The sequence below is a fragment of the Acinetobacter sp. ME22 genome, assembly GCF_022012315.1.
Taxonomy (GTDB): domain Bacteria; phylum Pseudomonadota; class Gammaproteobacteria; order Pseudomonadales; family Moraxellaceae; genus Acinetobacter; species Acinetobacter brisouii_A.
Window position 1 is genome coordinate 1 of record NZ_JAKLTL010000007.1, and the last position, 57,671, is coordinate 57,671.

Genomic DNA, 57,671 nt, shown 5'->3' on the forward strand with positions numbered 1-57,671 from the left:
GTTCCATATAAGGGGGTTTTATTTTTTTCCCCTGCAATTTCCCTGACTAGTTTGGGGACTAAGTATCCGGGTAGTCTTGCAAGTAGTTCTGTGTAAATTTGATCAATAGACGTTGTTGGCAAATCAAAATGATGAGCCCCTTTGACCTTGTCTAAAACGTGTAAATAATAAGGCATTACTCTTGCATCCAATAGCCGATAACTGAGAGCAGCAAGTTGCTCAACAGAGTCATTAACTCCTTTTAATAATACTGCTTGATTGAGAACTGTGACTCGATTTTCAGTTAATCTCTGTAACTGCTTCGCAGTATATTCGTCAATTTCAGATGCATGGTTGGAGTGTACCACTAGTATAATATGTAGCCTACTGTTTTTTAATAAAGAAATAAATTCTTCATCAATGCGATCAGGAATGACAATAGGAATTCGTGAATGGATTCTGAGCATTTTTAGCTGGGGTAAGCTCTCTAAACGCTCAATCCAAAGTGCTAGTTTTTTGTTGGTTAAGGTGAGGGGGTCACCACCACTGAGAATGACTTCATTAATATCGGGATGATCCAGTAAATACTGTTTGATCTGAATCCAATCCTCATTTTTAGGTAAGTTTTCTTGATAAGGAAAGTGGCGACGGAAGCAGTAACGACAATGAACTGCACATGCACCTGTTAAAGTGAGTAAAAAGCGGGATTGATATTTGTGTAAAACACCAGGAAGTTGATTGGCTTGTTCTTCACCTAGCGGGTCAGTAACAAAACCTTCGTGGTCTTCTAATTCGAGATGATGAGGGAGAACTTGTAACAAAAGTGGGTCAAATGGGTCACCAACGTTCATTTTTCCGACGAACGCACGGGGAATACGCAATTTAAACTTTTCAGAAGCTAGGATTGCCCCTGATAATAATTGATCTGCTGAGAGTTGTAGAGTGTCGAGCAATTCTTTTGGATCAGTAATTAGATCACTGAGTTGAGTTTTCCAGTTTTGCTCTCGGTACAAATAGTTTATCATGCCACGTGTTAAAAATAATGCTAGTCTAGCATTAATCAGTTTAAGTTAGTAAGTTTGGAGTGTGCCAGTCATGGCCAATTATTCTACAAATGAGTTTAAGCAAGGCTTAAAAGTCATGCTTGATAGCAACCCATGTTCAATCATGGAAAATGAATATGTAAAACCAGGTAAAGGTCAGGCATTTAACCGTGTTAAATTACGTAACCTTAAAACTGGTAAAGTATTAGAAAAAACTTTTAAATCTGGTGACTCTTTAGAAGCTGCTGACATCGTAGAAGTAGAAATGGACTACTTATACAACGATGGTGAAATGTGGCACTTCATGGATCCAGAATCTTTTGAACAGATCGCTGCAGACAAAACTGCAATGGGCGATGCTGCAAAATGGTTAAAAGACGATTCAAACGAAAAATGTTCAGTGATGTTGTTCAATGGCGTTCCATTGACAGTCAGCGCACCAAACTTCGTAGTTTTGAAAATTGTTGAAACTGATCCAGGTGTTAAAGGCGACACAGCGGGTACAGGTGGTAAGCCAGCGAAACTTGAAACAGGTGCAGTTGTACGTGTTCCATTATTCGTTCAGCAAGAAGAAAGCATTCGTGTAGATACTCGTACTGGCGATTATTTAGAGCGTGCATAATAGCGAAATAATCCGCTATGATTGAAGGGGTGAACATGTTCATCCCTTTTTTTATTCCAAAGTCGTAGATCAAAATAATAATATGGGGTGTACAGTCACAGGGAATTGTAATTACTTTGCTTGGTATTAATGGATATTTCACATAAAATAAAATTCTAAAATAAGAAAAATGCATAAATTTCAGTTGATTTAAAAGAAATGTGCTTGGTTCTATTAAAATGAATTTTAAAATTTTTATGGAAATATTGATTAATTATGCAAAGTAAGCACTGTTGATCGTAAAACAGGCGAGGACTAGCATGGATCGTTATCAACATTCAAATCGAGCATCATTTACTTCTAAAATTTTATGGGTACTTGTGGCCATTGTTGGCGCAGTATCTTTTGCAATGCTTGCACTTCATCGTGGAGAACATATTAATGCTGTCTGGTTGGTACTGGCAGCTTTATGTGTTTATAGCATTGCATATCGTTTCTATAGTCTATTTATCTCCAAAAATATTTTTGAATTAGATTCTAAGCGTCTAACACCAGCTTATCGTCTTGCTGATGGTCTAGATTATGTTCCAACCAACAAATATGTACTGTATGGACACCATTTTGCTGCCATCGCAGGGGCAGGTCCATTGGTTGGGCCAATTCTTGCGGCACAAATGGGGTATTTGCCAGGCACAATTTGGTTGCTGGTGGGTGTGGTGCTGGCAGGTGCTGTCCAAGATTTTCTTGTGCTTTTTATTTCGGTACGCCGTGATGGTCGTTCATTGGGTGAAATGGCAAAACAGGAGCTTGGTTCATTTGCGGGTATCATTGTCATGCTGGGCACACTGGGTGTGATGATTATTATCTTGGCAGTATTGGCATTGGTGGTTGTAAAAGCATTGACCAATAGTCCATGGGGCGTATTTAGTATTGCCATGACGATTCCGATTGCACTGTTTATGGGAATTTACATGCGTTTTATCCGCCCGGGAAAAATTGCAGAAGTTTCCGTGATTGGTTTTATCTTGATGATGATGGCAATCGTCTATGGGGGAGATGTTGCACAGCATCCTTATTGGGGACCAATTTTTACCTTAACTGGAACAGAGTTAACTTGGTGCTTGGTAACGTATGGTTTTATTGCTTCGGTTTTACCTGTTTGGTTGCTACTCGCACCGCGTGATTATTTATCAACATTTTTGAAGATCGGTGTGATTGCTGGTTTAGCTGTTGGTATTGTGATTGCGATGCCTGATCTAAAAATGCCTGCAATGACCCATTTTGTAGATGGTACTGGCCCTGTATTTGCGGGCGGTTTATTTCCATTTTTATTTATCACCATTGCTTGTGGTGCTATTTCTGGTTTTCATGCTTTGGTATCAAGCGGTACAACACCAAAACTCATTGAAAATGAAAGCCATATCCGCATGATCGGTTATGGTGGCATGTTGACAGAGTCCTTTGTTGCAATCATGGCTTTGATTTGTGCAACAGTACTTGAACCTGGCGTGTATTTTGCGATTAATTCACCTGCTGCATTGATTGGGGTTGATGCGCAAAGTGCATCTGAGGCGATTCGTACCTTAGGATTTGTGGTGACCCCTGAGTCCTTAACATTGCTTGCGCAAGAAGTGGGTGAGCATTCAATTCTTTCTCGTGCAGGTGGTGCGCCAACATTTGCAATTGGTATGGCACATATTCTGTCTGAGATTTTTAATAATCGTTCTATGATGGCATTTTGGTATCACTTTGCGATTTTATTTGAAGCATTATTTATTTTAACCGCAGTCGATGCGGGAACACGTGCTTGCCGTTTTATGGTGCAAGATGCAGTTGGAATCGTGATTCCTGCTGTGAAAGAATCACGCTCTTTCGTTGGAAACTTGATTGGAACAGGGGTTGCGGTTGCAGGATGGGGCTATTTTGTCTACCAAGGCGTAGTGGATCCGTTGGGGGGGATTAACTCACTTTGGCCACTCTTTGGGATTGGTAACCAAATGTTAGCTGCGATGGCATTAACTTTAGGTACAGTCATTCTATTTAAGATGAAGAAAGAAAAATATGTTTGGGTCACCATTTTACCAACGATTTTCTTGGTTGTGACGTCGATGGTTGCAGGCTGGCAGAAAATCTTCCATACCAACCCAAAAATTGGATTCTTGGCGCAGGCAAATAAATTTTCTGATGCAATCGCACGTGATGAAGTACTAAAACCAGCAAAATCACTTGCAGAAATGCATACCATTGTATTGTCGAATCAGATTAATGCGGCATTATGTGCATTCTTTATGATTGTACTTGTAGTCATGATTATTGCATCAATTGGGGTTGTACGCCGTGCTTTGGCAAGCCCGAAACCTACGGTAAATGAAGCGCCTGCTGAATATGCCAAAGTTGCAGGGGAATGAGTATGAAACTTAAATTTGCCGCACAGGGTACAACTGTTGTTGCTAAAATTATTAAGATGACCATTTTGTCACAGAAAAATCTGATTCTATCTCCAAAAAACTGGTCAAAAATTGCAACACTTTGGCAGCGATTGCAGCAGAGTTTTCGATTGATGGTGGGTGTGCCTGATTATGCAACTTATTTGGAGCACATGCGCCAGCATCATCCTGATTTAACGCCTATGGATGTCAAAACGTTTTATCGACATTGTGTTGATGTGCGTTATCCATCAGGAAAAGCAGGTTTGAAAAAGTGTCCATGCTAATGCTGTGTGCTGACTAATCTTTGAATAATCGGTAAAACGGTGTATGTTAGAACATGCACCGTTTTTATTTTTTAGGCACTTATTTATGTGGGAAACCAATAAAAAACAACAAGCTGAAAATGAAACCTCAATTCAAAGTCAGATCACTACATTTTTCCCGCAAATTGCCCAGTTTTTGCAGGAAATTAATAAAATTATTTTAGATAAATCTCAACAAACTGAGTTGGCGCTGACTGCATTGCTTGCAGGTGGGCATGTGCTCTTTGAAGATTTACCCGGTTTGGGGAAAACGACTTTATCTCATGCTTTGGCAAAATTAACAGGTTTGAGTTTTAACCGCATTCAATTTACCAATGATATGTTGGCTAGCGATGTTATTGGTATCAATTTATTTAATCAAAAAATCCAGCAATTTGAGTTTAAGCAAGGGCCAATTTTTACTCAGATTTTACTGGCAGATGAAATTAATCGAAGTAGCCCAAAAACCCAAAGTGCCTTGCTTGAAGCGATGGAAGAGGGCGGTGTTAGTTTGGATGCTGTACATTATCGCCTGCCGCAGCCTTTTTGGGTGGTTGCAACACAAAATCCACTGTTCCAAAGTGGCACATACGCTTTACCTGAATCTCAGTTAGACCGTTTTTTAATGCGCTTGTCATTGGGCTATCCATCGCGTTCAGCAGAACGTGCGTTATTAACTGATCCTAGTCGCCAAAGCTTGTTGTCGAAGTTGCCAGAGGTGTTTTCTTCTCAAGATTTATTGGTTTTGCAGCAGCTACGTCAGCATGTGACGGTCAGTGACGCCGTTTTAGACTATATTTTAGATTTGGCAGAAAAAACCAGAGCTGGTTTACAAGGTTTATCAACACGTGGTGTGATTGCTTTGAAAAATGCAACGCAAGCATATGCTTTAGTACAACAGCGTACTTTTACGACTACAGATGATGTACAGGCTGTTTTTGTTGCAGTTGCAGCGCATCGTATTGGTTTAAGTGAACTTGAAACACAACAGCTCATGCAAAGAGTGCCTGTGAGCTATTAAGTATTAAAAACAATCGTGCTTTTCTATGGGTTGACTTTCTATAAAAAGTAGAACGAATTTCAAAACAGAATGGCAAAAAGTAAAGAGCAATATAAAAAGGATCATAGGTGCGTCAGAAAATTTTAGCGTGGATGAGTCAACGCTTTCAAATGCAAACTGCCAAGAAGATTAAGCAGCGTGATATTTTAGTCTTCTTGCATCGTGATGGCATTTTATATGGCGTACTGATTGTTCTTACTTTTATTGCAGGGATCAATTATGCCAATAATTTGGTATTGAGCTTATGTTTTTTGGTGAGTGCTTTACTTGCCATGAGTTTTTATTTGGCATTTAAACAATTGCATGGTCTGAACATCGAATTGTTGAGCGATGATGATGTTGGGCAGGTCAATCAACCGTTTATTTTAAGATTGCGATTACATCAAACGAAAGCGACACCCAGATTTTTAAGAATCCAGATAGAAGAGCAAATCCTCTGTATTCTGATGAAAGAAGTGAGCCAAGATGTCCAAATCATCTTGCATCCACAACATCGTGGGCTTTATCCATTACCTCGCTGTCGCATTATGGCGACCTATCCTTTTGGTGTTGTACGCGCTTGGACGTATCTGTATTTTCAGCATCAGGTCTGGATTGCGCCACAACCTGTGACGCTTGCAGGTGAAAGTAAACTGAGTCATCAGCATCAACAGCAAAGTTTAGAAGAATTTCATGATTTGCGTAATTATGTAGAGGGTGACACCTTACAGCGTGTTTCATGGAAGCATGTTGCACGTGATCAAGGTTGGTTTGTGAAGCGTTTTGAACAAGAGCCGAATGCCCAAATTCAAATGATTGAATATGCCAAAATGCCAAGTGCTATGCATGAAGTGCGCTTATCGATGATGATGGCAATGGTTGATCAATGTGAGCAAGAAAAACGAGCTTATGGCATGTTATTGCCACATGCGGAATTAAGTGTTGGCTCAGGTGTTCGTCAGTATCAGCAAGCGAAAAAGCTTTTAGCGCAGGCATAAATATGAATAAACAAATTCAGCTTTTGGTCTTGGGGGTTTTACTGGTGATCTTGGTTGCGCAAATTGCATTTGCGCCTATCAGTTTGCTGGTTGGATATGCTGTGATTTGGCTGGCTGCACTACGTATGTTTTGGAGCAAACGTTCACTGGTTTTGCCTGTCGTATTGCGTGGAGGTTTTGTTGTTCTAGGCTTGGGGTGTATTTATTTACAGTATCGAACATTTTTCGGTATAGATGCTGGAGTTTCATTTCTAAGCTTATGTTTATATGGCAAGGCATTGGAAAGTAAAGATAAGCGCGATGCTTTAGTGAGTTTTAACTTTGCTTTGTTTGTATTCGCAAGTTTATTCTTACATAGTCAAGCATTTTATATGGCCGTTCTGATTTTCATTGGCGTGATAATTTCATTACTTGGGCTGTATGCAATTCAAAAGGCAGATTTCACAGAACATACCTTGCCTGATAAAAAAGAATTATGGGCAGATACATTACATATTTTTAAAGCGATTGCATTTGCAATGCCATTTTTTATGGTGCTTTTTTTATTTTTCCCTAGATTTCCACCACTTTGGTATATTCCATTACCTGACCAAAATAAAGCGGTCACAGGCGTAACAGACCAACTTTCATTAGGAGATATTGCTGAGCTGTCACAATCTAATGCACTGGCATTTCGGATTGTTTTACCTGTATCTCAGTTGCCACCGCGTTCAGCATTATATTGGCGTGGCATGGTGTTAGATGATTTTGATGGGCAGAAATGGCGAAGCAGTGAAGTAAATCAACAATGGCTCTTTGATCAGGCTGTACCAATAGCCAATGCACGGCATTTTAATTATATCTATTTACAAGCTGATCCTGAGCAGCGTTGGATTATGGGCTTAGAACATTCTATTCCTATGAGTGGGCGTTATGTGTTGCGACAAGATGGAAGTATTATTGCACGCCGTCCTGTACAAACTACTCAACCTATTGCGCTGACATGGATTTCAGCAAGCTCACCAAATGCAGATTTACCAAATTATATCCGACAGATTAATTTGCGATTACCTGAAACAGATCCACGGAGTAAGGCATTAGCGCAACAATTATATAATGAAAGTGGACAGCAGCCTGAACAATATATTCAATCTGTATTACGTTGGTATCGAGAGAATAAATTTAGCTACAGTTTAAGCCCTGGACGATTACAGGGTGATCGTGTTGATCAATTTTTATTTCAGACACGTGTCGGTTTCTGTGAGCATTTTGCATCTAGCTTTGTGGTACTTATGCGTGCTGCGGGTATTCCAGCACGCGTTGTTGTTGGTTATCAGGGGGGGCAATCCGCGCCTGATCATCAAAGTTGGGAAGTTCGTCAGCTTGACGCCCATGCATGGACTGAGGTTTGGGTAAATCGGCACTGGCAAAGAATAGATCCAACAGCTTTAGTTGCTCCACAACGTATTGATGATGGTATGCAGAATTATTTAAATGAAATACGTCAACAGACCAATACAACTTTCTTGACGAATCAGCGTTTGTCATTCATGAATAAATTGCGTGTTTGGAGTGATTATGCGAGTTATCAATGGCAAAGTAAGGTGGTTGGATATGATGTTGAGCAACAACGTAGCTGGTTAAAGCAATGGGGGATCAACTCACAAGCCAAACTACTTTGGATATTGGTTGTGACAATACTGAGTTTATTACTGCTATATATAGCGATCATTCTATGGAGAAACCGAGTACAACGTACACCCTATGAGCAAATAATTTATAAATTTAATCAGACACTTGATTCAAGTTTACAAAAACAGTCTGCGGAAACATTTCAAAAATGGATGTTGCGTTTAAGCCAACAATTAAATATTGAGCAGCAGTCAGTTTTTCATCGTGTCGTTTTGATTCAGCAGCAGCTCGTTTTTCAGCAAAAACAGCAGGTTGATTCTCAAATTTGGTTGGAGTTTTCTTCTTTGCTTAAAGAGTGTTCGATTGTTTTGAAAAAACATAGAAATGACTTGTCACGTTAATTAAATCTGAATATCATACAGGCACTTTAGGCGTATAGCTCAGTTGGTTAGAGCGCTACGTTGACATCGTAGAGGTCTCCAGTTCGAGTCTGGATATGCCTACCAAGATAAAACAAGGGTTTACAAGTAATTTCAATAGCTTGTAAGCCCTTTTTTAATTGCTGTAATTTTTTGTTTTTCGCAAAACTTGCATAAATTTGAATAAATAATCAATAATTTTCACCAATAAAAATCCCTAAACACAGGTTAGGGATTTTTATTTCATGCAGCTTTAGGCTCAACCGTATAATTGACAGTTAACTTTCCTTTTTTAAGTTGGACTTTTTCAATCTGAATCTGTTCAATTTCAGCTAAATTGCTGACGTGTGTGCCACCACAAGGAAAAGCAGGGAATTCACCAAAACTCACTTCACGAAAACCATTTGCATTTTGTTTTACAGTGGTGATGAGACCTGCTGACACATGCTCATTACACCATTTTTCCAGTTCTGGCAGTTCGATGGTTTGTGCCTGTTCGAGTGGTACAAACTGGACTTTGGCATCATCGACCCAATGTTGTGCCTTAACTGGCTGCCAGCCTTTTTGTTGCAAGACATGCCCGATCAAATGCCCAGCCGAATGCAATCGACTATAGAGTTGACGTTTCTCTACATCTACACATGCTTGCGCCTGACCTAATGCAATTGCTTCCGCACAAGTATGCACAATTTCACCATCTTGCAGGGCGACATGCGTCACTGCAACTTGGTTAATCGAACCAACATCACTCGGTTGTCCACCCCCTTGAGGATGAAAAGGCGTAGCTGACAGACGCACCTGATAGCTGCCTTTGCCATCTGCTTCACAACTTAATACCTCAACCTGACTTTGAGTGACTCCAGATAAGTACAATGCTTTAGTCATGTTCGTCTCCAAGAAAAATCGAACTGGCATTGTATTATGGTCTTTGAGTGTTGATAATTCGGTTTAAAACCAAATGACTTTTGCCTGATGAGCACAAATCAAAGCCTATATTTACTGCAAGAAATGGCGACTTTTGTCAAAGTCGTGGAAACAGGCAGTTTCTCGGAAACCGCGCGACAACTTGGAACAACACCTTCGGCGATTAGTCGGGCAATTTCACGTCTGGAAAAAGCCTTGGCAACACGCCTGTTACAGCGCACCACGCGTAAACTGCGTTTAAGTGAAAGTGGAGAACAGGTTTATCTGCATTGCCAAGAAATGCTGAATGCCGCACAAGCAGTTATGCAAAGTTCTGGGCAGTTTGATGCTGAACCACAAGGCACAGTTCGCATCAGTGTGCCGAAAGCTGTTGGGCATTTTTTGCTGCATCCTTATATGCCTGAGTTTTTGCAGCGTTATCCCAAAATTAATATCGAAATGCTGCTTGAAGATCGCTATGTTGATTTGATTGATGATGACATTGATCTGGCAATTCGAATCACCAATCAGCCGCCATTGGGCTTGATGGGGCGAAAGCTGATTGAGATAGATCATTTGATTTGTGCCACACCTGAATATTTACAGCAACATGGCACACCTCAACATCCACGCGATTTAAAACAGCATCAGTGTATTTATTTGGGCGAACAGCCTAGTGATTCGAAGTGGAAATTTCAGCGCGGGCAGCAAACAGTCAGCATTGCAGTACAGGGGCGTTATGCTGCCAATCATACGGGCATTCGTCTAGATGCTGCCTTACAACATTTGGGAATTGCCAGTCTGCCGTATTTTGTGGCACGGCAAGCACTTGATCGTGGAGCATTGCAACAGGTTTTAGCCGAGTGGCAGTTTAAAACTTACTATAGCGGGGCAGCATGGTTACTGTATTCCGCCACACGCCATGTTCCACCAAAACTTAGTGTATTGATTCAGTTTTTGGCAGAAAAACTGGCACAAGAACCGACTTTATATCGTAAAAATCCAGCTTTGTCTGATGAATAGCAAAAGGAAAACTTTCTGAAAATATTTTATAGATTATCCAAAATTAAAATATTGATTTGTATAAAATAGAGCAATGCTAAATCATAAAAAATTATTGGGGAAATTAAAGAATGCGGAAATTATGTGCAGCTTTTTTGCTTTGTCTATCGAGTACAGCGTTTGCGATAGAGGGAACAGATTCATTCTATGCACCATCGGGCGCGATTGTGCGTATTGGCGATACCCAAAGTGAATTTTTAAATAAAATGCAAGGGAGATTAACGCAGCCCACACAGACCACCTTTCGGGATCGGCGTGGGCGGACACATTATGCTTTGGTTTATAGCTTTAAACTGGAAATGATGATTTACAAGGTATTCATTTCAGGTGGGCAGATTGTGGAAATTCAGTCCGATTATTCTTAATCAAGACTTAGCTAAAACGCTCGAAACGATATGGGCTTGGGTCAATAATTGGGGAATGCCCAGAAATCAGGTCTGCTGCCAGTTGCCCTGCCGCAGGTGATGTACCAAAGCCATGCCCTGAAAAACCTGTGGCAACATGCAGCCCTGGAATTTGCGCGACAGGGCCAATTACAGGGTTGGAGTCTGGAGTGACATCGATCACGCCTGCCCAAGCATCTTCAATTTGAGCGTGTTTAAAGGCTGGCCAAGCCGCTGTTAAATTGTGCATCGCTTCACTGTTTAGAGCGGGATTGGCGTGGGGATCCATGGTGCGAATACGTTCAAACGGAGAAACACTTTGATTGTTCCAACGGCGAGATAGCGCCAAATCCTGAAAGAAATATTTACCCAGTGAAATGCGTAAGAAACTGCGCTGCCCCCGAAGCTGTGACATGTAGCGTGTGCCGATCAGCAGATGATCTAGAGTCAAAGGCGCATCCAGTGCACCACGTTGGGTAATAATAAATCCGCCATCTTTGTGTTTACGGAATGAAAAGTCAGGCGCACCGACTGCAATATCAGTTGGGCCTTGCATCGGTTTGGTTCGTAGTACTGAACAGATCAATGGCAGCGTTGGTAGAGTAATGCCGAGATTGCCCAAGAAACGACGTGACCATAAACCACCCGCCAACAGCACTTGCTCACAGGCGATTTCACCTTTTTCAGTCATGACACCGCTGACTTTACCCGCTTGGGTCACTAAGCCACGAACGGCACAATTTTCGATAATGATTGCACCTTTAGCCATGGCTGCTTTGGCAATTGCACTAGAGGCTAAGGTTGGTTCAGCACGACCATCGGACTGAGTAAAAATACCGCCCGCCCAGTTGCCCTGACCATGGGGCACCATCTGCTGGATTTCTTTGGCACTGAGTAAACGCGAATCCAGTTCAAGGTGTTGTACTGATTTGAGCCAGTTTTCATGCATTGCCATTTGGGTTTCATTGCGTGCAATAAACATGATGCCCGCCTGACGATAGCCAACATCTGTCCCGACACGTTCAGGCATTTCTTTCCACAGTCGGTCAGAGGCTTGTGCCAGTGGAATATCATCTGCCAAGCGACTGGTTTTGCGTACCCAGCCCAAGTTGCGTGAAGATTGTTCACCTGCAATGCGTCCTTTTTCCAAGACCACCACAGGAATATTGCGTTCAGCCAAGGTCAGTGCCGCAGTTAAACCTACGATGCCGCCACCAATAATCACAACCGTGGTTGCAGATGGAAAATTTGCTGAAGTTTGCACAGGCATAATCGCTGGAGCCATCACTACATCCTTAACAGGTCAATATCCTGACCTTGAATCTGAAAACTAAACAATAAAACAATCAAGCAGATGCAGGCTTATAGCGCGACAGTCAGCTCTTCAACTTCGGCCTGTGCAGCACCGCGAAATGCAGTGACTTCCAGTTCCATTTTATAAACGGTAGAACCGAGTGGCGGGCAAGTCACCGTCGTGGCAGGGTTAATGCCACGGAATTTCTCACCAACAATTCCCATCACAGTTTCAGTATCAGCAGGGTCTTGGATAAAAACGCGCGAAAACACCACATCGGCAAGGCTTGAATTGACAGCCGCTAATGCTTGTTCAACATTGGCAAAGACTTGCAAAGTTTGCTCAGTTAAATCTTCAGAAATTTCTTTGGTCTGAGGATTACGTCCTGCCGTATTTGATACAAATATCCAGTTATCTACCGAAACTAAACGCGAATAGCTGGCTTTTTCTTCAAATTTTGAACCTGTTTTGAGTTTGACAATCTTGGTCATGGGATTACCTATTTTGAAAATATGGGAAGACAAAAAGATGCTTGGCGAGAAGGGCAAGGGCAGCACCTTCTCGCAAGAGGAATTAACGTAAAGTTGGGGTGTCCCAAAGGTTTAATTTGACACCAATGCCTTGTTCAACGGCATTGCGATACACTACAGTTGCCCATGCCACATCTTCAACTGGCATACCACCGACCGACATAATGATAATTTCGTCATCATTCTTACGCCCTCGAGCTTCACCGACAATCATCTTGCCGATGTCTTCAAGCTGCTCATGCTGCATTTTGCCTTCGGCAATCATGTCCATGAAACGCACGCCAATGAGAGGAATAGTTTTGTGGGCAGGTTTTGGCACTTCTTCGTACCATGCTTCGTACATGCCAAGATTGTCGACCACTTTACGCACGTCAGCTTGTTCCATACCTTCATCAATATTACAGAGTGCAGGCATCGCAAGGAATGCACCTGCTTTAACCCATTCGCGTTTCACGATTGGGTAAGTGTCTGGATCGCCCACTTCGCCTGAGTTGCAGTAACTGACGATGTCTGAATCACGTACCAAGGCTTCGATGCTGTCGACGATTTCAATGTTGGTAATTTGTGGATAGTTGGCTTTGACCCAATTCACAAATTCATCAATACTTTTTTGACCGCGACCTTTAATTTTGATGGTGTCGATTTGTGGGCACACGGCAATAAATGCCGCAACGGAAGTACGACCCATCACCCCAGGACCAAGTAAACCAATCACTTTAGAATCTTTACGTGCCAAGTAACGTGCACCAACACCCGGAATCGCACCAGTACGATAAGCCGACAGCAAGTTGGCAGACATATGCGCTAAAGGTGCACCTGTCACCACATCATTCAGAGTGAACATTAGGATCGAACGTGGTAAACCTTTTTGACGGTTTTCAATGTTGGAGCAGTACCATTTCACCCCAGCCGTACCAAAGCTACCACCGAGGTAAGCAGGCATTGCCATTAAACGGCGGTCTGCGGTCGGTTTTGGCATGGTCGAAAAAGGCGAGTTTTCTGGGAATGTCACCATAGCGCCGTGTGAGTCGCTATTTGGACCTGCCATGCGATAGTCGCCTTTATACAATAGACCAAACATTTCCTCCATCGTATCCACGCAAGCGGGCATATCGGTGACGCCTGCTTGGATCATGTCCTGTTCAGAAAGATAAAGAAAATCAATTTTTGTGTCGTAGACCATGTTACCTCACCTCTAAAACCTGTATTTGCGCTAAACCGTTGAATTCACCTCTGTGATTGCGAGATTTTTATGACAAATACTTTGGCATCCTTTTGTATTAACAAGAATTATTAAAAATTTTGTTAATTTTCAAATACATTGTGAGGTGTAATATAGGTGAAACAATTCATGGTGCCTATCGTTCGCGAGGATGATTTTTGGAGGAAATTAGGCGGCTAGAAAGAGCAAAGCGGTATCTGCTGAATGGGCAGCAGATACCGAGAAAAGCAGATTATTGAATAAAACCAAGCTGTTTGCTGATTCTGTCCAAAACTGGTTTTTTCTTGGCTTGGAAGACGGTTTTATTGTCCTGAATCAGGTTATTACCGTGGGTATCAATCGAAATGATCAGTGGACCAAAGACTTTGACACGGTTAATCCATAAAGTTTCAGGCATGCCTAGATCTTGCCATTCAGCGCCTTCAATTTCTTCTACCAGTGTGGCAGCCAGTACCGCGCAACCCCCTGGGAAAATGGCATGTACAGCTTTATGTTCCTGACAGCCTGCGGCAGTTTCAGGCCCCATACCGCCTTTACCCACGATCAGTTTGACCCCAGTTTTGGCAATAAATTCGCGCTCGAATTTTTCCATACGCATACTGGTGGTTGGGCCAATGGAGACCATTTCAAAACGATCATCATCTATTTTACGGACAATTGGACCAGCATGGAAAATTGCGCCACCTTCCAAGTTCACTGGCAGTTCACGCCCTTGTTCAATCAGACGACGATGGGCAACGTCACGGCAGGTGACCAAACGACCAGTTAGGTACACGACATCACCGACTTTAAGATCCGCTAAATCTTCATCACGAATTGGGGTTGTCAGGATTTTTTTCATAGTACAACTCCTTCATGTGACAGGATTTCATAAGACATGTCTGGGTGAATGCGGATTTTGCCACGGCGATGCGCCCAGCAACCTGTATTGACTGCAACGCCAATCGTGGATGGATGACGGGCAGAAGATTCAATATTGACGCCCATCACGCTATTGTTGCCCGTTAAGCCTTGAGGTCCAATGCCAATTTCATTCAGACCTTGTTCTAGTAACTCTTCCATCAGTGCAGCACGTGGGTTATCACTTTTTGAATCGACTGGACGCATGATCGCAAGTTTAGACAGACGTGCCGCAGTTTCCACCGAGGTCGATACCCCAACCCCAACCAAAAGTGGTGGGCAGGCATTCACACCACGCTCGGTAATCACATCCATGACAAATTCTGCAACACCTTCATAACCTTGCCCTGGCATCAGGACTTTGGCAGCACCCGGAAGGGTACAGCCACCACCCGCCATGTAGACATCAATGGTGCAGGTGTCGACTTCTGGGACAATACGCCAGTCCAACCAAGGAATTTGAGTGCCTGTGTTAGTGCCTGTATTTTTTTCATCGAAGGTTTCGACGGCATTGTGACGCAAAGGACCTTTACGGGTGGCTTCAGCCGTCGCTTCCTGCAAAATTTCCTGTAATTCACCCAGTAATGGGAAATGTGCGCCTGCTTCTACAAAGTACTGAATCACGCCTGTGTCTTGGCAGCTTGGTCGATCCAGTTTGTCTGCGGCTTGTTGGTTGGCATCCATCGAGTCATAAATTGATTTAGCGAGCGGATTGGTTTCCAGTGTACGCAGCTCGATCAATTTTTTGTTGACATCTTTCGGTAAGCGTTTGCCAATATAGGCTGTGAATTTCGCCATAGTGTCCGTAAGGGACTGGATGGCAAGCTGTTTGTCCATAAGATACTCCTTTGACAAATCTAAAAATGAGTTGCTAGGCTTCGTTTGAAGCATTATTGGCATGGGTCTTGGTTTTATGGCTTGCACTGAGAATTAGGGTTAGTACGGTTGAGAGAACCAGTAGACCTGCCACAAAATACAAACCACCATTGAAACTGCCTGTCTGATCTTTAATCCAGCCGATCATGGCAGGGCCTGCAAAGCCACCGAGGTTTCCAATCGAGTTGATGGTAGCGATGCCTGTGGCTGCGGCTGTTCCAGACAGGAACATGGTTGGCATACTCCAAAGTGGTGGTTTGGAGCAGCTAATGCCGATATTGACAATACTGAGCGCAGCAATCAGACCAAGCGCGTTGTGGGTTTGGGTAGCAATCACTAACCCTGCAACCGCAATCAGGCAGGCAAGTGCAACATGCCATGTGCGTTCACCTGTACGATCCGAATGGCGTGACCATAAAATCATGGCAATAACCGACAAAATTGGGGGAATGGCATTTAAGAAACCGACGGTCATTGCCGATACGCCCAATTCTTTAATTATTTGTGGTGCCCAAATCCCAAGGGTATATAGCCCTGCAGACGTTCCAAAATAGACACAAGCAAGCGCTAGAACTTTCGGGTTGGTTAAGCCACGAATAATGCTGTGATGTTGATGTGTTTGTTTTTGCTGATGCTCTTGCTGCATGGTCTGAATCAGCCAAGCTTTTTCATCGGCTGCAAGCCATGTGGCTTTTTCTGGGCGGTCAGTCATATAGAAGAACACCACTACACCTAAAATCAGTGCAGGAACGGCTTCAATCAGGAACATCCACTGCCAACCCGCTAAATTGAGAAGACCGTGCATTTCCAGTAAGGCAGCAGAGATCGGTGAACCAATCGCCGTTGCAATCGGGGCTGCTGCCATAAATAAGGCAATCACACCTGCGCGGTGACGTGCGGGAAACCAGTAGCTTAAATACAAAATAATGCCAGGGAAAAAGCCTGCTTCCGCAACACCAAGCAAGAAGCGCATGACATAAAAACTGGTGGTGCTATGCACAAAAGCCATACCGCCCGCAATCAGTCCCCATGTCAGCATGACGCGGGCAATCCAAAGACGAGCGCCGACTTTATGCAAAATAATGTTGGATGGCACTTCAAACAGGAAATAGCCTAAGAAGAAAATTCCTGCGCCAAAGCCAAGCACTGAGGAGCTAAAGCCAAGGTCTTGTTTCATGGTCAGTGCAGCAAAACCAAGATTGACGCGATCAATATACGCAATCAGATATAACAACATGATAAACGGTACAATTCGCCACGTAATTTTACGTAGCACTCGTTTCTCTAAATCCATATCCATGAGAAGAATTCTCCATTTTCCTAAAGATTACCAATCGATACTTCATGATCGAATTTGACGAATGGCTTCCTTGTACCAAGCCGCATTCCTCTGCGACTTTTATTGTTGTGATGAGTACAAGGAGGTAACCTGAAGCCATAGTAATGGCTTTGAAAAATAGAAAAATCGCGCTAAAGTTAAATCACTATTGCAAAAAACTGAATAATCATGAGTACGGATACAGAATTAGGTTTTTTCTGTTTACTAATAAAACAAGGAAGTTTGGTGGCAACAGCAAGGGAGCTGAACCTGACGCCGCCTGCAGTTTCACGACGTTTAACCCAGCTAGAACAGCGTTTAGGGGTGCGCCTGCTGAACAGGACAACGCGCCGTATCAGCCTGACCCATGAAGGTGAACTTTATTATGAAAATGCACTACGCATTTTGAATGAAATAGATGAGATGGAACGACTGGTTGCCAGTAGTCGTGTTGCACCGAAAGGTTTATTACGTGTGAATGCGCCTTTAGGTTTTGGTCGATCTTATATTGCGCCAGCGATTAGCCAATTTGCTAAAATCTACCCTGATGTTGAAGTGCAATTACACTTGAGTGATCGTCCTGTAACATTGCCTGACGAAACCTTTGATGTGGTGATTCGGTTTGGTGACCTGCCAGATTCACGGGTGATTGCTAAAAAATTGATTGCACATCGCCGTTTAGTTTGTGCATCTCCTATTTATTTACAACGTAAAGGTGTGCCACAAGTACCACATGATTTGACTCAGCACCAGTGTATTGTGCTTCGACAAAATGATACAGCTTATGGTAATTGGCGTTTAGGGCGAGGAGGGCAGTTAGAAACCGTAAAAGTACATGGGCACTTAAGTACCAATGATGGTGCAGTTGCATTGAACTGGGCACTAGAAGGACATGGTATCTTGATGCGTGCCGAATGGGATGTCGCAAAATATTTAAAAAGTGGTCGTTTGGTGCAAATTTTGGCAGAATACCCGACAGCTCCTGCCGATGTGTATGCTGTTTATTTGGATCGTTTACAATATTTGCCGAAAGTGGCGTGTTTTATTGATTATTTACAAGGGTATTTGGAAAAATGTATCGAACAATTGCTTTTTGAGCATTTAAAAACAATCTAACTGAGTTTAAAATAAATTTGTATATAAAATAAACAAATTAGTTAAAACTAAAAAATTTTAAAACGGGGTATCTTGCATGCAAGATAAAAAACAGATTCATCCGCTGAGTCATCAGCATTTATTAGATATTCTTAATCAAAATTCAGACTGGTTTTGGGAAGTCGATCAAACGGGTTGCTATACCTATGCTTCAGATATGGTACAGCCAATTTTAGGATATACGCCCGAATTTGTGTTAGGTAAAACGCCATTTGATTTGATGCCAAGTGATGAAGCAGAACGTGTTGCCAAGATTTTTACTGGAATCGTTGAAAAAAAGACCGCTTTTTCAGGGTTAATTAATCGCAATCTCCATGCAGATGGGCATGTTGTGATTTTGGAAACCAGTGGTATTCCGCTCTTTAATGAACAAGGTGAATTATCTGGATATCGTGGAATTGATCGTGATATTAGTCAATTAGGACAGCGCGTTTTACAGCTTGAATCCATTTATGACAATACGCCCGTGGCTTTAGGTTCGATAAATCGCCAAGGGCAAATGATCATGGCAAATCAAGCACTCATGCAATTGCTGAATGTTTCAAAAGACATGTTATCGGATTTGAATATTCGGGATTTGGTGCCCCAAGGTTGGGAACAAGTTTTACAGGAATTTGCCCTTGCCGATTTGGGATTGCCTCTGACCAATTTTGATTTCTATTGGAATGGGCGAACCTATTACACTATGCCATTTCCAATTATGAATGCTCAAGGTATCGTGATTGGTTTATCTGCAGCCTGTGTAGATATTACTGAGCGGATCGAAATTGAAAATCAACTTGCCCAAGCCAATCAACGGCTTAAAACGTATGCACAGCAAGATTATTTAACAGGTTTATATAACCGTCGCTATATCGATACTGCCTTGGTACAACAATTAAAGTTGTCATTGTATCAACATCATGTTGTTTCGATTTGCTTGATTGATATTGATTTTTTCAAATTATATAACGATACCCATGGGCATTTGGAGGGTGATCGTTGTTTAAAGCAAGTGGCACATGCGCTAGCAGAATATTTAACACCAACTTATCAGTTGATTAGCCGCTGGGGGGGAGAAGAATTTTTACTGGTTTTCCCAAATATGCCTGAACCACAAGTGAGTGAAATGGCGGAGCAGTTGAGGGAGCATATCGAACAACTTGATATAGCACATCCAAGCAGCCCATTGGGTAAAATAACGATTTCTGTGGGAACAGCCACCAGTACATTCAATCAGTTGTTTCAATATCGGGAAAATTTGCAGCGCTGTGCACAAGAATTGATTGGTCAGGCAGATATTGCACTGTATCAGGCTAAACAGCACGGTCGTAATTGTATCATCACCGCACAATCTTCTTAAAAAATCATGGATATTCTGTAAAAATACGTTATATTTGTTACGTTATAACATTTCTAACACCATGTTCTTTTGAGAAAATGAAAAATCTACGTCACTTTTATCAAGTTATTTTTACTTGTTCAGCATTAGGCACGCCGTGTATGTCGTATGCCGATGTTGAATCACGTCAGTCTGAGGCAACCAATGAGGAAACTTCAGTTTTATCCACGATTCGCATTTCTGCAAAGAAGTCAGGTCAGCTTAATACGGGCGCAACTAAATTTGCCTTAAAGGATTTGGAAACCCCGCAAAATGTACAGACTTTAGACCAGAAAGTTTTAAAGCAGCATGATACCCAGCGTATTGCTGATGCGATTGCCTTGGTGAGTGGTGTTTCACAGCTTAACCCAATGGGTGGTTTATGGGATAACTATTCATTTCGAGGATTCAATACGGATCAAACGATTGGTACAGCAGCACTTCGTAATGGGATCAATGCTTATTTAGGCTTAAATGCAGCACATGATATGCTCAATGTCGAGCGCTTAGAGTTTTTAAAAGGTGCTGAAGGTGCCATGTATGGTGCAGGTGACCCAGGGGGCAGTTTAAATATTGTCACCAAAAAGCCAAAGTTTGACTCAGAACACCACATTGGGCTACGTGCGGGTTCGCATGAACAGTACCGTGCTGAGTTCGATTCAACGGGAGCATTGTCAGACACGCTGGCTTATCGCTTTGGGGTGGCTTATGAAAATAATCATAGCTTCCGTGATGATGTTAAGAACAATCATTTGTTTGTTGCACCACAACTGACATGGCAACCGAATGACCAAACCCAAGTCGACTACGACAGTGAATATACCGTTATCAATAGTGTGTTTGATCGGGGTGTTATGGCGGTCAATCAACAATTGGGCGTGATTCCAAATAGTCGTTTCTTGGGTGAAAAAGCGGACGGCATGATGGATATGACGGACTATTTGCAACAGCTACGCATCAAGCATCAGTTTAGCCCAGATTGGTCAAGTGAAACGGTGCTTAATTATAAAGACAACTCTTGGCGCGGCTTTTCATCTGAAGCCTATCAACTACTGAATCAAAATGGTGATTTAAACCGTGAGCGCCGTCAGCGTATCTATGACACCACCAGTTATTTGTTCAGTCATGATCTGAAAGGGCAGTTTGCCACAGGTGATTTGGAGCATCAGTTACTGATCAATACCAGTTATAGCCATTTAAACATTCGTAATTATTTGCTGCGCTATCGTCAAAAAAATAGCACTGCCAGTCTGATCAATATCTATAACCCAGTGTATGGGGTCAATCTGCCAACAGTGAGCCCCGCGTATGATACCCGTGAAAATCAGCATAATCTGGCACTCAGTTTAAATGACTTGATTCGTTTTAACTCACAGTGGTCAGTGTTGCTCGGTGGGCGACTGGACTATTATCAACAGGATTATCGCGAGCGTTTAAGCAATACATCTGGCTCGCAAAACTTTGTGCATTTTAGTCCGAAAATTGCTGTGAATTATTTGATTCAACCCGACTGGTCGGCTTATTTAAGTGCAGGAAAATCATTTCATTTAAACTCAGGCTTAGATCAGCAAGGGCAGGCTTTTGCTCCTGAAAAAGCCATGACCTATGAATTGGGTATGAAAAAACACTGGTGGGATGACCGAGTCAGCTCAAGTATCGCCGTTTTTCATATCACCAAAGACAATGTCTTGACCACCAATCCAAATGACAGCGCCTATATGATCAGTGCGGGGCAGGAAACCAGTCGTGGTATTGAATTGGACTTGTCAGCGCAGCCACTTGATCATCTGAACTTGAAACTGGCATATAGTTATACTGATGCCAGTGTCAGCAAAACTACAGCAAATTCAGGCATAGCCAAAGGTAGCCGCTTGCTGAATAGTCCCAAACATAGTGCCAATTTATTTGCCATGTATGATGTTTGGCAATCAGGTGAACAAAAAGTCGGAATTGGGGGCAATCTCCAATATGTGTCTGCACGAAGTGGCAATGTCTATGACAATGGTTTTGAACTGCCCGCTTATACCTTAATGAATCTGAATGCTTACTATCAAGCCAATCCGCGTTTACGTTATCAGTTCACGCTCAATAATGTGTTTGATAAAACCTATTATGTATCTAGTGTTAAAGATGAATGGGTAACACCGGGTAATTCGCGTGAAATATTTGTTAGTGTGAATTATCAGTTCTAACATTCAAACCAATATAAAAACCCAGCATGTGCTGGGTTTTTATATATCAATTTAGTTTGTTTCGGCTGGGGAAATGCCTGTTCCTAAATTGGTTTGACGACGTTTGGTCACGATCAGACCTGAAATAACAACCAAGATACATAAGATCCCTGTTGAAGTAATTTCATGTACATGGTTTGGATCAAATGCCATAATGCCGAGTGCTGCAATAATAAAGACAATCACAGCCCAAGTCAGATAAGGAAAACACCACATTTTCATGGTCAACGGCTTGCCTTCAGCGATCAGTTTTTTACGCATTCTGAGCTGTGAGCAGGCAATCACCAAGTAAACCAACAGTGCGATGGCTCCTGAGCTATCGAGCAAGAAGTTGAATACAGCTTTTGGTGCAGCATAGTTTGCAAAGGTACATAAAAATGCAATCGCAGTTGACATCAGCACGGCATAAACAGGCGTATGGCTCTTGTTGACTTGACGAGTAATGGCAGGTGCATCCCCACGGCGACCCAAAGAATACAACATGCGTGAAGCAGTATACAGTGCAGAGTTCAAGCAACTGGTGACCGCCGTTAATACCACAATATCAACAATCAATTTGGCATGTGGAATATGTAAAGCTTGTAATACGGTTTGGTATGAACCCATTTCAGCCAGACGCGGATCATTCCAAGGAATAAGACTAACCACAATGAAGATAGATACCAAGTAAAATAGACCAATACGCCAAATCACAGAGTTGGTGGCTTTGGTAATTTGACGCTCAGGGTCTTTGGATTCACTTGCAGCAATTGTGACAATCTCAGAACCCATAAATGAGAACATCGTGGTGAGTAGCGCTGCAATCACAGTCCCCCAACCATTTGGTAAGAAACCATCTTGATCCCATAAATGTTTGACACCATTGACTTCTGGTGCAGGAGAGAAACCAAAAATTGCGGCACAACCAAGCACAATAAAGACAATGATTGATCCGACTTTAATCGTTGCTAACCAGAACTCAAATTCACCATAGTTTTTGACACTAAATAGGTTAGTGACGGTGAGTGCTGCGGTAATTAGGAATGAAAGGAGCCAAATTGGTGCATCAGGAATCCATGAATTGATAATAGCTGCTGCAGCATTGGCTTCAAATGGGATCACCAGTACCCAGAACCACCAGTAGAGCCAGCCAATGGTAAAACCTGCCCATTTACCGATAGAACGGTCAGCATAAGTTGAAAATGAACCACTGTCAGGTTGTGATACCGCCATTTCAGCGAGCATGCGCATCACTAAAACCACCAGTGTCCCTGCCATGAGGTAGGAAAGAAGAACGGCTGGCCCTGCTGAAGCAATAGCGTGTCCAGAACCGACAAATAAACCTGCTCCAATGGCACCTGCAATAGAGAGCATGGTGACATGGCGGTTTTTTAGTCCTTGAGAGAGATTGGCTTGATTATTATGTGCCATGAATAAAAACCCGTATAAAAACGAAAATATATAAAACCCCGCTGAAGATAAGCACAAAGCATACCAACATGAGATAATTTACATGCAAAAGTTTAGTTTTTGATCAATAAAAGAAAAGGAGAAACGATGAGGGAGTAAAGCAAACAACTTTCCATGCTGACCAAATTGGATAAATTTGGGTTTGCTCGATAAAAGAATCCCTGATCAGAATACTTTTCGATTTAAATCAATACCAGTCCTTGGCATTTGCAGATCTAGGGGTAACCTATGATCTTGCTGCCTTAATAAAACATAACTGATGAGTGAACTCAATAACCCAAATTGGTAAAAGTGAAAAATACCCTGCAAAAAATAAGCGATAGGGTTGACTGTGTTGGAAAGTGGTCAAAATACAGTCATTAACATGATGGAAAACGCTAAACTATTCCTACATTCTTGGTTCATATTTCTGATGCATAGTCGCATCCTGTAAATAATTGTTATATATCTTTTTGATTTAAACAAATGAGATATGATCTTATTTAAAATTTGTTGAATTTTAATCGAATCAAAATGGTTTTTTTAAAAATCAGAGTAAAACACTGCGATGATAAGCAATGGGTTCCTAGGTTCAATATCTCATTATGTTATTCATTTTTAAAATTTAAGCTGAGTGTCGTATGCAACGCAAAAAACTCTTGATATTGGTCTGTCTGTTGATACTGATAGGTGGTGGGATTGCCTATTTCATTAAAAACAAAAATGCTCAGAAACGAAATGGCCCACCAGAGAGTGCGACCTCAGTACAAGTGGCAACTTCGAGTCAAACCAATGTTCCAGTGATTTTATCTGCATTAGGTACGGTGACTGCGAGTCAAACAGTATCGGTAGTTAGTCGAATTGAGGGGCATTTACAAGAAGTTTATTTTAAAGAAGGTCAGTATGTACAAAAAGGTGAGTTATTGGCAAAAGTTGATACGCGTTCTTATGAAGCGACCTTACAGCAATATCAGGGACAACTGGCAGAAGACCAAGCACAGCTAACCAGCGCCAAACTGACTTTGGCACGTTACAAGCGCTTATATGCTCAAGACTCGATTGCCAAACAAGATCTGGATACTCAAACAGCGACAACTGCGCAATATGAAGGGGCAATTAAAGCCGATCTTGGACAAATTGCATCGGCTAAACTCAATATTGAATATGGTCGTATTGAAGCGCCAATTTCAGGGTATATCGGGATTCGCAGTGTCGATGTCGGCAACTTGGTGAGTACAGATTCAAGTACCGCAATTGCAACCATTACTCAAACTAAACCAATTGCGGTGGTGTTTAGTATTCCTCAGACCAAACTAGATGAAGTGGTTCAGCCGATTCGTAACGGTGGCAAGCTTGTTGTAAAAGCCTATGACCAGCAAGGAAAAACTGTATTGGCTGAAGGGTCTGTTGGCGTGATTAGCAATGAAATCGACTCGACCACAGGAACAGTAAAATTAAAAGCAACCTTCAATAATGACGATAATAAATTGTTCCCGAACCAGTTCGTGAATATCAAATTACAAACAGGTGAGTTAAATAATGCCATTGTGGTACCGAGTGCAGCAGTACAAGCCAGTACTGCAGGTCAGTATGTCTTTGTGATTGATCAAAAGTCAGTTGCACATAAAGTGATGGTCAAAGTTGGCCCACAAACTGAAGATGGTAAAACCGCGATTCTTTCTGGGGTCACAGCAGGTCAAAAAGTTGTGACAACAGGTGTGGATTCGTTAGGTAATGGCTCTAAAGTCAATATCGTGACAGCTCAACAGGTTGATACGAGTGTTTTAGATAATGCATCAAGCAAAGGCCGACATTTCCCTAGATAAATTATGAATCCATCTCGCATATTTATTGAAAGACCGATCGCCACAATGCTTATGATGATTGCGGTGATCCTGAGTGGTCTATTGGCGTATCGCAGCTTGTCGATTTCAGCATTGCCTGAAGTCGATTATCCTGTGATTCAGGTGACAACACAGTTTCCAGGTGCAGGGCCAGAAGTGATGACCAGTGGTGTCACTGCGCCACTGGAACGGCAACTTGGGCAAATGGCAGGTTTGAGTCAGATGTATTCCACCAGTTCAGGTGGTGCATCGGTGATTACTTTGAAATTTAATCTCGATACGTCTTTGGATGTTGCCGAGCAAGAAGTTCAAGCGGCGATTAATGCTGCCGATTCGTTACTTCCAACAGATTTGCCGAATCCTCCGACCTATAAAAAGGTGAACCCTGCGGATACTCCAATTCTGACCTTGGCAGCGACATCTGATACCTTACCGCTAACCAAAGTTCAAGATTTGATCAATACCCGTGTGGCTTTGAAATTGTCACAAATTTCAGGGGTGGGTTTGGTGAGTCTGGCAGGTGGTCAGCAGCAGGCGGTACGAATTCGTGCCAATCCAGCAGCGCTTGCCAGTCATGGTTTAACGCTTGATGATGTTGATACGGTGATCAATGATGCCAATGTCAACGGCTCAAAAGGTGGTTTTGACGGGCCTGAACGCTCAGTGACAATTGATGCCAATGACCAGCTACAAAATGCCGATGAATATAGTAATCTGATTTTGAAATATGAAAATGGTCAGGCGTTGTATTTGCATGATGTTGCAACGATTGAACAAGCTCCGCAAGATGAATATCAACAGGCTTGGGCAAATGGCAAACCTGCCATTATTATCAATATTCAGCGTCAACCGGGTACCAATGTTGTTTCGATTGTCGATACCATTAACGCCAAATTACCTGAAATTCAAGCCAGTTTGCCAGGCGCAGTAAAAATCAGCACTTTATCTGACCGTACCGATACCATTCGTGCTTCAATTTCCGATGTTCAGTTTGAATTGGTTTTGGCGATTGCTTTAGTGGTGATGGTGTCATTCCTGTTCTTACGTACCTTTGCAACCACACTGATTCCAAGTTTGGCGGTTCCTTTGTCAATCGTAGGGACATTTGGCGTGATGTATCTGGCAGGCTTCTCGATTAACAACCTAACTTTAATGGCACTGACCATTGCCACAGGTTTCGTGATTGATGATGCGATTGTGGTGGTGGAAAACATTCAGCGGCATATTGAGGAAGGTGAAAAACCTATGATTGCTGCCCTGAAAGGCTCGCAAGAAATTGGTTTTACCATTATTTCCCTGACGATTTCCCTAATTGCCGTTCTGATTCCTTTGTTGTTTATGGGGGATGTGATTGGGCGTTTGTTCCGTGAGTTTTCGATCACGCTCGCTGTTTCGATTCTGGTGTCGATGTTTGTGTCTTTGACCTTGACCCCAATGCTCAGTGCATATTTGCTTAAACATATTCCTGAGGAAAAGCACAATAAGCTGGCACAAGGTTTTGGTCGTGGCTTTGATAAGTTGCTGCATTTTTATGAAAAATGTTTGCTCTGGGTGCTGGATCATCAACCTTTTACCTTGGCGGTTGCGATTATTTCCTTAGTAATCACGGCAGCATTATATCTTTGGATTCCTAAAGGTTTCTTCCCTGCGCAAGATACAGGGAAAATTCAAGGGATTACCCTTGCATCGCAAGATGTTTCTTATAGTGAAATGGTCAAACGTCAGCAAGCGTTGACTGTTGCATTGCAGCAAGATCCTGCTGTGGATTCGATTGCCTCAATTGTTGGGGTCGATGCCACCAATAACACCTCCTTAAATATGGGGCGTTTGCAGATCAGTCTGAAAGATTTTGGCGAACGAGATAAAGCCGATGTGGTGATTGCTCGCCTCAAAGAGCGAGCGGCTAAAATCGCAGGCATTCAGCTTTATGCCATTAAAAGCCAAGATTTGAATGTTGATGATCAAGTTACGCCAAGTCAATATCAGCTTACTTTAGATGCTGCCGAACAAACAGATCTAGAAAATTGGGTACCACAATTTGTTGATGCATTGAAGCAACGTGCTGAATTTAAAGATGTGAATACCAATCTGCAAAATCAGGCAAAAGTGGCTTATGTTGAAATTAATCGCGATGAAGCCAGTCGTTATGGTTTAACCGCCAGTGATATTGACACCGCTTTGTATAATGCGTTTGGTCAGCATCTTATTTCGACCATTTATACACAAGCCAACCAATATCGCGTGGTTCTTGAAGTGCCACCTGAGTACAAACAGGATACATCAGCTTTCTCTCATATTTATTTGAAAGCATCGAGTGATTCGAGCAGCAGCTCAACCACAACGACTTCTTCAACGACAAGCAGTTCAACCACGAGCACCACCACAACAACGAGCAGCAGTATGGTACCACTCAGTAACTTGATTACAGTGACTGAAAAACCGGGGTATCTGACTTATGCTCGCCGTGACCAAACGCCTGCGGCAACCGTTTCATTTAACCTTGCCGATGGTTACTCGATTGAACAGGCACGTCAGGCGATTGATGAAGTTAAACAAAAAATTCAGATGCCTGATACTGTCAATCTACAGTATCAGGGTTCACTTGAAGCATTTAGCTCATCAAGCCAAAATACATTATGGCTCATTTTGGCGGCAGTCATCACCATGTATATCGTGTTGGGTGTTCTGTATGAAAGCTGGATTCACCCGATTACTGTATTGTCAACTTTGCCATCGGCAGCGATTGGTGCGTTGTTGGCACTGAAATTGACAGGCACTGAGTTTACCTTGATTGCCTTGATCGGGATTATTTTGCTGATCGGGATTGTCAAGAAAAATGCCATTATGCTGATTGACTTTGCACTCGATGAACAGCGACAAGGGAAAAATGCCCACGATGCAATTTATCAGGCTTGTCTACTGCGTTTCCGCCCTATCTTGATGACCACCTGTGCGGCATTACTCGGGGCTGTACCGTTGATGCTTGCTTCTGGTTCTGGTGCAGAGTTACGCCAACCGTTGGGTCTAGTGATTGTTGGTGGTCTGATTTGTAGCCAATTATTGACTTTATTTACCACACCTGTGATTTATCTGGCTTTTGAGAAATTAGCGCATCGGAAAAAATCAGGGGCAGTCTCATGAACTTGTCGAAAGTCTTTATTTTAAGACCGATTGCCACCATTTTGGTCAGCTTGGCGCTGACCTTGTTGGGAGCATTGGCATTTCGTTTGCTGCCTGTCGCACCTTTACCACAAATTGACACCCCAACCATTATGGTACAAGCCAGTTTGGCGGGGGCAAGCCCTGAAACCATGGCTGCTACAGTGGCAACACCACTTGAACGTGCTATGGGGCAAATTGCAGGGATTACAGAGTTAACCTCGTCGAGTAGTCAGGGTTCAACCAATGTGATTGTGCAGTTTGACCTCAATCGTGATATTGATGGTGCAGCACGAGATGTACAAGCCGCAATTAATGCAGCGCGGAGTCTGTTACCAAGCAGTATGAAGTCTTTGCCGACTTATCGTAAGGCGAATCCGTCCGATGCTCCGATTTTAATGTTGGCACTGACATCCGATACCCTAAATCGTGGGCAATTATATGATTTGGCATCGAGTAAGTTGCAGCAAAAAATTGCACAAGTACAGGGTGTCGGTCAAGTTTCTTTAAGAGGTGGTGCTTTACCTGCGGTACGGATTAATCTTGATCCGAAACAGCTCACCAGTTATGGCATTAGTTTGGATACGGTTCGTGCAGCAGTAGACAATGCCACCACCAACTCACCACGTGGTTTGCTGAGTGGCAAAAACTATACATGGTGGATTGATGCCAATGGTCAATTGACCAAAGCCAAAGATTATCAGGATTTAGTAGTGGCCTATCGTAATGGCGCCGCTGTTCGTTTGCATGATGTTGCTTCGGTCACTGACTCGATTCAGGATATTTATTCCGCAGGTTACTTTAATAATCAGCCATCTGTTTCAATCGCAGTGACCCGTCAGGCGGGTGCAAACATGCTTGAAACGATTGATGCGATTAAAGCGCAAATTCCTATTTTGAATGAAATGTTACCCAAAGGTACGCAAATTACCTTGGCGATCGACCGTTCATTGACCATTCGTAGCGCCCTACATGAGACTGAAGAAACCCTGATTATTGCGATCCTCTTGGTCATTTCAGTGGTGTTTATTTTCTTAAGGAAAGGGCACGCATTACTGATTCCTGCGATTACTTTACCTATCTCGATTGTCAGTACTTTTGCGGTGATGTATGTACTGGGCTATAGTCTTGATGCACTCTCCATGATGGCATTGATTGTCGCTACAGGTTTTGTGGTTGATGATGCAATTGTGGTTCTGGAGAATATCAGTCGGCATATTGAAGAAGGCATGACCCCGATGGATGCTGCTCTGAAAGGCAGTAAAGAAGTCGGTTTTACCGTTTTATCGATGACTGCTTCATTGATTGCCGTGTTTATTCCTTTGCTGTTAATGAGTGGTGTTTTAGGGCGACTGTTCCGTGAGTTTGCAGTAACGCTTTCGGTGGCATTGTTGGTGTCGATGTTTGTATCTTTAACGCTGACACCGATGCTATGTTCACGTTTGTTAAAGAAAGAAACAGGCGATGAAAAAGAAAACCGTTTTATGGCATGGATGGGCAAGTGTCTAGACCGAGTACATCACGCTTACGTGCGGAGCCTTAGTGTGATTATGCGTCACAAGCGTCTGACCATGCTGACCCTACTAATTACAGTCATTGGGAATGTCTACTTGTATAAAGTGGTCGAAAAAGGATTATTTCCCGATCAAGACAATGGTTTGTTAATGGGGCAGTTACGGGCGGATCAGGCGACCAGTTTCCAGTCTATCGAACCGCAACTTAAAGCGATTAGCCAAAAATTGCAAAAAGACAAAGACATTCAGTACGTCATTGCTTCTACAGGGGGTGGTGGCTTTGGTTCTCGCAATACGGCGAACTTCTTTATTCGCTTAAAGGATGAAAGTCAGCGTAAAGAATCGGCAATGCAAATCGCTAACCGTATTACCATGCAAAACAGTAAGTTGGCAGGAATGTCATTATTTTTGATGCCTGCTCAGGACTTGCGTGTGGGTGGTCGTAGTGCCAACGCAACTTATCAGTACAGTTTGCAAAGTGATAGTTTGGAAACCTTGCGTGACTGGAGTCCAAAGGTTTATGCAACTTTAAAACAATTGCCGCAACTCACCAGTGTGGATAGCGATGCACAATCAGGTGGTCTGGAAGTTAAGGTGGTGATTGATCGTGCCGCTGCACAGCGTTATGGCTTAAATGTCGATGAGATTGATACTGTTCTCAATAACGCCTTTAGTCAGCGTCAAATTGCAACGCAGTACCAAATGTTGAATCAGTATTACAGTATTATTGGATTGAACAGCAATTATACCCAAGACCCTGAAGTCTTGAAGCAGTTGTATGTGTTAACCAGTGATAATCAATCTATTCCAATTTCAGCTTTTGCGCATTTAGAGTATGGCACTGCGCCGTTGTCCGTGGCGCATCAAGGGCAAATGGCGACCACCACAATTGCCTTTAACTTGGCAGATGGTGTGTCTTTGGAACAAGCCAAAACGGCGATTGATCAGGCTATGGTTAAAATTGGTTTACCAGACACGGTTCATGGCAGTATGGCAGGAACAGCACAGGTATTTGAAACTTTGGTTAAACAAATGCCTTGGCTGATTTTGGCTGCTTTAGCAACGATTTATATCTTGCTAGGCATGCTGTACGAAAGTTGGATTCACCCCATTACGATTTTATCGACTTTACCTTCGGCAGGTGTGGGGGCATTGGTCTTAATGATGATGACGGGTACACAACTCACGGTGATTGCCCTGATCGGGATTCTCTTGTTGATCGGGATTGTGAAAAAGAATGCGATTTTGATGATTGATTTTGCATTAACTGCAGAAAAACAACAGAATCTTTCGCCTGAGCAAGCCATTGTAAAAGCCTGTGATAAGCGTTTTCGCCCAATTCTCATGACCACATTGGCGGCTTTTTTTGGTGCATTGCCATTAATTATTCAGACAGGGTCAAACTCTGCACTCCATCGCCCACTCGGGATTGCGATTTGTGGTGGTTTGGTATTTAGCCAGTTATTAACCTTGTATACAACGCCTGTGGTGTATGTGTATTTAGATCGTTTTGGTTCATGGGTGAAGTCATTTTGGAAACGTCCAAATTCATCGCATGTTCCCCTAAATGATGAGCATTGATATGTTGAAAAATAAATTATGCCTAGCCCTGTGTTGTGCACTGCCGATTTTTTCGGGATGTACTGTAGGGCCAAACTATAAAAAGCCTGAAATTTCAATGCCTGTGACTTATAAAGAAGCGGCACAGGGTTGGAAAGTGGCACAGCCTCAAGATCAGCAAAGTCGTGGTGCTTGGTGGGAAATTTACCAAGATCCGATTTTGAACAACTTGCAGCAACAAGTCGTGGTGTCGAATCAAAACGTTGCACAGTATGTCGCAAAGTATGAACAAGCAGCAGCACTGGTTTCACAAGCCAAAGCAGAACGCGCTCCAACTGTGAGTGCAACAGGGAGTGGCACACGCAGCGCACAAAGTCAGGCAAAACCAAGTAACAGTTATAGTGCTGAAGCGAGTGTAAGCTGGGAACTCGATCTGTGGGGGAAACTCAAACGGACGGTCAATGAAGATAAAGCTTCGGCTCAAGCCAGTGCAGCAGACCTTGCCAATGCAACTCTAAGTGCGCAAACTACACTGGCACAGGATTACTTTGCCTTGCGCGTACTCGATAAACGCATTGCTCTGTATGACAAAACCATTGACACCTATACCCGTTACCGTAAGGTTTTGGCTGCCAAATATAAAGAAGGTGTGATTGCCAAGTCAGATTTAACTCAAGCAGAGTCATCGTTATATAGTGCCAAATCTTCCCGTGAAGATTTGGTGTGGCAACGTGCCCAATATGAGCATGCGATTGCGATGCTCATTGGGAAAATGCCAGCTCAGTTTGATTTGCCTGTCAGTCAGGCGGCTTTACCTAAAATTCCAAATGTCCCGCTGACTTTACCAAGCCGTTTACTAGAACGCCGTCCAGATATTGCATCTGCTGAGCGGAGTTTGGCTGCTGCCAATGAGGAAATTGGTATCGCAATCGCAGGTTACTTCCCAGATATTACCTTGTCAGGTTCGGGTGGATACTCTGCAAGTGGTTTGTCAAACTTGATTAGCGCACAAAACCTGTTGTGGTCTTTGGGTGCATCTGCAACCCAAACTGTATTTGACTTTGGCGCCAACAAAGCCAAAGTCAAACAGGCACGTGCGGCTTATGATGAGTCTGTTGCGAACTACAAGCAGACTGTACTAGAAGCCATGCAAAATATTGAAGATTACTTGGCAGAAGGCACCAGTTTAAGCAAGGAAGTGCAACATACCAGTCAGTCTTTGGCGGCGGCAACGGAAACCGCACGAATCATGCGTAACCAGTACAATGAAGGTATGATTGACTATACTGATGTCGCCTCAACCGAAGCAACGCGTTTGTCGAGTGAGCAAAGTTTATTGCAGCTTCAATCAACTCAGCTACAAAACAGTGTGGCATTAATTACCGCATTGGGTGGTGGTTGGCAAAGCAGTGATTTACCAAAGTAAAGTAATGCGATCAAAAAAAGACCTTGCTTATGGCAAGGTCTTTTTTTATGGGGGAATTTAAGCGAAACGATGTGATTTGATGGGTTGAATCAATCGAACCAATACACCACCCACCACGCTGTATAGAATCATTACAGTACTCACCGACATTTCCAGTTTCATTGGTAAGATATACAAAATCGCGCCTGAAACCAGACCGAAGGTAAATTGTAATGCACCGAGCAAGGCACTGGCTTGACCTGCGCGATGCCCCTGTTTGGATAATGCTAAAACAGTGGCATTGGGGCCAATAAAACCGACACAGGCAACAATCATAAATAGACCGAGCATCATGCTCCAAATGGCAATATGCTGACTAAATACAAAAGTGCTGAGAATAATTGCACCCAAGAACTGCATGCTTGAACCAAACTTCAACAGATCTAATGAGTCATAGCGTTTAATTAAAAATCGGTTGAGGTTGGATACAGCAATAATTCCGCATGAGTTCACACCAAACAATAGCGCAAATGTACCTGAGCCTACGCCAAGATGATCAATAAAGATTTCTGAAGCGCTGTTGATGTAAGTAAACATCATGCCCATTAAAATGCCGCTTGCCACCGCAGGCACAATAAAACTGCGGTCTAGGAACAGATCGACATAACTTTTTAGGGCTGAACCAACCGTATGTTTTTGACGGCGTTCAACAGGCAGCGTTTCAGGAAATTTGAAATATGAAACCACCATCGCCATGATACCTAACAGGAACAGCACCACAAAAATCGAGCGCCAGTTAAACGCCCATAGCATCAAGCTACCACTGAGCGGTGCAATAATCGGGGCGACCCCTTGTACAATCATGAGCAGGGAAAAAGCATGTGCTGCTTCTGGGCCGCTCATGCGGTCACGAATGGCAGAACGTGCAACCACGACACCGACACAACCACCGAGGGCTTGGGCGATACGTGCAATGAGTAGAACTTCAAGATGCATGGCAAAGATACAGATTGCACTCGCCAAAACATAGAGAGTTAAACCGAAAAATAAGGGTTTACGACGACCAAAATGATCGCTGATGGGACCATAGAGCAGTTGTCCAAATGCCAGTCCCATAAAATAAGCGGGTAAAGTATTGGCGATTTGAGCAGTGCTGACCGATAAATCTTTTGCCATTGTCGGGAGTGCTGAAAGGTACATGTCAATTGAAAATGGACCCAATGCTGTCAGTACAGCAAGCGCTACAATCCACGACAGGGAGTATGGCTTTTGTTGCATAGGAGATACCAAAATAAAAGATGACTTTAATCGACCTCTTTCGTCATTATTTATACCCTCTTTATTTTTCTCCCATAGGGAGAAATAAAAGGGCTGATGAAAGAAGTCTAATCTTTACAGCCAAAAACTAAAGTCATCAAATCGGGTTAATGATGGAAAAGCTTATTCGTCATCAATGACCGTATGCGCGTTGGATGTACCGTGTTGCCAGTAACCCGCTGCTTTAATGGCATCCTTCGCCACCTGATACTGTTCAACCAGTGTTTTACGCAACTGGCGTGCGACCTGAGTTTCTGTTGCCACCCAAATGAAATAATCGTGTTGTGGCAAAGACAGGCTTTCTAAAGCTTGTTTAAATAAAGTCACTTGACCACTGGCTTGACCTTCACGGTGTAACCAAGTGATCTGAGTTTTTGCTGCTGACTTGAACGTAATTTCATCATTTGATGAATTGACTTCGACCACGACAGTGGCTTGAGCCGATGCAGGAAGCTCTTCTAAACGACGAGCAATTGCGGGTAATGCAGTTTCATCACCAATCAAGACATAATGCTGATAGGCCATAGGAATCACCATTGAACCACGAGGGCCACCAATGGCGATTTGATCACCAATTTTAGCATGTTGTGCCCATTCTGTGGCAGGGCCAGCATCGTGAATCACAAAATCAATCGCCAGTGTTTTTGCATCGAGATCAAACAAACGAGGCGTATAGTCACGTGAAATTGGTTTGATGTCATCGGCGAATTTTAGACCGTGCTCAGTCATTTCAGGTTTGATTAAACGTCCTGTTGCCGCATCTGGGAAAAACAGTTTGACGTGGTCGTCGAAGCTATCGCTTTTAAAGTCAGCAAGATCATCGCCCTGAAACACAATACGAATCAGGCTTGGGCTAATTTGGAGAACTTCTTGTACCGTCACAATACGGAATTTAAGTTGATGACGGACGCGGTAAGGTTTTTTATCGAGTGTTGCTGTGCTTGTAGTCATTGTAGAATCCTGTTTCAGTTGTTGTAATGTCGCTGCGGCATTTTTGAGTGCCTGTATAAAAATCTCAGCTTCTTTGGCATTCAGTGGGTGACCTGCCAATACTTCACGAACTTCTTTCTTAAACTCATGCAAAGTATCAAGAACAAGAGCTGGCTGCTGCGACCGAATATCGATTCGATTCAAGATCTCCTGAATATGTTCTTTGTATGAATCAATGACTTCATTGCCAAGTTCAGTGATTTGATAACTTTGCTTCCGCGCATCTTCTGCACAAACCTGACTACGAATCAGTTGCTTCTCTTGCAAATCTGTCAGCAAGGGATAAACCATGCCCGCGCTTGGGCTGTAGTTACCATTGGTCATTTCTTGAATGGCTTTGATTAATTCATAGCCATGTCGAGGTTTTTGGGCAATCAGATGGAGTACCACCCAACGCAAACCGCCATGTCCAAAACCTTTGTGATTGGATTTACCACGCATAGGAAGATGAGTAATAAAAAAGATATATCTATTTTACACAATAAAAAAGATATATCTATTCTGTTTTTCAAATCTGAATATAAATTAGGTAATAAAAATGTGACAAGATGTAGCTGAATGTAGCTGAGCATGAGACTAGATTTTTTAACTGTTGAACTTAAGTATTGTGATTATTTTTCATAAGTATTTATTAAATAAATAAAATTAAAATAATTGAGTCTAAATGCGTTGTATTACACATCTATTTTTAAATTCTATTGATGGGCTATTTCTGTATCGACCCATCTAGTCCAGACAGATAGCTGAACTGATATTGAACAGAAACAGCCGAATGAGAGAGCCTTTACTTTAAAATAGTGAATATGTTAATTTTATAATTTATTTAAAATGAATATGAAATAATATGATGAGATCTATGGTAAAACCGCTTGTGATTTTGGCATTTGCTTATACTGTTGGCGTGGCGCATGCTGAAACAATGATGCCTCGTAATTTGAAACAGGAACAACAAAATTTACGTTTGGTTGAAAATTTTTATACCCGATTTTTTAATCGGCATGATCTCAATGCAGCACAAGTCATTGCACCAAACTATAAACAACATAATCCTTATGTTGCAGATGGTAAACAACCATTTGTCGATTATTTTAAAGAGGAATTTACAAAGAATCCTCAATCTCAAGCTCAAATTGTTCGTTATGCAACACAGGGTGATTTGGTGTATTTACATGTGCATTCAACCAATAGTCCACAAGATCGCGGACAGGCAGTCATGGATATTTTTCGTGTGCAGCAGGGCAAAATTGTAGAGCATTGGGATATCGTACAAGACGTGCCTCAAGAGCCTGCCAATTCAAATACGATGTTTTAATCAGATATGATGAAATGAGCTCACCCTCAGAAAACATGTAAGCTATGATACTGAGGGTGGTTTTTTATAAAAAGAAGAAGATAAATGTCCAAAAAATATTATATTTTTGTAAGTTGAACAAATAAATGAGAATTTAAATACATTTTATCTACATTGAGATTGAGTATAATTCGCATCAATTTTAATAAACCCTGTCTTCCAATGTTGAAAAAAACGCTTTTCCAAATTCACTGGTTTTTTGGTATTACTGCGGGTTTGATTTTGTCACTTATGGGTATAAGTGGTGCTCTGTTTTCTTATCAACCCCAAATCACCAAACTGATTAATCCAGACAGTTATACTGTTCAGGCTGAAGCGCGTGCAAAGCTGACACCCAGTGAGTTGTTTCAACATTTTAAGCAACAGCAGCCGAATATTGAAATTAACAGTATTACGATTGCAGAATCTCCAACCTCATCGTCAGTGGTCAATATTGCCAAACAGGGCGAGCGTCATGGTTATGACATGATGGTTAATCCGTATACGGCACAAGTTTTACCTGAGATTAAGGGCAAAGCGTTTTTTCAGTTTATAGAGCAGTTCCACCGTACTCTGACGATGGGCGAATTTGGTAAGCAATTGACTGGTGCGTGTACACTGATTCTAATTTACTTTTTGCTCAGTGGTTTGTACTTACGTTTCCCGAAAAAACACTCCCTTAAACAATGGTTAGCCATTAAACCACAGCTTAAAGGACGAAATTTTCTGTGGGATTTGCATGCCGTTGTGGGTACATGGGTGATGGTGTTTTACCTGATGTTTGCATGTACGGGATTGTTCTGGTCGTATGACTGGTGGCGTGCAGGCATGTTTAAGGTTATGGGCGTGGAAAATACCCGTATGGGAGGCAAAGGCAAACCTGAAGGTCGTCCGCCACAAGGTATGCAACAGCATGGAGAAGGACAACAGCGGGGTGGTTCGCAAGGACAACGTCCACAGAATGGACAAGATCATGGATCTGATGCCGAGCAAGGTTCTGCATTGCCAAATCCATTGGTTCAGCAAGAACTCACCCAAGCTTGGACAGGTTTTACCACGCAAGTTGCCCGTGCATATTCAACGGTGACCTTTAATGTTCCACAACAAGCAAATGGTCGCATACAAATATCGTTTGTTGATGCTGTCCCGCAAAATGAACGTGCGCGTAATAGTGCAGAATTTAATACTCAAAATAATCAACTCGAAAAAGTTAATTTATATGCCAATAAAAAGCTGAACGAACAAATCATGTCAGGCATGTTGCCTGTACACCGTGGCAGCTTCTTTGGTCCCGTGTATCAGTTCTTTGCGATGCTTGCTGCATTGGCAATGCCGCTGTTCTTTGTAACAGGCTGGATGCTGTACTTAAAACGCCGTAAGCAAAAGCGTCTGATTCAGGCAGCGCGTGGAGGTTTGAGCGCTGAGCAAGCAGCAGTGACCGAGCAAACATGGCTGATTAGCTATGCAACGCAAACAGGTACAGCCGAGCAACTGGCTTGGGCAACAGGGAAATCCCTACAACAAGCAGGACTTGGCGTTGTGGTGAAGTCGGTACAACAATTGACTACACACGATTTGCAACAAGCGCAGCAAGCCTTGTTTATTGTGAGTACGTATGGCACAGGTTCAGCGCCTGATTTGGCGGTGGGTTTTAGCAAGCAACTCATGCAGCAGCCTATTGATTTAGCTCAGCTTGATTATGCTGTTCTGGCGTTAGGCTCAAAAGAATATCCAGAAAGTTTCTGTCATTTTGGTCATGCAGTCGATACGTGGCTGACTCGACAAGGGGCAAAGCCATTATTCAAACTGATTGAAGTCGATAATGCCAATCCAAAACACATCCAGCAGTGGTACGAAGCATTAGGTGAAGTCACGGCTAGTGATGTTCAGCAAGTTGAGATTCACAAGCAATTTGAAATGTGGACACTCAGTAAGCGTGAATTGCTTAATCCAAACAGTTTAGGTGCGCCAGCATTCCATTTGGAACTGCAAAGCATTGCCAATGTGACATGGCAGGCGGGGGATATTGCAGAAATTCAACCGCAAAATTCTATTGAACGTATTGAGCAGTTCTTACAGCAGCAAAGTATTTCAACTGAAAGCATGACCAGTCAAGGTTTAAAAATTGTTGATGCTTTACGAACTAAAAACCTCACTCAGGCAATAGTTGCCTATGCTTCATTAGATGAGTTACTTGAGCAGTTACCTGAATTACCATTGCGTGAATACTCGATAGCCAGTATTCCTGAGCAGCAGTATTTGCAGTTGGTCGTGCGACAAAAAACCGATGCACATGGTCATTTAGGACTAGGTTCAGGTTGGTTAACACAACATAGCCATGTTGGTGAAGAAATGGCGATTGCGATTCGTAGTAATCCATCTTTCCATTTGATTGAAGATGATCGACCAATGATCTGTATTGGGAACGGGACAGGTATTGCAGGTTTATTGAGCTTACTTAAACAGCGTGTTCAGCAAAGTCAGCGTCGTAACTGGTTAATTTTTGGTGAACGTCAGCGAGAGTATGATTATTTCTATCAAAACCAGTTAGAAATGTGGCAAACCGAAGGTATGTTGCAGCGTCTAGATTTAGTTTTTTCACGGGATCAGGCAGAAAAGCAATATGTACATCACCGCTTACGTGAACAAGCTGAGGTATTAAAAAGTTGGGTTGCAGATGGTGCAGTGCTGTATGTTTGCGGCAGTATCCAAGGTATGGCAAGTGATGTCGATCAGGCTTTGCAAGAGATTCTTGGTGCAGAGCAATTGCAGCATTTGCGTGATACAGGACGTTATCGCCGTGACGTGTATTAATTACTAAGCCCCTGACTAAATACCCATCCATCAAATTGCCAGAAGGTTCCGACTTTCTGGCAATTTTTTTGTTTTCAACATGACCAAAATCACTAAAAATCTTTAGACTTCATGTGACTGGCGCAGTTCCGAAGGGCGCACACCCGCATGCCGCTGAAAGAAGCGACTAAAATAGGCAGGGTCTTTAAACCCGAGTTGATAACAAATATGGTTAATCGGGATATCGGTAAAAATCAGTAAGCGTTTGGCTTCCTGCATTAAGCGATCATGAATAATTTTTTTGGATGAGGTATTGGCAATCCGACGGCAGATTTCATTTAGCCGCATTTCCGTTACAGCCAAAATTTCCGCGTAATACGTGAGTGACCAGTGTTCGGTAAAGTGCTGCTCAATCAATTCATTAAACTTGCGAAAGACATGCAAATCACTGCTGATATTTTTTTGAAAAAACTGATTCGAATGTGAAAGCTGCACAATATGAATAAAGATCAGATTGAGTAAATTCTTTAAGGCAAAGTCACGAAATTCTTGTGTCGATTCAAATTCCTGTTTGATCTTGTCTAAATAATCCTGAATTTGCATCAGGCTGTACTGATGTTGTGGCTGTTGTAACTGACTGTGTTGAATACAGATTGGATTGAGATGCTGAATTTTTAAATGTACCTGTAGTAACGGCCAAATCAGGCTTTGCTGAATGGTGAGTACATGACCTTCACAGTCAGGATCAGTAATAAAGGTGTGCGGTACTGAGGGCGGTGTTAGAAAAAAAGCAGGGGCAGTACAGTTAAACTGAACATCATCTAAAAAGACCCGAACTTTACCCTTGGTAATAAAATGCAGTTGAAAGAATGCATCATGGCGATGTACTGCAACATGCTCACCAAAAAAAGATGCCATCTTATTGATTGATACATAATGAATTTCTGCATCTATGTATTTTTTGTCATAAATCTCACCGATTCGCAAATCGGGGATATTTAAAGTTTTCATCGGTTTCTTCGTCCATAAAAATGCATTTTTTATTCAGCAGCCTGAAAAAACGGCTTGCTTTTAGTTAATAAATTAACTATAAAGTTAATATATTAACTAATGTGCATGATGTCTAGCTGTTCCCTAGCTAAAAACATCATTGAGAGTGTCTATGAGCAGTCTAGCGAAAATCAATAGCCAAGGAAATATTTTTGGCGTGGCGCTAAATTATCAGTGCCTATATGCAACTTTGCAGCAAAGTTTTCAAGAAAAACCGTATGTTGCAGAACCTAAAAATGTGGTGTTGTTTGTCAAAACGCCAAATACCCGCAGTGTTTCAGGTCAAACTATTTTTAAACGTCAGGGTGATGTGGTTCAGGCTGGGCCGTGTGTTGCAGTGGTGATCGGACAAACTACGACACGTGTCGATGTCGCACAAGCTGAGCAGTCGATTGCAGGTTTTGCTGTGGTGAATGAACTCAGCTTGCCAGAAGAAAGCTATTACCGCCCAGCCGTCAAAGCCAAATGCCAAGACGGTTTTTGTGTGATGGGTGATGTGGTGGCAAAAGCTGAAGTGACTCATCCTGAACAGCTTGAACTGCGCGTATTTATCAACGGTGAATTAAAACAAACAGGGTCAACAGCCAACTGGGTACGTTCACCTGCACAACTGATTTCAGAAATTTCTCAGTTTATGACTTTGCATGAAGGTGACGTGATTTTGACGGGTACACCATTGGGTCGTGTTGAAGTGCAGTCAGGCGATGAAGTTCGTATCGAAGTCGATCAACTGGGTTCAGTGAGCAACCGTATTCAAGCAGAGGAAGTGGCAGCATGAAAACCGCACGTATTCGTTATCAGGGGCAAGTGCTCACGGTTCAGGTCAATGATCAAGATCAAGTGATTTTGGCAGATGGCAGTGTTTTGGCAGAACAGGATGTAGAGTGGCTACCTCCTGCGGAAGGCACCATGTTTGCCCTCGGTTTGAACTACGCTGACCATGCGCGTGAGCTAGCATTTGAACCACCAAAAGAACCCTTGGTTTTTGTCAAAGCTAACAATACTTACACAGGTCATAACCACAATACGTGGCGTCCAGACAACGTCAACTATATGCACTATGAGTGTGAGTTGGTGGCGGTGATTGGCAAGCCTGCGAAAAACGTCAAACGTGAAGATGCGCTGGAGTATGTTGCAGGTTATACGCTGTGCAATGACTATGCGATTCGCGACTATCTGGAAAATTATTACCGTCCAAATCTACGCGTGAAAAACCGTTTAGCGACCACGCCCGTTGGCCCTTATATGGTTGATCGTGCCGATGTTCCTGAGCCAAATAATCTGACTTTACGCACTTGGGTCAATGGTGAGTTACGTCAGGAAGGCACTACCGCAGACATGATCTTTGATGTGCCATTTTTGATCGAGTATCTATCTTCATTCATGACTTTACAACCAGGTGACATGATTGCCACAGGGACACCTGAAGGTTTATCCGATGTAGTACCAGGTGATGAAGTGGTGGTTGAGATTGAAGGCATTGGCAAATTAAGAAACTACATTGTTTCAGAAACAGATTTTTTTAAGACCGTATAAAAGAAAAGGATTTACCCATGATTAAGCACTGGATTGATGGTAAAGAAGTTGCGAGTGACGAAAGCTTTACCAACTATAACCCTGCAACCAACCAAGCCATTGGTGAAGTGGCAAGTGGCGGACAAAAAGAAATTGAGCTGGCTGTCGCTGCTGCGAAAAAAGCCTTCCCGAAATGGGCAAAAACTCCAGCGAAAGAACGCGCACGTTTAATGCGTCGTTTGGGTGATTTGATCGACCAAAATGTTGGAAAAATTGCTGAACTGGAAACCTTAGATACAGGTTTACCGATTCACCAAACTAAAAATGTGTTGATTCCGCGTGCGTCGCATAACTTCAACTTCTTTGCTGAAGTGTGTACCCGTATGAATGGGCATACCTACCCAGTCGATGACCAAATGTTGAACTACACCTTGCATCAACCTGTGGGTGTGTGTGGTTTGGTGTCGCCTTGGAACGTACCGTTTATGACGGCTACATGGAAAACAGCGCCATGTTTGGCACTCGGAAATACCGCAGTTCTAAAAATGTCAGAGTTGTCGCCACTGACTGCCAATGAACTCGGTCGTTTAGCGCTAGAAGCGGGTATTCCTGAAGGCGTGTTTAACGTGGTTCAGGGCTATGGTGCAAATGCAGGCGATGCTTTGGTGAAACACCCTGATGTACGTGCCATTTCATTTACAGGCGGTACGATGACGGGTCGCAAGATCATGGCAAATGCGGGCTTGAAAAAATACTCAATGGAATTGGGCGGTAAATCACCTGTTGTTATCTTTGAAGATGCTAACCTTGACCGTGCATTAGATGCAGCGCTATTTACCATCTTCTCGTTAAATGGCGAGCGTTGTACTGCAGGTAGCCGTATTTTTATTCAAGAATCTGTCTATGACGAATTCGTCAAAGAGTTTGCACGTCGTGCCAAAAATTTGATCGTTGGCGATCCACAAGATCCAAATACCCAAGTCGGTTCAATGATCACCCAAGCGCACTATAACAAGGTGACGGGTTACATCAAGATCGGCATTGAAGAAGGTGCAAACTTGGTGGCAGGTGGTTTGGAGCGTCCAGCCAATCTTCCAGAACATCTGAAAAATGGTCAGTTCATTCAGCCAACCGTATTTGCTGATGTCGACAACCGTATGCGTATTGCCCAAGAAGAAATCTTTGGCCCAGTGGTGTGTCTGTTGAAATTTAAAGATGAAGCCGAAGCTTTAATCCTTGCGAATGATGTGGAATATGGCTTGGCATCGTATATTTGGACACAAGACATCGGTAAAGCACATCGTATTGCCGCAGGCATTGAGTCAGGCATGGTGTTTATTAACAGTCAGAACGTGCGTGACTTACGTCAGCCATTTGGCGGAGTAAAAGCATCGGGTACAGGTCGTGAAGGCGGCGAGTACAGCTTTGAAGTGTTTACTGAAGTTAAGAACGTTTGTATTTCAATGGGTTCACATCACATTCCACGTTGGGGCGTGTAAGCCAAAATAAAATTTAGGGAAGAAATCATATGGGTAAGTTGGTTCTTGCAGCAAAAATTACACACGTACCATCGATGTATTTGTCTGAACTTGAAGGACCTCATCAAGGTTGCCGTCAGGCAGCCATTGATGGGCATATCGAAATCGGTAAACGCTGCCGTGAACTCGATGTTGACACCATTGTGGTGTTTGACAGTCACTGGCTGGTGAATAGTGCATTTCACATTAACTGTGGTGAACATTTCGAAGGCGTGTATACCAGTAATGAATTGCCACACTTCATCAAAGACATGCCATTTGCATACGATGGCAACCCAGTTTTAGGGCAGTTGATGCAAGAAGAAATTGCCAAAACTGGTGTGCGTATCCAAGCCCATAACATTAAAAGTCTTGAGCTTGAATACGGGACTTTGGTGCCAATGCGTTATATGAACCAAGACCGCCGCTTTAAAGTGGTGTCGGTCTCGGCATTTTGTACTTCGCATTCATTGCAAGACAGCCGCAAGCTCGGTGAAGGCTTGATGAAAGCGATTGAGCGTTACGAGGGCAATGTTGCGATTTTTGCCAGTGGTTCATTGTCACATCGTTTCATTTGGGACTGGGAAGCACATCGCGGTATGGACTCTTATACCCGCGAATGGGATCGCCAAGTGGACAAACATGTGGTGAACATGTGGGAAAACGCCGAGTGGGCAGAGTTCTGCGCCATGTTGCCTGAATATGCCGAATACTGCTTTGGTGAAGGTGGTATGCATGACACAGCCATGTTACTCGGTGCAATGGGCTGGGACAGCTATAACCAACCTGTTGAGATTATTACCCCAGCATTCCCAAGTTCAGGCACAGGGCAAATCAATGCGATTTTCCCACTGATGCCAGCCGCAGAATAAGGAGCAGCGCATGCCACACTTTATTGCAGAATACAGTGCCAACTTGCAGGACTCAGTCGAATTTCAAGACCTGTTTCAGCAAGTGAATGATTTTTTGGGCAATACGGGCGTGTTTCCCTTAGGTGGAATTCGTAGCCGTGCCATCCGTTTAGATCAATATCGTGTGGCAGATGGCAAGCATGATTATGCCTTTGTGCATATGACCCTCAAGGTTGGTTCGGGGCGGGATCTGGAAACACGGCAAAAGGTGGCGAGCGAATTATTTGCCTTGATTGAGCAATTCTTTCAGCCACTCAAAGCTGAGCGCCTGTTGGCAATTTCCTTTGAAATGACCGAACTCGATCCTATGCTGAATTTCAAATCCAACAATATTCACCAGTTTTTAAAAAATCAGGCTTAATGCAGGGAAGTCACATGTTAGATCAAGCAAAAGTACAAGAGTTGGCATTACAACTCGATCAGGCTGAAAAAACAGGGCAGCAGATGCGCCAGTTTTCTTTGCAATATCCTGAAATTACCATTGAAGATGCCTACGAAATCCAAAAAGCATGGGTGAAACATAAAATCGCGGAAGGGCGTAAGCTGGTTGGACACAAGATTGGTCTGACTTCACGTGCCATGCAGGTCTCTTCCAATATTACTGAACCTGATTATGGTGCACTGCTCGATGACATGGTGTTTGAAGAAGGTTCGGATATTCCAATGTCACGTTTTATCGTGCCGCGTGTCGAAGTTGAGTTGGCATTTATTTTAGATAAGCCATTGTCAGGTCCAAACTGCACCATTTTTGATGTGCTCGATGCCACACGTTATGTGATTCCTGCGATTGAAATTATTGATGCACGTTTGCACAACGTTGACCCTGAAACTCAAATTACCCGTAAAGTGTTTGACACCATTTCTGACAATGCTGCCAATGCAGGCATTGTACTCGGTGGTCGTCCAATCAAAGCGACGGATTTGGATTTGCGTCGTATTTCTGCGGTGCTCTATCGCAATGGCGTGATTGAAGAATCAGGTGTGGCTGCGGCGGTCTTGAACCATCCTGCCAAAGGGGTGGCATGGCTTGCCAACAAATTGCATCCTTACGGTGTAACCTTAGAGCCAGGACAAATTATTTTAGGCGGTTCATTTACCCGTCCTGTAGCAGCACGTGCAGGCGATACCTTCCATATTGACTATGATCAATTGGGCTCAATTGCATTCCGTTTTGTTTAAGGGAGAAAGTACGTGGTCAATACAGTCAATCACTTTAAACAAAAGTTAAAAACCGAACAGCAAATCGGGATGTGGGTCGGTCTGGCGGACAGTTACTGCGCTGAAATCGCTGCCAATGCAGGTTATGACTGGCTGCTGATCGATGGTGAACATGCGCCCAATGATGTTCGTAGTATTTTAGGGCAATTGCAAAGTGTGGCGGCTTATCAGAGTCAAGCCGTGGTACGTCCTGTAACGGGGGATGTGCATCTGATCAAACAGTTATTGGATATTGGTGCACAAACCCTGCTGATTCCAATGGTGGAAACTGCGGAACAGGCAGCACTCATGGTGAAAGCAACACGTTATCCACCTGAAGGGATTCGTGGTGTCGGTGCAGCTTTGGCGCGTGCATCTCGCTGGAACAATATCAGTGATTATTTGCAAACAGCCGATGCACAAATTTGTGTGTTGGTGCAAATTGAATCTCAACGTGGTTTGCAAAATCTAGACGAGATTTTACAAGTTGAAGGGGTCGATGGTGTTTTCATTGGTCCTGCGGACTTGTCAGCAGCACTGGGTCACTTGGGCAATCCCAATCATCCTGATGTTCAAAAAGCCATTGTCGACAGTATTCAGAAAATTCGTGCCGCAGGTAAAGCCGCAGGGATTTTATCCGCCGATGAAAAACTGGCAAAACACTACTTGGAACTTGGCACCGAGTTTGTTGCTGTTGGGGTCGATACCTCATTGCTGATGAAGTCGATGAAACAGCTATTGGCAAAATATAAAGACGTGGAGATCACCACGAACACACAATCTAGCGTCTATTGAGGAGTGCTATAGATGCAACTGAATAATTCCAGTTTATTGCAACAACATGCGTTTATTGATGGCGCTTGGGTTGCAGGTGAAAAAAGCTTTGCAGTGACCAATCCTGCAACAGGTGAAGTCCTTGGCGAAGTGGCTTCTGTGTCACGTGAGCAAGTCAAACAGGCGGTCGATGCTGCACAAACGGCATTTGAAACGTGGAAACTGACCACTGCCAAAGAGCGCTCAGCGTTATTGCGTAAATGGTATCAACTGATTTTAGATAATCAAGAAGACTTAGCAACCATTTTGAGTTTAGAGCAAGGTAAACCACTGGCAGAAAGCCGTGGGGAAATTCTCTATGGTGCGAGCTTTATTGAATGGTTTGCTGAAGAAGCCAAACGTACTTATGGTGATGTCATTCCGCATGACAAGCAAGGTCGTCGTTTGGTGGTGATCAAGCAGCCCGTAGGTGTGGTCGCAGCAATTACCCCGTGGAATTTCCCAAATGCCATGATCACGCGTAAAGCAGGGCCTGCTTTGGCGGCAGGTTGTACCATCGTGATTAAACCTGCATCGGAAACCCCATTGTCTGCATTGGCATTGGTGGCTTTGGCAGAACAGGCAGGTTTCCCGAAAGGCGTGGTGAATGTCATTACAGGTAGTGCCCGCGACATTGGTGCGGTGTTGACTGAGCATCCTGCGGTTCGCAAAGTGTCATTCACAGGCTCAACAGAAATCGGTAAATTGTTGATGCAGCAAAGTGCCGCTACCATGAAAAAAATCAGCATGGAACTGGGCGGCAATGCACCATTTATCGTGTTTGATGATGCAGATCTCGATCAGGCGGTGGAAGGTGCTTTGGCCTCTAAATTCCGTAACAGTGGTCAAACCTGTGTGTGTACCAACCGTGTACTGGTACAAAGCGCAGTCTATGATACTTTCGTGGAAAAACTGGCGGCTGCGGTTGCTCAATTGAAAGTTGCACCTGCTTTTGAACAGGGCGCACAGCAAGGACCATTGATCAACGCAAAAGCGGTTGAAAAGGTTGAAGAACACATTCAAGACGCAATTGCCAAAGGGGCAAAAGTGGTTGTCGGTGGACAAAAACATGCGCTGGGTCATAGCTTCTTTGAACCAACGGTATTGTCTGATGTGACACCTGAAATGTTGGTTGCTAAAGATGAAACTTTTGGCCCACTTGCGCCAGTCTTCAAATTTGAAACTGAGCAACAGGCGATTGCGATGGCAAATGATACCGAGTTTGGCTTGGCATCATATATTTATACGCAATCGTTAAGTCGTGCTTGGCGTGTGGGTGAGGCTTTGGAATACGGCATGGTCGGTATTAATGAAGGCTTGATTTCAACTGAAGTTGCACCATTTGGTGGCATCAAGGAATCGGGCTGTGGTCGTGAAGGTTCAAAATACGGTATCGAAGATTACCTTGAACTGAAATACATGTGTATGGGCGGTATTTAAATCGTCATCAAGGTTTGAATAAAAGGTCAGCTTGTCTGACCTTTTATTTTGCCTGAAATATGCTGGGGCAACTGGTGCAGTAAATACAAACACAGCAGCACCGTGAAAAAGAACAGTGCCCATTTGGCAGAATAGAGACTGGCAATCGCCCCCGCAATTAGTCCACCCAAGGCATCGAAACCAAAACGGATGGCGGTATAAATCGACACTGAACGCCCGCGTAATTCGGCAGGGGTATTTTTCTGAATGAGAATATTGGTCGAGACATTGGCAGTGGAAATGCCAAAGCCCAATAAAAATAATGCCAGTAGATAACCTGAAAATAGATTCAGTGTAGACAAAAAGATCAGTCCCAATCCACACAGACATTTGCTATAAAAAATTCGTTGGTGAATACGCTCATCATTTTGACTACCTGCCAAAAGTAGTGAAGATAGTAGCGAGCCAACGCCTGCCATGCCCCATAAATAACCCAAAATTTTGGCATCACCGTGTAAATAATCTTTTGCCAAAATCGGTAACAGCGCCACATAACTAGAAGCGGTAAAGTTTAGGCAAGCAATCCCAATCATCATACGTTTATAGTCTTGGTTTTTAAAAATAAAACCATAACCTTCTTGAAATACCTGTCGCAGTTTTCCTGTAGCTTGGGTGGCTTGAATGTTACGCATCAGCAGCAGTGCTAGCATGAGAAATAAATAGGACACCGCATTGAAAACAAAGCAGGTGAACGGATTGGAGACTGCCAATAATAGCCCTGCAATTGGTGGCCCAATAAAACGGCAGGAATTAAAAATCATGGCGTTCAGCGCCAGTGCATTGCCAATATATTGCCGATCTTGAATCAGTTCACTAATAAACGACTGGCGTAATGGGGTATCAATCGCAGTTAAAAGTCCTAAGAATAATGCCAGTGCAATAATGCTGCTGGTACTGAGTAAATTAAAATAGGTTAAATAAGCCAATAAGAGCGCCTGTATTAGAAACAAGGCTTGTACCACTATCAGGGCAATCCGTTTATTTAGCGTGTCAATCACTGCACCGACCAAAGGGCTGACCACAAGCTGCGGAAATAGTGCTAAAAAACTGCTTAGCCCCAGTAAAGCTGGGGAATGGGTGAGTTGATAGACGAGCCACGCCAACGCCACTTGCTGAATCCATGTGCCGAGTGTTGAGAGGGTATGCCCAATAAAATAATTTCTAAAATTTGGGAAAATCAGACTACGAAAGAGCATGAGAATATATCGGAAAATAATTTAATTAATATATTAACATTATTGTGTTTCTCTATTCATTATGAAAAATAAATAGATTAATGATTTCGTAAAAGTCGTTTGATTTTCTGATGTATTTCAAGGAGAATAAAAAAATCCCAGTATTATACTTTGATTATTAATGAGCAAAATTCGCCCTTCATTGACGCTAGCCTTGCTGCAAGCCCGCGAAACCACAATGAGCTTTTTTCGACCAGCCCTCAACGAAATCGGCTTGACTGAACAGCAGTGGCGCATTATTCGCATTTTGTCACAATACGATGCTTTGGAAAGTAATCAGTTGGCTGATTTGGCGTGTATTTTAAAGCCGAGCCTGACGGGTATTTTAAACCGTATGCTGGAAATGAAGCTGATCAGTAAAAATAAAAGTACTGAGGATCAGCGCATTTACTTGATTAGTTTGACTGAAGCGGGCAAGAAATGTTTTGAGTACCAAGTGGTGAAAATGGAAGAAACTTATCAGCGAATTCAAAAAGAATATGGTGAGGAAAAAATGCAGAATTTAATGCAATTGCTGAAAGAACTTTCTGAACTGAAAGAAAATATTGCTGATTAATCCAGAAGTCTATTTAAAAAAATAAGACTGAAATAAAAAAGCCATTGGATTCAACCAACGGCTTTTTTTATGTATCTTAAATTAAATGCCGATCAGATCTTTGAGCATTTGCTTGAACAAGTCACGCTGTTCATCGCTGTATTTGGCAAAAACGTCTTTCTGATGATTTTCAGCAATTTCATACAGCGTATGCGCGGTGTCGATACCTGCCTGAGTCAATTCATAGTGATTGCCTTGATCGGTCAGCAAGCCTTTTTCAGCCAGAATTTGCGTCGCACGCTCAATTTCAAGCATTGGCATCGCCACTTCACGGACTAAGTCTTCTTTAGACTCCGCCATTTTGCTTTCTAAAACCAACAGCAAACGCGCTTCGCTGGTACGGAAACCTGAAGCCAGTTGTTTTGGCTGATAATCGTTTTGGTAAGCACGTACTGCTTGAGTTAGCAAGTAGTACATATTTTGGTATAAACGACCTGGGTAAATATCCTGTGCAGACTGCGTATGTTCCTGCTTGTTTTTCAGGTGCAAACTTGGATGTGGCAATACTGCTGAATAGGCTCCCTGATGGTACACCAACGGGTAACGACCTGCATCGGTGAAACGCACCACTTTACCAATCAGAATCCAGTGATCACCACCTTCAACGATCTGATATTTTTCACATTCAAAATTCGCTGAACAGTTTTTGAGTACAGGTGCATTGCCCATGCCGAGTTCATATTCTGTACCTGTAAACTTGTCAGTATTACGACGTGCAAACTTGTTGGATAAATCAATTTGCGCAGCCGACAAAATATTTACGGTAAAGTGCGTTGCTTCTTCAAATACCTGAAAGCTGGATGATTTTTTGTCGATACTCCATAAAATCAGCGCAGGGTCTAAAGACACCGAGTTAAAGCTGTTGGCAGTTACACCGACTTTTTCACCAGCGGCATTTTGTGCAGTGACAATGGTCACGCCTGTGGCAAAATTACCCAAAGCGCGGCGAAACTGTAGCGGGTCAACGGTTACATTGATTTGAGAATTCATCATGACATCCTTATCTTGATTAAACCATGCTCGGGTCTGGGTCTAAGCCCATGAGCTGACGTCCTAAAATTTGTGCACAAACATCGTAGTCTGTATAGGCATGTGCACCTGTCATGTGTGAATCACGGAACAGACGTTGTAATTCACTTTGATCGAGCCAGCTGGTTGCGCCTGCCGCTGCAAACAAACGGTCAACCGCTTCAATACACATTTTCACTGCATACGCTTGGTTGGTACGCCAAAACGCTAAAGTATCGGCATTTGGGTACAGCTTGTTTTCACCATGCACTTTATGGTCTTGCCATGTTTTTTCCAGTAAGGCACGCGCTGCGGCAACCTGATGGGTTGATTCAGCTAAACGCATGAATGCAGGGGTAGCATTGGCAACATTTGCACCTGTGTAAGCACGCACACGGCTTTTTTGTTTGTCTTTGAAAGCTTCCAACATGCGCTCTGCAATGCCGAGGCTCACTGCTGCAAAACCACTGGCAAAATATGGGCGGTAAGGGGTATAGAAAATTTTGCTGTCAGGGTACAAACCAAAACCTGAAGAGCGACCTTCCATCATGGCTTTGGCTTTTTCAATGCGGTATTCAGGAATGAATACGTCTTTCAGCACGAGCTGTTTTGAACCACTGCTTTTAATGGCTTGTGCAAACCAGTTGTCATGAATCACATAGTCTTTACGAGGAATGACACCAAAACTATAGATTTTGTTGCCTTCAGCATCGAAACGGTTAAACCCGACAATTGCATATTCGGCATGGTCACAGCCAGAACTCCAGCCATATTCACCATTTAAAATGATTCCGCCTTCAACTTCTTGCACTTTACCAAAAGGCGCAATGGAGCTACTTGCTGTTGCATCAGGGTTGCTGAGCCAGATTTCATCCTGAAGTTGTTTTGAGAACATGGCAATTTGATGGCTATGCGTACACAGCAAGCTAAATGCCCAAGCCGTTCCTGCACATGCACCTGCAATGGCGACGATACAGTTGGCAAAGTCAGGCAGGCTAATTTCTAGACCGCCATAGGCTTTCGGCTGAAACGCTTTGTGTAGACCAATCCCTTTTAACAGTTCAATATTTTCATCGGGAACTTGGCGTAAAGCTTCGGCATGTTCTGCATTTTTAGCAATTTGCGGTAACAAAGCTTTGACCTGTTCCAAAATATCTGCACCCACCACCGAATCTGCATAATAGGTGTTATGGCGAACAAAGGTTGCAGGAATACGTTCTGCCAAAGATGAGTTTGCTCGGGTTGCTGTTGGTTGAGCAATGGTATTTTCCATAATAGCTAATCCTTAAACTACTGTTGTCTGTCAATCATGTGATCTCTCCGATGTCTATTAAGATGCGGTATAAAAAGGATTTTTTTAATGCACTTTCCATTGTTTAACTTGTACTTTTCATAAGTGATTATTTTTTATTAATTAATATATTCATTTTATTTTTGCTTATTTTAATAACTCATCCTCGAGGATGATTTTAAGCCTGAAACGGAGTTTGTGATAGACAGTCTAAATGTTAATTAATATATTAACTTTAATTGGTGATCTAATGCTCATTTTATTTTTTAAAATAGTGACCATGTGCACAACACAAGACACTTGCTTAGATCTCATCTTATGAACTGTTGTGAATATCTGATCAAGGAGGACAGGGAATGACCAGTAGTAATCATCTCCGTAAAGGGAGCTTGGGTCTGTGGACTGTCGTATTTTTTGTGGTTGCAGCAGCATCACCTTTAACAGGTGTCGTAGGTGCATTGCCACTAAACTTTATGTTGGGGAATGGCGCGGGCGTACCTGGGTCATTTGTGGTGGCAGCAGCATTGCTGATTATTTTTAGTTTTGGCTTTGTGGCAATGAGCCGCTATGTGGTCAATGCGGGCGCGTTTTATACTTATATTGTGCAAGGCTTAGGTGTGGGTTCTGGTATTGCAGGTTTAAGTACCGCAATTTGGGCTTATGCAGCGATGCAATTATCGGTCACTGCTATGTTTGGCTTTTTTACAGAGCATCTTGTACAAACCAACTTGAATATTGACTTGCCGTGGTGGTTGTATGCGATAGCCATGCAAGTCGTAGTGATTTTACTTGGGATTGCTAAAGTTGAAATTGGTGGTAAGGTTTTGGGTTTACTGATGATTTTGGAAGTCGGGATTATTTTAGTCGCTGACTTTGCGATTTTTAATCAGCCGACTAAAATTGATTATTCACATATTCAAGCACTCAATATTAATTTTGCATCGTTTAATCCGAGTAATATTTTTAATGATCATTTTGGGATTTCAATGGTTTTTGCCATCTGTTCCTTTATTGGTTTTGAAGCGGCGGCAATTTATTCGGAAGAGTGTGTAAATCCGCAGAAAGTGGTGTCACGTGCAACTTTTATTGCGGTGATTTTGATCGCAGGTTTCTTTGTACTCACGGCTTGGTCATTTGTTTTATACAGTGGGGTTGATCAAGTTGCAGCGATTGCGAGCAAAGATCCGGGCATGTATATCTATAACGTGACTGAAAAGATTTTGGGGCACTGGGCAGTTGAGTTGATGTCTGTATTGCTGGTCACCAGTTTGTTTGCAGCCACTCAAGCTTTCCATAACTCGCTTTCTCGCTACATGTATACCATTAGTCGTGATGGTCTGCTTTGGGCAAAAATGGGACAAACTCATCCAAAACATCAAACGCCATATATTGCCAGTATTGTGCAAGGTGTATTGATGATTGCAGCGGTAATTGTCTTTACTATCATGAAACTTGACCCGATGATTGATATTTTCTCTTGGGCTTCAGCATTTGGCAGTATGGCAATTCTCGCTTTACAGTTTGGCGTATCTTTGGCGGTGATTTTCTACTTCATGAAAAATAAAGGCTTGCCTGTATCGCTGTGGAGCCGTTTGCTTGCACCTTTAATTTCTGCGATTGGTATGTTTGTGGTGTTGTGTTTGGTCATAAAAAATCTCGACATTCTGAGTGGTTCAAACAGCCCTGTGGTGTATAGCTTACCGTTGATTTTAGCGGGATGCATTCTCTTTGGTTTATTGGCAGGTTCATTTCTGAAAAGGAAGAAACCAAGCTTATATGCCAACATTAACAATATGGTTAAAAATATTTAAATTGAATTTTGTGCAGACCCGTCTTTGGATGGGTCTTTTTTTTGCTTAAAATAATCAACTCAATAGGCGAATTTAGTTGCGAAAAATCACTGTATTTTTGTGGGAAATTAAGAAGGAGATGATCGGATTAAGTTAAAAAGAAATACGATTTTTCTTTATGAATAGCAACTTAAAACAAGCATTTTAAAAATTCTATTCAGCAATGACTATTTTTATAAGTCCTTAGATTCTCAAATGAAGTGCAACATAGATTAACTTATTGGAAAGAAGCAAGATGAGCTAGCATTTTGCTTCCGACCGACCAAAGTCAAAGTTGCATCATGAACTATACTCATCTTACCCAAGAAGAAAGATATCAGATTTATACATTGTTACGCGAAGGTTTTTCTAAGCGCTATATTGCTTGGAGATTAAATCGCTCACCCTCCACAATTTCTAGAGAAATCAAACGTAATCGAGCCAGAAATGGCTATTTTGCTCAACATGCCCATAAATTGGCTTTAAAGCGGCATTGCTCCAATCCCCAAAGAATCCCTTTTGATATTTGGACAGAAGTTATCTCTTATCTTAATGTCCAGTGGAGCCCTGAACAGATTGCTTCTCATGTTCCAGTCAGTCTGCATTCAATTTACCGCTTCATACGACAGAATAAGAACCAAGGTGGAACACTCTTTCATCATTTACGTTTCATCAATCAAAGAAAGAGGAAATACGGCTCTCCTGAAACCCGTGGTCAGTTGAGTCATCGTAAAAGTATTCATGACAGACCGATTGAAATAGAACATCGGACTCGCTTTGGTGATCTAGAAATAGATACAATTGTTGGCAAGAAACACCAACAATCACTGGTCTCAATTGTAGATCGAAAGACGGGTTATCTTTGGCTAAAGAAGTGCAGTACACGCAAGGCAGAAGACATTTGCCAAGCCACAATCAGTCTGCTTGAGCCGATCAAGGATCAGTTAAAGACGATTACCGCGGATAATGGTAAAGAGTTCAGTCTGCATGAATATACTGCTCAGGAGTTAGGTATAGATTGGTATTTCGCTGATCCTTATAGTGCTTGGCAGCGAGGTACAAATGAAAATACAAATGGCTTAATCAGGCAATATATTAGAAAAGGCAGTGATTTGAATGACTATACGGATGAATATATCTCAGAAATCACTCAGCGTTTGAATTGTCGGCCAAGAAAAAGACTCGGCTTTAAAAGTCCGAGTCAGGTATTATGGCAACAACATGGTGTTGCACTTCAAATGCTAATCTAAGGTCTATTTAAAAATCATCTATCATCAAGCTATCTTCATCGCTATGCTGAACAGTGTTCCTCATTCCAAAAAGAAAATGCTTTCAATCTTTATTTGATGGTCTCTAATGCGCTTTTTGAATAATAAAAGAATCTTATTAAAGAGATTGGGTCGAAACAGATTTCCTGATCTGGGGGATGAGGTTTTTATATCAGGTTAATTTAAAGTTCAAAAAGAAAAAGCCAGTCAGTTGATTCACAGACTGGCATTCATGAATAAGGTTTTTGAGGTGGATATGAGGTGACTGGGTTCGTTAGAACTTCTTCACATAGGTCAGGAAAATACGATTTTCATCAAAATCAGTACCATAATGAATCCGATAAGGTGCATATAAATATTGAATCGACAAACCTTGTAAGGCTTTTTGCTGAAAGTTGTAATTTAAAATTACATTGGATTCTTGCTCATTATTTTTACGATGATCGGTGGTTTCAAAGCCGTAACCGTAGACATGTTTCAGCACCATACTGAGTCCTGGAACGTAATCTTTAAAGTCATAACAATAGACAAAGTGCCATGACTTTTCTTTAGCTTTAAAAAAGCCTGTCACGTTCCAGTTAATAAAATAGGTTTCAGGCAAATAGCCATCTGGCAGCGGGTAAGCATCGCCAATAATCTGCTGATATCCCAGACTTACCGCATGGTTCTGATATTTTAAGGTTTCCAGTAAGCCAATGTTTTGACTGTCGATTTTGAAATGTGAGTTGTTATCTTTCGAATTAAAATATTTCAGTTTGCTATTCAGCGTTAAATCGGTTGTTGTTGGCAATTTCCACGCGTGATCTAGCCCCAAATAGTGCTTGTTGAACAGGTTTTCTAAATTGCCATAGTAATATTCAGCTTTCAGATTTGGGCTGACACGGTAACGAACATCTAAATAATTCAGACCATCAGAATCATAGGTTGTACCACCTGTGGTGTAGGCAAAATGATGGAAACCTTCCTGATTGCGCGGAGACACTCTGGTGACGCGACCAACTTCAACACTCAGGTCATCGTTGATTTGCGAATGCAGATTTGCACCCCAATAAGAGGTCAATAACTGGCGACTGCGGTCAACCGTCGTCACAGGTAAGTCCAGCCAGAGTTCCCCCATTTTGACTTCAGTGTTTTGGTATTTGAGTTTGAGTGTGCCACCGTATTTTAAATAATCAGCGGCTTGCTTTTGAGTGCTGCTGTCAAAAGGTAAAACAGTATCGGCAACGTGTTTGTCTTGACTTAGACGCACCGCATATTGGGCAGTGGCTTCGACCCCGATCTGAAGCTGATCGATGGGTGTGGCATGATAATGCGAATCATAAAATAACGATGCCCCTTGTGACCAACTGCCTGTATCTTTCACGGTATTGCTGTCGTAGTTACGGTCAATATAGGCATTTTTTAATATCACTTTAAAATGATCATTATCATCATCTGCCCATGCGCTATGTTGCATAGCAATCGCAAGGCTAAGTGCTGAAAATATAAAAACACTGTTCTTTTTATTGATTTTTTGCATAAACATTCCTTGTAGGTGCAATGCTGTGACATTGCCCCTTGTGTCGTTCATTTTTGAGGTTTAGAGAAGAGATTAGGTAAGCCTCATTCTGCTAAGACTTGTCTTGAGTGTGGTTTTATTTTTGCCAAGAGAATGGGCGTTGTTTTTGTTGTTCTTCATGATCTGGCCCAAGCGGAATTCCTGTGCGGTCACGTAGTGCCAAGGTCGCAACTAAACCGATTAAAGTCATGAATACCAGATAAATACTGACTGAGTGCGTTGAATGGGTCACACCAATGAGCCAAGAGGCAATCATGGGTGAAAATGCACCGCCCATAATCGCCCCTAAAGCATAGGCAATCGACACGCCTGAAAAACGAACTGAGGCAGGGAATAACTCCGAGTAAAATGCCGACTGCGCACCATAGGTCATACCAATTCCGATGGAAAGCAGACACAGGGCTAGCGTAACAGACCAGATGCTACCAATATTTACTAAAGGAAACAGTGCCAATACCCCAACCAGTTGAATAATCCAGCCCAAGATATAGGTATTGCGACGTCCGATTTTGTCAGAGAGAGAACCTGAAATCCATGTAAACACTAACCAGCATGCCGATGCCAAAGTCACACTCATTAAAATCGCAGTACGCGGTAAATGAATCGAACCTTCAGGGTTGGTGGTGTAGTTTTGAATGAATCCGCCTGTGGTCATGTAGCCAATCGCGCTATTGCCTGCAAACACCAGTGCAGCAGTAATTACAAGTAAAGCATGGTGTTTAAATAGATCTTTGATCGGCGTTTTGGAGTTGCTTTTACGTTGTTTAATTTCTTCAAAAACAGGGCTTTCTTCGACTGAACGACGAATCCAGTGACCGACAAACAGAAGGACAATACTAAATAAAAATGGAATTCGCCAACCCCATTCCATAAAAGCTTCACCTGGTGCAACGACACCACTCATCAGTGCCAACATGCCTGATGCCAGCAGCAAGCCAAGCGGAACACCAATTTGTGGAAATGCACCAAAACGTCCACGTTGGTGACTTGGTGCATGTTCAACTGCCATCAATACCGCGCCGCCCCATTCACCGCCCGCAGAAAGTCCTTGAATAATTCGTAAAACCAGTAAGCCAATCGGTGCTGCAATCCCAATCTGTGCATAGGTGGGCAAGACCCCAATCAGTGCGGTGGATAAACCCATACAAATCAGCGTAATGACCAAAACTGCACGTCGCCCAAATTTATCACCATAATGACCTGCCAAAAATGCACCGAGTGGGCGAAACAGAAAACTGATACCGACTGTCGCAAATACAAGCAGTGTGCCAAGGCTATTTCCCGCAGGGGCAAAAAACAGATTTTTGAAAATGAGTGCGGCAGCGCTGGCGTAGATAAAAAAGTCATACCATTCAATGGTGGTTCCGATCACTGTAGCAAGTGCAACTCGTCTTTCACTTGCGGTCGTCC

Annotated in this window: 45 protein-coding genes and 1 tRNA gene (1 of these 46 running past the window's edge); 29 read left to right on the forward strand and 17 right to left on the reverse strand. The window is 42.7% G+C overall.

The annotated features are described in order from the left end of the window. The coding region (gene epmB, locus LVY74_RS10870) for an EF-P beta-lysylation protein EpmB (RefSeq protein ID WP_237815066.1) at positions 1 to 1,004 on the reverse strand (1,004 nt) is incomplete at its 3' end. Positions 1,005 to 1,074: 70 nt separating this feature from the next. Between epmB and efp the strand changes: the two genes are divergently transcribed. The 7 genes from efp to LVY74_RS10905 all read left to right on the forward strand — a co-directional run bounded on the left by efp (position 1,075) and on the right by LVY74_RS10905 (position 8,508). Beyond that, positions 1,075 to 1,644, forward strand: coding sequence for an elongation factor P (gene efp / locus LVY74_RS10875; RefSeq protein ID WP_111892509.1), 570 nt, complete (start codon positions 1,075 to 1,077; stop codon positions 1,642 to 1,644). A gap of 299 nt (positions 1,645 to 1,943) precedes the next feature. After that, positions 1,944 to 4,031 (forward strand): carbon starvation CstA family protein, encoded by a 2,088-nt coding sequence (locus LVY74_RS10880; protein WP_237815067.1) that lies wholly within the window; start codon positions 1,944 to 1,946, stop codon positions 4,029 to 4,031. Positions 4,032 to 4,033: 2 nt separating this feature from the next. Further along, positions 4,034 to 4,336: a YbdD/YjiX family protein gene (locus tag LVY74_RS10885; RefSeq protein ID WP_237815068.1), complete on the forward strand. Its 303-nt coding sequence runs from the start codon at positions 4,034 to 4,036 to the stop codon at positions 4,334 to 4,336. 85 nt (positions 4,337 to 4,421) lie between these two features. Beyond that, positions 4,422 to 5,375, forward strand: a complete 954-nt coding sequence (locus LVY74_RS10890; RefSeq protein ID WP_237815069.1) for an AAA family ATPase — start codon at positions 4,422 to 4,424, stop codon at positions 5,373 to 5,375. A 107-nt stretch (positions 5,376 to 5,482) separates the two neighbouring features. Continuing rightward, the gene (locus tag LVY74_RS10895) at positions 5,483 to 6,391 is read left to right on the forward strand and encodes a DUF58 domain-containing protein (protein ID WP_237815070.1); all 909 of its coding nucleotides are present in this window, start codon (positions 5,483 to 5,485) and stop codon (positions 6,389 to 6,391) included. 2 nt (positions 6,392 to 6,393) lie between these two features. Further along, complete coding sequence (locus LVY74_RS10900) at positions 6,394 to 8,403, forward strand: transglutaminase family protein (protein ID WP_237815071.1); 2,010 nt, start codon at positions 6,394 to 6,396, stop codon at positions 8,401 to 8,403. 28 nt (positions 8,404 to 8,431) lie between these two features. Next, positions 8,432 to 8,508, forward strand: a tRNA-Val gene (locus tag LVY74_RS10905). Positions 8,509 to 8,664: 156 nt separating this feature from the next. Here LVY74_RS10905 and LVY74_RS10910 read toward each other — a convergent pair. Beyond that, the gene (locus LVY74_RS10910) at positions 8,665 to 9,306 is read right to left on the reverse strand and encodes an alanyl-tRNA editing protein (protein ID WP_237815072.1); all 642 of its coding nucleotides are present in this window, start codon (positions 9,304 to 9,306) and stop codon (positions 8,665 to 8,667) included. An 87-nt stretch (positions 9,307 to 9,393) separates the two neighbouring features. Here LVY74_RS10910 and LVY74_RS10915 point away from each other — a divergent pair, with 87 nt between their 5' ends. Both LVY74_RS10915 and LVY74_RS10920 read left to right on the forward strand, forming a co-directional pair. Next, a complete protein-coding gene (locus LVY74_RS10915) occupies positions 9,394 to 10,347 on the forward strand; it encodes a LysR family transcriptional regulator (RefSeq protein WP_237815073.1) in 954 nt (317 codons plus the stop codon). A 110-nt stretch (positions 10,348 to 10,457) separates the two neighbouring features. Further along, entirely contained in the window at positions 10,458 to 10,751 is a 294-nt protein-coding gene (locus LVY74_RS10920; protein ID WP_237815074.1) for a hypothetical protein, read from the forward strand. 7 nt (positions 10,752 to 10,758) lie between these two features. On the opposite strand, the gene LVY74_RS10925 is transcribed toward LVY74_RS10920, so the two are convergent. The 6 genes from LVY74_RS10925 to LVY74_RS10950 all read right to left on the reverse strand — a co-directional run bounded on the left by LVY74_RS10925 (position 10,759) and on the right by LVY74_RS10950 (position 16,891). Further along, the gene (locus LVY74_RS10925; RefSeq protein ID WP_237815075.1) at positions 10,759 to 12,054 is read right to left on the reverse strand and encodes an NAD(P)/FAD-dependent oxidoreductase; all 1,296 of its coding nucleotides are present in this window, start codon (positions 12,052 to 12,054) and stop codon (positions 10,759 to 10,761) included. 77 nt (positions 12,055 to 12,131) lie between these two features. Beyond that, positions 12,132 to 12,554 (reverse strand): Rid family hydrolase, encoded by a 423-nt coding sequence (locus tag LVY74_RS10930; protein WP_237815076.1) that lies wholly within the window; start codon positions 12,552 to 12,554, stop codon positions 12,132 to 12,134. Between the two features lie 82 nt (positions 12,555 to 12,636). Beyond that, a complete protein-coding gene (locus LVY74_RS10935; protein WP_237815077.1) occupies positions 12,637 to 13,776 on the reverse strand; it encodes a tyramine oxidase subunit B in 1,140 nt (379 codons plus the stop codon). A gap of 271 nt (positions 13,777 to 14,047) precedes the next feature. Further along, positions 14,048 to 14,656: a L(+)-tartrate dehydratase subunit beta gene (gene ttdB / locus LVY74_RS10940; RefSeq protein WP_111892459.1), complete on the reverse strand. Its 609-nt coding sequence runs from the start codon at positions 14,654 to 14,656 to the stop codon at positions 14,048 to 14,050. Then, a complete protein-coding gene (gene ttdA / locus LVY74_RS10945) occupies positions 14,653 to 15,552 on the reverse strand; it encodes a L(+)-tartrate dehydratase subunit alpha (protein WP_237815078.1) in 900 nt (299 codons plus the stop codon). Before ttdA ends, ttdB begins: the two co-directional genes overlap by 4 nt. 34 nt (positions 15,553 to 15,586) lie before the next feature. Then, positions 15,587 to 16,891 carry an MFS transporter gene (locus LVY74_RS10950; RefSeq protein WP_237815079.1) on the reverse strand — a complete coding sequence of 435 codons (1,305 nt, stop codon included), beginning with the start codon at positions 16,889 to 16,891 and terminating at the stop codon, positions 15,587 to 15,589. Between the two features lie 207 nt (positions 16,892 to 17,098). Here LVY74_RS10950 and LVY74_RS10955 point away from each other — a divergent pair, with 207 nt between their 5' ends. The 3 genes from LVY74_RS10955 (at position 17,099) to LVY74_RS10965 (ending at position 21,616) form a co-directional block, all read left to right on the forward strand. Continuing rightward, positions 17,099 to 18,025: a LysR family transcriptional regulator gene (locus tag LVY74_RS10955; protein WP_237815080.1), complete on the forward strand. Its 927-nt coding sequence runs from the start codon at positions 17,099 to 17,101 to the stop codon at positions 18,023 to 18,025. Positions 18,026 to 18,101: 76 nt separating this feature from the next. Beyond that, positions 18,102 to 19,406 (forward strand): sensor domain-containing diguanylate cyclase, encoded by a 1,305-nt coding sequence (locus tag LVY74_RS10960; protein ID WP_237815081.1) that lies wholly within the window; start codon positions 18,102 to 18,104, stop codon positions 19,404 to 19,406. Positions 19,407 to 19,483: 77 nt separating this feature from the next. Continuing rightward, entirely contained in the window at positions 19,484 to 21,616 is a 2,133-nt protein-coding gene (locus LVY74_RS10965; RefSeq protein WP_237815082.1) for a TonB-dependent siderophore receptor, read from the forward strand. Between the two features lie 51 nt (positions 21,617 to 21,667). Here the strand turns inward: LVY74_RS10965 and gabP are convergent, their stop codons facing one another. Beyond that, positions 21,668 to 23,065 carry a GABA permease gene (gene gabP, locus LVY74_RS10970; RefSeq protein WP_237815083.1) on the reverse strand — a complete coding sequence of 466 codons (1,398 nt, stop codon included), beginning with the start codon at positions 23,063 to 23,065 and terminating at the stop codon, positions 21,668 to 21,670. 659 nt (positions 23,066 to 23,724) lie between these two features. Between gabP and LVY74_RS10975 the strand changes: the two genes are divergently transcribed. Genes LVY74_RS10975 through LVY74_RS10990 form a run of 4 tightly spaced genes read left to right on the forward strand, consistent with a single transcriptional unit; the run spans position 23,725 to position 32,586 of the window. Next, the gene (locus LVY74_RS10975; protein WP_237815084.1) at positions 23,725 to 24,909 is read left to right on the forward strand and encodes an efflux RND transporter periplasmic adaptor subunit; all 1,185 of its coding nucleotides are present in this window, start codon (positions 23,725 to 23,727) and stop codon (positions 24,907 to 24,909) included. A 3-nt stretch (positions 24,910 to 24,912) separates the two neighbouring features. Beyond that, positions 24,913 to 28,068, forward strand: coding sequence for an efflux RND transporter permease subunit (locus LVY74_RS10980; protein WP_237815085.1), 3,156 nt, complete (start codon positions 24,913 to 24,915; stop codon positions 28,066 to 28,068). Further along, the gene (locus tag LVY74_RS10985; RefSeq protein ID WP_237815086.1) at positions 28,065 to 31,181 is read left to right on the forward strand and encodes an efflux RND transporter permease subunit; all 3,117 of its coding nucleotides are present in this window, start codon (positions 28,065 to 28,067) and stop codon (positions 31,179 to 31,181) included. The genes LVY74_RS10980 and LVY74_RS10985 overlap by 4 nt, the downstream gene beginning before the upstream one ends. A 1-nt stretch (position 31,182) precedes the next feature. After that, positions 31,183 to 32,586, forward strand: a complete 1,404-nt coding sequence (locus LVY74_RS10990) for an efflux transporter outer membrane subunit (RefSeq protein WP_237815087.1) — start codon at positions 31,183 to 31,185, stop codon at positions 32,584 to 32,586. A 57-nt stretch (positions 32,587 to 32,643) separates the two neighbouring features. On the opposite strand, the gene LVY74_RS10995 is transcribed toward LVY74_RS10990, so the two are convergent. Together LVY74_RS10995 and LVY74_RS11000 are read right to left on the reverse strand one after the other, a co-directional pair. Next, positions 32,644 to 33,843 carry a multidrug effflux MFS transporter gene (locus LVY74_RS10995; RefSeq protein WP_237815088.1) on the reverse strand — a complete coding sequence of 400 codons (1,200 nt, stop codon included), beginning with the start codon at positions 33,841 to 33,843 and terminating at the stop codon, positions 32,644 to 32,646. Between the two features lie 162 nt (positions 33,844 to 34,005). Further along, positions 34,006 to 35,313 carry an SIP domain-containing protein gene (locus LVY74_RS11000; protein WP_237815089.1) on the reverse strand — a complete coding sequence of 436 codons (1,308 nt, stop codon included), beginning with the start codon at positions 35,311 to 35,313 and terminating at the stop codon, positions 34,006 to 34,008. Between the two features lie 403 nt (positions 35,314 to 35,716). Here LVY74_RS11000 and LVY74_RS11005 point away from each other — a divergent pair, with 403 nt between their 5' ends. Both LVY74_RS11005 and LVY74_RS11010 read left to right on the forward strand, forming a co-directional pair. Continuing rightward, on the forward strand, positions 35,717 to 36,184 hold the full coding sequence (locus LVY74_RS11005) for a nuclear transport factor 2 family protein (RefSeq protein ID WP_237815090.1): 468 nt from the start codon (positions 35,717 to 35,719) through the stop codon (positions 36,182 to 36,184). 201 nt (positions 36,185 to 36,385) lie between these two features. After that, positions 36,386 to 39,016, forward strand: a complete 2,631-nt coding sequence (locus LVY74_RS11010; RefSeq protein WP_237815091.1) for a PepSY domain-containing protein — start codon at positions 36,386 to 36,388, stop codon at positions 39,014 to 39,016. Between the two features lie 102 nt (positions 39,017 to 39,118). On the opposite strand, the gene hpaA is transcribed toward LVY74_RS11010, so the two are convergent. After that, entirely contained in the window at positions 39,119 to 40,006 is an 888-nt protein-coding gene (hpaA, locus tag LVY74_RS11015; protein WP_237815092.1) for a 4-hydroxyphenylacetate catabolism regulatory protein HpaA, read from the reverse strand. A gap of 151 nt (positions 40,007 to 40,157) precedes the next feature. Here hpaA and LVY74_RS11020 point away from each other — a divergent pair, with 151 nt between their 5' ends. Genes LVY74_RS11020 through LVY74_RS11055 form a run of 8 tightly spaced genes read left to right on the forward strand, consistent with a single transcriptional unit; the run spans position 40,158 to position 47,438 of the window. Continuing rightward, entirely contained in the window at positions 40,158 to 40,823 is a 666-nt protein-coding gene (locus LVY74_RS11020; protein WP_237815093.1) for a fumarylacetoacetate hydrolase family protein, read from the forward strand. Then, positions 40,820 to 41,581, forward strand: coding sequence for a fumarylacetoacetate hydrolase family protein (locus tag LVY74_RS11025; protein WP_237815094.1), 762 nt, complete (start codon positions 40,820 to 40,822; stop codon positions 41,579 to 41,581). The genes LVY74_RS11020 and LVY74_RS11025 overlap by 4 nt, the downstream gene beginning before the upstream one ends. A gap of 17 nt (positions 41,582 to 41,598) precedes the next feature. Next, positions 41,599 to 43,059 (forward strand): 5-carboxymethyl-2-hydroxymuconate semialdehyde dehydrogenase, encoded by a 1,461-nt coding sequence (gene hpaE / locus LVY74_RS11030; protein ID WP_237815095.1) that lies wholly within the window; start codon positions 41,599 to 41,601, stop codon positions 43,057 to 43,059. 29 nt (positions 43,060 to 43,088) lie between these two features. After that, on the forward strand, positions 43,089 to 43,949 hold the full coding sequence (gene hpaD / locus LVY74_RS11035) for a 3,4-dihydroxyphenylacetate 2,3-dioxygenase (RefSeq protein ID WP_237815096.1): 861 nt from the start codon (positions 43,089 to 43,091) through the stop codon (positions 43,947 to 43,949). Positions 43,950 to 43,959: 10 nt separating this feature from the next. Next, entirely contained in the window at positions 43,960 to 44,349 is a 390-nt protein-coding gene (locus LVY74_RS11040) for a 5-carboxymethyl-2-hydroxymuconate Delta-isomerase (protein WP_237815097.1), read from the forward strand. 14 nt (positions 44,350 to 44,363) lie between these two features. Beyond that, complete coding sequence (gene hpaH, locus LVY74_RS11045) at positions 44,364 to 45,167, forward strand: 2-oxo-hept-4-ene-1,7-dioate hydratase (protein ID WP_111892423.1); 804 nt, start codon at positions 44,364 to 44,366, stop codon at positions 45,165 to 45,167. A gap of 12 nt (positions 45,168 to 45,179) precedes the next feature. After that, on the forward strand, positions 45,180 to 45,980 hold the full coding sequence (hpaI, locus tag LVY74_RS11050; RefSeq protein WP_237815098.1) for a 4-hydroxy-2-oxoheptanedioate aldolase: 801 nt from the start codon (positions 45,180 to 45,182) through the stop codon (positions 45,978 to 45,980). 12 nt (positions 45,981 to 45,992) lie between these two features. Beyond that, a complete protein-coding gene (locus LVY74_RS11055; protein WP_237815099.1) occupies positions 45,993 to 47,438 on the forward strand; it encodes an NAD-dependent succinate-semialdehyde dehydrogenase in 1,446 nt (481 codons plus the stop codon). A 26-nt stretch (positions 47,439 to 47,464) separates the two neighbouring features. Here the strand turns inward: LVY74_RS11055 and LVY74_RS11060 are convergent, their stop codons facing one another. After that, a complete protein-coding gene (locus tag LVY74_RS11060; RefSeq protein WP_237815100.1) occupies positions 47,465 to 48,673 on the reverse strand; it encodes an MFS transporter in 1,209 nt (402 codons plus the stop codon). A gap of 160 nt (positions 48,674 to 48,833) precedes the next feature. Between LVY74_RS11060 and hpaR the strand changes: the two genes are divergently transcribed. Further along, positions 48,834 to 49,268, forward strand: coding sequence for a homoprotocatechuate degradation operon regulator HpaR (gene hpaR, locus LVY74_RS11065; RefSeq protein ID WP_237815101.1), 435 nt, complete (start codon positions 48,834 to 48,836; stop codon positions 49,266 to 49,268). 81 nt (positions 49,269 to 49,349) lie between these two features. On the opposite strand, the gene LVY74_RS11070 is transcribed toward hpaR, so the two are convergent. Then, a complete protein-coding gene (locus tag LVY74_RS11070; protein WP_237815102.1) occupies positions 49,350 to 50,300 on the reverse strand; it encodes a p-hydroxyphenylacetate 3-hydroxylase reductase component in 951 nt (316 codons plus the stop codon). Between the two features lie 16 nt (positions 50,301 to 50,316). Next, entirely contained in the window at positions 50,317 to 51,588 is a 1,272-nt protein-coding gene (locus LVY74_RS11075; RefSeq protein WP_237815103.1) for a p-hydroxyphenylacetate 3-hydroxylase oxygenase component, read from the reverse strand. 374 nt (positions 51,589 to 51,962) lie between these two features. Here LVY74_RS11075 and LVY74_RS11080 point away from each other — a divergent pair, with 374 nt between their 5' ends. Together LVY74_RS11080 and LVY74_RS11085 are read left to right on the forward strand one after the other, a co-directional pair. After that, positions 51,963 to 53,417, forward strand: a complete 1,455-nt coding sequence (locus LVY74_RS11080; protein ID WP_237815104.1) for an APC family permease — start codon at positions 51,963 to 51,965, stop codon at positions 53,415 to 53,417. A 320-nt stretch (positions 53,418 to 53,737) separates the two neighbouring features. Beyond that, complete coding sequence (locus LVY74_RS11085; protein WP_237815105.1) at positions 53,738 to 54,685, forward strand: IS30 family transposase; 948 nt, start codon at positions 53,738 to 53,740, stop codon at positions 54,683 to 54,685. 292 nt (positions 54,686 to 54,977) lie between these two features. On the opposite strand, the gene LVY74_RS11090 is transcribed toward LVY74_RS11085, so the two are convergent. Together LVY74_RS11090 and LVY74_RS11095 are read right to left on the reverse strand one after the other, a co-directional pair. Beyond that, positions 54,978 to 56,159, reverse strand: coding sequence for an OprD family outer membrane porin (locus tag LVY74_RS11090; protein WP_237815227.1), 1,182 nt, complete (start codon positions 56,157 to 56,159; stop codon positions 54,978 to 54,980). A 178-nt stretch (positions 56,160 to 56,337) separates the two neighbouring features. Next, positions 56,338 to 57,671: the 3' portion of an MFS transporter gene (locus LVY74_RS11095; RefSeq protein WP_237815106.1), read on the reverse strand. The gene runs 25 nt beyond the window's last position; the window shows 1,334 of its 1,359 coding nt (coding positions 26-1,359); its start codon lies beyond the right edge, outside the window — the gene reads right to left on this strand; it ends in the stop codon at positions 56,338 to 56,340.

Bases quoted from the DNA above. Each gene is read 5' to 3' on its own strand.
- LVY74_RS10965 (WP_237815082.1), top strand. From the start codon at position 19,484: ATGAAAAATCTACGTCACTTTTATCAAGTTATTTTTACTTGTTCAGCA.
- LVY74_RS10885 (WP_237815068.1), top strand. From the start codon at position 4,034: ATGAAACTTAAATTTGCCGCACAGGGTACAACTGTTGTTGCTAAAATT.
- LVY74_RS10925 (WP_237815075.1), bottom strand. From the start codon at position 12,054: ATGGCTCCAGCGATTATGCCTGTGCAAACTTCAGCAAATTTTCCATCT.
- LVY74_RS11055 (WP_237815099.1), top strand. From the start codon at position 45,993: ATGCAACTGAATAATTCCAGTTTATTGCAACAACATGCGTTTATTGAT.
- LVY74_RS10915 (WP_237815073.1), top strand. From the start codon at position 9,394: ATGAGCACAAATCAAAGCCTATATTTACTGCAAGAAATGGCGACTTTT.
- LVY74_RS11060 (WP_237815100.1), bottom strand. From the start codon at position 48,673: ATGCTCTTTCGTAGTCTGATTTTCCCAAATTTTAGAAATTATTTTATT.
- LVY74_RS10880 (WP_237815067.1), top strand. From the start codon at position 1,944: ATGGATCGTTATCAACATTCAAATCGAGCATCATTTACTTCTAAAATT.
- LVY74_RS10930 (WP_237815076.1), bottom strand. From the start codon at position 12,554: ATGACCAAGATTGTCAAACTCAAAACAGGTTCAAAATTTGAAGAAAAA.
- LVY74_RS10920 (WP_237815074.1), top strand. From the start codon at position 10,458: ATGCGGAAATTATGTGCAGCTTTTTTGCTTTGTCTATCGAGTACAGCG.
- LVY74_RS11005 (WP_237815090.1), top strand. From the start codon at position 35,717: ATGATGAGATCTATGGTAAAACCGCTTGTGATTTTGGCATTTGCTTAT.
- LVY74_RS10910 (WP_237815072.1), bottom strand. From the start codon at position 9,306: ATGACTAAAGCATTGTACTTATCTGGAGTCACTCAAAGTCAGGTTGAG.
- LVY74_RS11075 (WP_237815103.1), bottom strand. From the start codon at position 51,588: ATGGAAAATACCATTGCTCAACCAACAGCAACCCGAGCAAACTCATCT.
- LVY74_RS11090 (WP_237815227.1), bottom strand. From the start codon at position 56,159: ATGCAACATAGCGCATGGGCAGATGATGATAATGATCATTTTAAAGTG.
- LVY74_RS11010 (WP_237815091.1), top strand. From the start codon at position 36,386: ATGTTGAAAAAAACGCTTTTCCAAATTCACTGGTTTTTTGGTATTACT.
- LVY74_RS11040 (WP_237815097.1), top strand. From the start codon at position 43,960: ATGCCACACTTTATTGCAGAATACAGTGCCAACTTGCAGGACTCAGTC.
- LVY74_RS10890 (WP_237815069.1), top strand. From the start codon at position 4,422: ATGTGGGAAACCAATAAAAAACAACAAGCTGAAAATGAAACCTCAATT.
- ttdA (WP_237815078.1), bottom strand. From the start codon at position 15,552: ATGGACAAACAGCTTGCCATCCAGTCCCTTACGGACACTATGGCGAAA.
- LVY74_RS10985 (WP_237815086.1), top strand. From the start codon at position 28,065: ATGAACTTGTCGAAAGTCTTTATTTTAAGACCGATTGCCACCATTTTG.
- gabP (WP_237815083.1), bottom strand. From the start codon at position 23,065: ATGGCACATAATAATCAAGCCAATCTCTCTCAAGGACTAAAAAACCGC.
- LVY74_RS11085 (WP_237815105.1), top strand. From the start codon at position 53,738: ATGAACTATACTCATCTTACCCAAGAAGAAAGATATCAGATTTATACA.
- LVY74_RS10955 (WP_237815080.1), top strand. From the start codon at position 17,099: ATGAGTACGGATACAGAATTAGGTTTTTTCTGTTTACTAATAAAACAA.
- efp (WP_111892509.1), top strand. From the start codon at position 1,075: ATGGCCAATTATTCTACAAATGAGTTTAAGCAAGGCTTAAAAGTCATG.
- ttdB (WP_111892459.1), bottom strand. From the start codon at position 14,656: ATGAAAAAAATCCTGACAACCCCAATTCGTGATGAAGATTTAGCGGAT.
- LVY74_RS10935 (WP_237815077.1), bottom strand. From the start codon at position 13,776: ATGGTCTACGACACAAAAATTGATTTTCTTTATCTTTCTGAACAGGAC.
- LVY74_RS11000 (WP_237815089.1), bottom strand. From the start codon at position 35,313: ATGCGTGGTAAATCCAATCACAAAGGTTTTGGACATGGCGGTTTGCGT.
- hpaA (WP_237815092.1), bottom strand. From the start codon at position 40,006: ATGAAAACTTTAAATATCCCCGATTTGCGAATCGGTGAGATTTATGAC.
- LVY74_RS11070 (WP_237815102.1), bottom strand. From the start codon at position 50,300: ATGATGAATTCTCAAATCAATGTAACCGTTGACCCGCTACAGTTTCGC.
- LVY74_RS10980 (WP_237815085.1), top strand. From the start codon at position 24,913: ATGAATCCATCTCGCATATTTATTGAAAGACCGATCGCCACAATGCTT.
- LVY74_RS11080 (WP_237815104.1), top strand. From the start codon at position 51,963: ATGACCAGTAGTAATCATCTCCGTAAAGGGAGCTTGGGTCTGTGGACT.
- hpaD (WP_237815096.1), top strand. From the start codon at position 43,089: ATGGGTAAGTTGGTTCTTGCAGCAAAAATTACACACGTACCATCGATG.
- hpaH (WP_111892423.1), top strand. From the start codon at position 44,364: ATGTTAGATCAAGCAAAAGTACAAGAGTTGGCATTACAACTCGATCAG.
- LVY74_RS11025 (WP_237815094.1), top strand. From the start codon at position 40,820: ATGAAAACCGCACGTATTCGTTATCAGGGGCAAGTGCTCACGGTTCAG.
- LVY74_RS10950 (WP_237815079.1), bottom strand. From the start codon at position 16,891: ATGGATATGGATTTAGAGAAACGAGTGCTACGTAAAATTACGTGGCGA.
- LVY74_RS10995 (WP_237815088.1), bottom strand. From the start codon at position 33,843: ATGCAACAAAAGCCATACTCCCTGTCGTGGATTGTAGCGCTTGCTGTA.
- hpaE (WP_237815095.1), top strand. From the start codon at position 41,599: ATGATTAAGCACTGGATTGATGGTAAAGAAGTTGCGAGTGACGAAAGC.
- LVY74_RS11020 (WP_237815093.1), top strand. From the start codon at position 40,158: ATGAGCAGTCTAGCGAAAATCAATAGCCAAGGAAATATTTTTGGCGTG.
- LVY74_RS10975 (WP_237815084.1), top strand. From the start codon at position 23,725: ATGCAACGCAAAAAACTCTTGATATTGGTCTGTCTGTTGATACTGATA.
- hpaR (WP_237815101.1), top strand. From the start codon at position 48,834: ATGAGCAAAATTCGCCCTTCATTGACGCTAGCCTTGCTGCAAGCCCGC.
- LVY74_RS10990 (WP_237815087.1), top strand. From the start codon at position 31,183: ATGTTGAAAAATAAATTATGCCTAGCCCTGTGTTGTGCACTGCCGATT.
- LVY74_RS10900 (WP_237815071.1), top strand. From the start codon at position 6,394: ATGAATAAACAAATTCAGCTTTTGGTCTTGGGGGTTTTACTGGTGATC.
- LVY74_RS10960 (WP_237815081.1), top strand. From the start codon at position 18,102: ATGCAAGATAAAAAACAGATTCATCCGCTGAGTCATCAGCATTTATTA.